This window comes from Streptomyces sp. NPDC019531, from assembly GCF_044903305.1.
Lineage (GTDB): Bacteria > Actinomycetota > Actinomycetes > Streptomycetales > Streptomycetaceae > Streptomyces.
On the sequence record NZ_JBJDQL010000048.1, the window covers coordinates 1 to 57671 of the forward strand.

The 57671-nt window shown below is 69.6% G+C and carries 44 protein-coding genes and 4 pseudogenes (1 of these 48 running past the window's edge); 21 read left to right on the forward strand and 27 right to left on the reverse strand.

Features of this window, described 5'->3' with window-relative positions; all coding sequences use genetic code 11:
- Positions 1-199: 199 nt before the first annotated feature.
- Both ACI2L1_RS37200 and ACI2L1_RS37205 read left to right on the forward strand, forming a co-directional pair.
- Positions 200-577, forward strand: a complete 378-nt coding sequence (locus tag ACI2L1_RS37200; RefSeq protein ID WP_404743857.1) for a DUF4440 domain-containing protein — start codon at positions 200-202, stop codon at positions 575-577.
- Between the two features lie 2 nt (positions 578-579).
- A complete protein-coding gene (locus ACI2L1_RS37205) occupies positions 580-1353 on the forward strand; it encodes an alpha/beta fold hydrolase (protein WP_404743858.1) in 774 nt (257 codons plus the stop codon).
- 10 nt (positions 1354-1363) lie between these two features.
- Here the strand turns inward: ACI2L1_RS37205 and ACI2L1_RS37210 are convergent, their stop codons facing one another.
- The 3 genes from ACI2L1_RS37210 to ACI2L1_RS37220 are packed head-to-tail and all read right to left on the reverse strand — an operon-like array spanning position 1364 to position 3690.
- Positions 1364-2227 carry an IS5 family transposase gene (locus ACI2L1_RS37210; protein ID WP_404743859.1) on the reverse strand — a complete coding sequence of 288 codons (864 nt, stop codon included), beginning with the start codon at positions 2225-2227 and terminating at the stop codon, positions 1364-1366.
- Positions 2228-2265: 38 nt separating this feature from the next.
- Complete coding sequence (locus ACI2L1_RS37215; RefSeq protein WP_404743860.1) at positions 2266-2685, reverse strand: hypothetical protein; 420 nt, start codon at positions 2683-2685, stop codon at positions 2266-2268.
- A gap of 3 nt (positions 2686-2688) precedes the next feature.
- Positions 2689-3690, reverse strand: a complete 1002-nt coding sequence (locus tag ACI2L1_RS37220) for a DUF6192 family protein (protein WP_404743861.1) — start codon at positions 3688-3690, stop codon at positions 2689-2691.
- Positions 3691-4597: 907 nt separating this feature from the next.
- On the opposite strand from ACI2L1_RS37220, the gene ACI2L1_RS37225 reads away from it, so the two are divergent.
- Entirely contained in the window at positions 4598-5917 is a 1320-nt protein-coding gene (locus ACI2L1_RS37225; protein WP_404743906.1) for an IS630 family transposase, read from the forward strand.
- A 172-nt stretch (positions 5918-6089) separates the two neighbouring features.
- On the opposite strand, the gene ACI2L1_RS37230 is transcribed toward ACI2L1_RS37225, so the two are convergent.
- Both ACI2L1_RS37230 and ACI2L1_RS37235 read right to left on the reverse strand, forming a co-directional pair.
- Positions 6090-6473 carry a peptidase inhibitor family I36 protein gene (locus tag ACI2L1_RS37230; protein WP_404743862.1) on the reverse strand — a complete coding sequence of 128 codons (384 nt, stop codon included), beginning with the start codon at positions 6471-6473 and terminating at the stop codon, positions 6090-6092.
- Positions 6474-6523: 50 nt separating this feature from the next.
- Positions 6524-6835 (reverse strand): hypothetical protein, encoded by a 312-nt coding sequence (locus tag ACI2L1_RS37235; RefSeq protein WP_404743863.1) that lies wholly within the window; start codon positions 6833-6835, stop codon positions 6524-6526.
- 345 nt (positions 6836-7180) lie between these two features.
- Between ACI2L1_RS37235 and ACI2L1_RS37240 the strand changes: the two genes are divergently transcribed.
- On the forward strand, positions 7181-8107 hold the full coding sequence (locus tag ACI2L1_RS37240; RefSeq protein ID WP_404743864.1) for a helix-turn-helix domain-containing protein: 927 nt from the start codon (positions 7181-7183) through the stop codon (positions 8105-8107).
- 25 nt (positions 8108-8132) lie between these two features.
- Here ACI2L1_RS37240 and ACI2L1_RS37245 read toward each other — a convergent pair.
- The 13 genes and pseudogenes from ACI2L1_RS37245 to ACI2L1_RS37305 form a co-directional block, all read right to left on the reverse strand.
- Positions 8133-8606, reverse strand: a pseudogene (locus tag ACI2L1_RS37245) (transcriptional regulator); the annotation flags it as partial.
- A gap of 119 nt (positions 8607-8725) precedes the next feature.
- Positions 8726-8986 carry a hypothetical protein gene (locus ACI2L1_RS37250; protein WP_404743865.1) on the reverse strand — a complete coding sequence of 87 codons (261 nt, stop codon included), beginning with the start codon at positions 8984-8986 and terminating at the stop codon, positions 8726-8728.
- Between the two features lie 110 nt (positions 8987-9096).
- The gene (locus ACI2L1_RS37255) at positions 9097-9573 is read right to left on the reverse strand and encodes a shikimate kinase (protein ID WP_404743907.1); all 477 of its coding nucleotides are present in this window, start codon (positions 9571-9573) and stop codon (positions 9097-9099) included.
- Positions 9574-9605: 32 nt separating this feature from the next.
- A complete protein-coding gene (gene aroC / locus ACI2L1_RS37260; protein WP_404743908.1) occupies positions 9606-10790 on the reverse strand; it encodes a chorismate synthase in 1185 nt (394 codons plus the stop codon).
- 8 nt (positions 10791-10798) lie between these two features.
- The gene (aroA, locus tag ACI2L1_RS37265; protein ID WP_404743909.1) at positions 10799-12082 is read right to left on the reverse strand and encodes a 3-phosphoshikimate 1-carboxyvinyltransferase; all 1284 of its coding nucleotides are present in this window, start codon (positions 12080-12082) and stop codon (positions 10799-10801) included.
- A gap of 65 nt (positions 12083-12147) precedes the next feature.
- The gene (locus tag ACI2L1_RS37270; protein WP_404743910.1) at positions 12148-13308 is read right to left on the reverse strand and encodes a prephenate dehydrogenase; all 1161 of its coding nucleotides are present in this window, start codon (positions 13306-13308) and stop codon (positions 12148-12150) included.
- Positions 13308-13688 carry a chorismate mutase gene (gene aroH / locus ACI2L1_RS37275; RefSeq protein ID WP_404743866.1) on the reverse strand — a complete coding sequence of 127 codons (381 nt, stop codon included), beginning with the start codon at positions 13686-13688 and terminating at the stop codon, positions 13308-13310. Before aroH ends, ACI2L1_RS37270 begins: the two co-directional genes overlap by 1 nt.
- 38 nt (positions 13689-13726) lie before the next feature.
- Entirely contained in the window at positions 13727-15121 is a 1395-nt protein-coding gene (locus ACI2L1_RS37280; protein ID WP_404743867.1) for a class II 3-deoxy-7-phosphoheptulonate synthase, read from the reverse strand.
- 47 nt (positions 15122-15168) lie between these two features.
- Positions 15169-15990, reverse strand: coding sequence for a class II aldolase/adducin family protein (locus ACI2L1_RS37285; RefSeq protein ID WP_404743868.1), 822 nt, complete (start codon positions 15988-15990; stop codon positions 15169-15171).
- Between the two features lie 52 nt (positions 15991-16042).
- Positions 16043-17578, reverse strand: a complete 1536-nt coding sequence (locus ACI2L1_RS37290) for an FAD/NAD(P)-binding protein (protein WP_404743869.1) — start codon at positions 17576-17578, stop codon at positions 16043-16045.
- A gap of 3 nt (positions 17579-17581) precedes the next feature.
- A complete protein-coding gene (locus ACI2L1_RS37295; protein ID WP_404743870.1) occupies positions 17582-18118 on the reverse strand; it encodes a flavin reductase family protein in 537 nt (178 codons plus the stop codon).
- Positions 18119-18420: 302 nt separating this feature from the next.
- Positions 18421-19375 (reverse strand): annotated as a pseudogene (locus tag ACI2L1_RS37300) (IS701 family transposase).
- A gap of 151 nt (positions 19376-19526) precedes the next feature.
- Positions 19527-20204, reverse strand: coding sequence for a ScbR family autoregulator-binding transcription factor (locus ACI2L1_RS37305; protein WP_404743871.1), 678 nt, complete (start codon positions 20202-20204; stop codon positions 19527-19529).
- 104 nt (positions 20205-20308) lie between these two features.
- Here ACI2L1_RS37305 and ACI2L1_RS37310 point away from each other — a divergent pair, with 104 nt between their 5' ends.
- Positions 20309-21268, forward strand: coding sequence for a ScbA/BarX family gamma-butyrolactone biosynthesis protein (locus ACI2L1_RS37310; protein WP_404743872.1), 960 nt, complete (start codon positions 20309-20311; stop codon positions 21266-21268).
- 96 nt (positions 21269-21364) lie between these two features.
- Positions 21365-22354, forward strand: coding sequence for an NAD-dependent epimerase/dehydratase family protein (locus ACI2L1_RS37315; protein ID WP_404743873.1), 990 nt, complete (start codon positions 21365-21367; stop codon positions 22352-22354).
- A 4-nt stretch (positions 22355-22358) separates the two neighbouring features.
- On the opposite strand, the gene ACI2L1_RS37320 is transcribed toward ACI2L1_RS37315, so the two are convergent.
- The 3 genes from ACI2L1_RS37320 to ACI2L1_RS37330 all read right to left on the reverse strand — a co-directional run bounded on the left by ACI2L1_RS37320 (position 22359) and on the right by ACI2L1_RS37330 (position 26585).
- Positions 22359-23606, reverse strand: a complete 1248-nt coding sequence (locus ACI2L1_RS37320) for a cytochrome P450 (protein ID WP_404743874.1) — start codon at positions 23604-23606, stop codon at positions 22359-22361.
- Between the two features lie 176 nt (positions 23607-23782).
- Positions 23783-25261, reverse strand: coding sequence for an MFS transporter (locus tag ACI2L1_RS37325; RefSeq protein WP_404743875.1), 1479 nt, complete (start codon positions 25259-25261; stop codon positions 23783-23785).
- A 112-nt stretch (positions 25262-25373) separates the two neighbouring features.
- On the reverse strand, positions 25374-26585 hold the full coding sequence (locus tag ACI2L1_RS37330) for an acyl-CoA dehydrogenase family protein (RefSeq protein ID WP_404743876.1): 1212 nt from the start codon (positions 26583-26585) through the stop codon (positions 25374-25376).
- A gap of 305 nt (positions 26586-26890) precedes the next feature.
- On the opposite strand from ACI2L1_RS37330, the gene ACI2L1_RS37335 reads away from it, so the two are divergent.
- From ACI2L1_RS37335 to ACI2L1_RS37345, 3 genes are all read left to right on the forward strand, one after another.
- On the forward strand, positions 26891-27439 hold the full coding sequence (locus ACI2L1_RS37335; protein WP_404743877.1) for a CGNR zinc finger domain-containing protein: 549 nt from the start codon (positions 26891-26893) through the stop codon (positions 27437-27439).
- Between the two features lie 69 nt (positions 27440-27508).
- On the forward strand, positions 27509-28423 hold the full coding sequence (locus ACI2L1_RS37340; protein ID WP_404743878.1) for an alpha/beta fold hydrolase: 915 nt from the start codon (positions 27509-27511) through the stop codon (positions 28421-28423).
- Between the two features lie 94 nt (positions 28424-28517).
- Positions 28518-29024 (forward strand): hypothetical protein, encoded by a 507-nt coding sequence (locus tag ACI2L1_RS37345; RefSeq protein ID WP_404743911.1) that lies wholly within the window; start codon positions 28518-28520, stop codon positions 29022-29024.
- 23 nt (positions 29025-29047) lie between these two features.
- Here ACI2L1_RS37345 and ACI2L1_RS37350 read toward each other — a convergent pair whose 3' ends face one another.
- The 5 genes from ACI2L1_RS37350 to ACI2L1_RS37370 form a co-directional block, all read right to left on the reverse strand.
- A complete protein-coding gene (locus tag ACI2L1_RS37350; protein WP_404743879.1) occupies positions 29048-30496 on the reverse strand; it encodes an NF041680 family putative transposase in 1449 nt (482 codons plus the stop codon).
- 126 nt (positions 30497-30622) lie between these two features.
- Complete coding sequence (locus ACI2L1_RS37355) at positions 30623-31327, reverse strand: metal-dependent transcriptional regulator (protein WP_404743912.1); 705 nt, start codon at positions 31325-31327, stop codon at positions 30623-30625.
- A 91-nt stretch (positions 31328-31418) separates the two neighbouring features.
- Entirely contained in the window at positions 31419-33098 is a 1680-nt protein-coding gene (locus ACI2L1_RS37360) for an AMP-binding protein (protein ID WP_404743880.1), read from the reverse strand.
- Complete coding sequence (locus ACI2L1_RS37365; protein WP_404743881.1) at positions 33095-33847, reverse strand: class I SAM-dependent methyltransferase; 753 nt, start codon at positions 33845-33847, stop codon at positions 33095-33097. Before ACI2L1_RS37365 ends, ACI2L1_RS37360 begins: the two co-directional genes overlap by 4 nt.
- A gap of 56 nt (positions 33848-33903) precedes the next feature.
- Positions 33904-34851, reverse strand: coding sequence for an AraC family transcriptional regulator (locus ACI2L1_RS37370; protein WP_404743882.1), 948 nt, complete (start codon positions 34849-34851; stop codon positions 33904-33906).
- 384 nt (positions 34852-35235) lie between these two features.
- Between ACI2L1_RS37370 and gap the strand changes: the two are divergent.
- Together gap and ACI2L1_RS37380 are read left to right on the forward strand one after the other, a co-directional pair.
- A pseudogene (gap, locus tag ACI2L1_RS37375) lies at positions 35236-36243 on the forward strand (type I glyceraldehyde-3-phosphate dehydrogenase).
- A 43-nt stretch (positions 36244-36286) separates the two neighbouring features.
- Complete coding sequence (locus ACI2L1_RS37380; RefSeq protein ID WP_404743883.1) at positions 36287-37213, forward strand: pyridoxamine 5'-phosphate oxidase family protein; 927 nt, start codon at positions 36287-36289, stop codon at positions 37211-37213.
- A gap of 47 nt (positions 37214-37260) precedes the next feature.
- Here the strand turns inward: ACI2L1_RS37380 and ACI2L1_RS37385 are convergent, their stop codons facing one another.
- Positions 37261-37413 carry a hypothetical protein gene (locus ACI2L1_RS37385; RefSeq protein ID WP_404743884.1) on the reverse strand — a complete coding sequence of 51 codons (153 nt, stop codon included), beginning with the start codon at positions 37411-37413 and terminating at the stop codon, positions 37261-37263.
- A gap of 168 nt (positions 37414-37581) precedes the next feature.
- On the opposite strand from ACI2L1_RS37385, the gene ACI2L1_RS37390 reads away from it, so the two are divergent.
- The 10 genes and pseudogenes from ACI2L1_RS37390 to ACI2L1_RS37435 form a co-directional block, all read left to right on the forward strand.
- A protein-coding gene (locus tag ACI2L1_RS37390) for an IS3 family transposase (protein WP_404743885.1) occupies positions 37582-38843 on the forward strand; the annotation gives its coding sequence in 2 pieces (ribosomal slippage) (positions 37582-37861 and positions 37861-38843; 1263 coding nt in all).
- A gap of 25 nt (positions 38844-38868) precedes the next feature.
- Positions 38869-39045: pseudogene (locus ACI2L1_RS37395) on the forward strand (IS3 family transposase); the annotation flags it as partial.
- Positions 39046-39513: 468 nt separating this feature from the next.
- Positions 39514-40248: a class I SAM-dependent methyltransferase gene (locus ACI2L1_RS37400; RefSeq protein WP_404743886.1), complete on the forward strand. Its 735-nt coding sequence runs from the start codon at positions 39514-39516 to the stop codon at positions 40246-40248.
- Between the two features lie 103 nt (positions 40249-40351).
- A complete protein-coding gene (locus ACI2L1_RS37405; protein ID WP_404743887.1) occupies positions 40352-44431 on the forward strand; it encodes an amino acid adenylation domain-containing protein in 4080 nt (1359 codons plus the stop codon).
- Positions 44428-51198, forward strand: coding sequence for an SDR family NAD(P)-dependent oxidoreductase (locus ACI2L1_RS37410; protein ID WP_404743888.1), 6771 nt, complete (start codon positions 44428-44430; stop codon positions 51196-51198). The genes ACI2L1_RS37405 and ACI2L1_RS37410 overlap by 4 nt, the downstream gene beginning before the upstream one ends.
- A gap of 101 nt (positions 51199-51299) precedes the next feature.
- Positions 51300-52916: an ABC transporter substrate-binding protein gene (locus tag ACI2L1_RS37415; protein WP_404743889.1), complete on the forward strand. Its 1617-nt coding sequence runs from the start codon at positions 51300-51302 to the stop codon at positions 52914-52916.
- 71 nt (positions 52917-52987) lie between these two features.
- Positions 52988-53914: an ABC transporter permease gene (locus tag ACI2L1_RS37420; protein WP_404743890.1), complete on the forward strand. Its 927-nt coding sequence runs from the start codon at positions 52988-52990 to the stop codon at positions 53912-53914.
- Positions 53914-54717 (forward strand): ABC transporter permease, encoded by an 804-nt coding sequence (locus ACI2L1_RS37425; protein WP_404743891.1) that lies wholly within the window; start codon positions 53914-53916, stop codon positions 54715-54717. The genes ACI2L1_RS37420 and ACI2L1_RS37425 overlap by 1 nt, the downstream gene beginning before the upstream one ends.
- Complete coding sequence (locus tag ACI2L1_RS37430) at positions 54714-56414, forward strand: ABC transporter ATP-binding protein (protein ID WP_404743892.1); 1701 nt, start codon at positions 54714-54716, stop codon at positions 56412-56414. The genes ACI2L1_RS37425 and ACI2L1_RS37430 overlap by 4 nt, the downstream gene beginning before the upstream one ends.
- Positions 56404-57671, forward strand: partial view of a class I SAM-dependent methyltransferase gene (locus ACI2L1_RS37435; RefSeq protein WP_404743893.1) — the 5' portion only. The gene runs 127 nt beyond the window's last position; 1268 of the gene's 1395 nt are visible here — the first part of the coding sequence; the start codon lies at positions 56404-56406; its stop codon lies off the right edge, out of view. The genes ACI2L1_RS37430 and ACI2L1_RS37435 overlap by 11 nt, the downstream gene beginning before the upstream one ends.

A 57671-nucleotide genomic window follows, 5' to 3' on the forward strand; every position in this document is an offset into this window, starting at 1 on the left:
ACCAGAAAGAACAACCTCCACCGACTCATCAGCCCCAAACCGAGAGGCGCGACAATACGACTCAAAGTGCCATACCTCAGATGAAAACGACCTCTCAGTGATTGTTTTTGAACTGCGGCCGGCTTTTGGCGGCGGCGAGTGATCACTTGGGATGATCTATTCGCTGTGCACGGGCGAGAACCGTGCGTAGGGTTCCGCCATGACCGACGAGAGTGAGCGTGCCGTGCAAGCAGCCATGGATGCCGAATTTCGGTTGCTTGATCCTGAGGTGCGTGCCTCTCCAGCCCATGTGTTGGAGCTTTTGGATCCGGAGTTCTCTGAGTTCGGCGCATCGGGACGCCGGTGGGATGTGAAGTCCATCCTCGCGGTCACGAGCGGTGGAACGGTGTCATCGGAGTCTCCGGTGCAGGTCAGTGAGATGTCCGGGGTCGTTCTGGCTCCCGGCGTCGTTCATCTGACGTACTTCGCCGACAACCAAGGGCGCCGGGCCTGGCGAAGCTCCTTGTGGCGGCTGACGGAGACGGGCTGGCGCATGTACTTCCACCAGGCAACTCCTGTTGCGTCCGAGGTCGAGTAGCCATGCAGGTCACCAGTAGCGACGGAGTACGGATCGCCTTCGAGACCATGGGCAGCGGACCGCCGCTGGTGCTGCTGCACGGATTTTTCGGAGACCGCACGACGTGGCGGTCTGCCGGCTATGTCGACGCCCTCGCCGACAGCCATCGCCTCGTCCTCATCGATGCCCGTGGTCACGGCGGCAGCGAGGCACCTCACGACGTGGACAGCTACCGGATTCACCGTCAAGTCAAGGACGTCACCGCCGTACTCGACGAGCTTAATATCTCTCGGGCGGCGTTCTGGGGAGCATCGATGGGCGGCATCATCGGCCTCAACCTGCTGGCTCGCCATCCCGAACGGCTGACCGGCCTGATCGTTGGCGGAGCCCATGCCGACCGCGTCGCCGCCGCTCCCGGCGAGGTTCAGCGGGAAGCCGAGCTGTTCCGCGTTCAAGGGACCGCGCCATTCATCGACGTGCTGGAGCGTCAGAGCTCCCTCCCAGAATGGATGCGTGCGGCGATGCTGACGGCCGATCCGCATGCGCTGGCAGCGCTGACCGTCGCCCTCGCTGGCCGCGACGGCGTCCTGAGCGAGCTCGCTCAGACAACAGCGCCAGTACTTCTGCTCGCGGGGGACCGTGACCCCCAGCTCAAGGTGATCCAGGACACCGCTGATCAGATTTCGGGCGCCACCTGCGTTGAACTGCCTGACTGCGGGCACTTCGAGACGTTCCTGCGAATCGATCTCACCTTGCCGGTCATCCGTCCATTTCTCGCGAGGTGCGCGGCTGGGTAAGAGTGGTCGGTCAGGGCTTCCTCATCGGGCCGGTCTTCTTCTTCCAGCCGTCGGGGTGGCCCTTCCGGGTCAGCCGCCTGGTCATGAGGGTGATGAGTGACCAGTTCAGGTGGGCCTCGGAATGCTGCGGGAGGCGCTCGTAGTCCCGGGCGTTGCGGCGGGCGTTCATGATCCATCCCAGTGTGCGCTCAACACGCCAGCGACGCGGGAGGACGACGAAGCCCTTGGCCCCTTTGGGGCGGGAGACGGTCTTGAGGGTGATGTGGAGGAAGTCCTCCGCCCAGTCGACGAGCTTGCCGGCGTAGGCGGAGTCGGCCCAGATCTGGGTGATCTGCGGGTGGGTGAGACGCAGTCGCCAGAGCAGTTCGCGGGCTGCGTCCCGGTCCTGCATGTCGGCGGGCGTCACCATGATCATCACGGGGAAGCCTTTCGTGTCCACCGCGATGTGTCTCTTCCTCCCGTTGATCATTTTCGCGGGATCGAATCCGCGAGTCGCCCGGCTCACCGTGGTTGCGCCCTTGACCGACTGCGAGTCGACGATCAGCGTGACCGGGTAAGGGCATCGTCCCAGGCCAGTGCGGAGACGGCGGCGGAGCTGGTCGCGGATGTAGGTGACGACGCCGCGGCGGTTCCATCGGGCGAAGAACCCGTAAACCGTCTCCCACGGAGGGAAATCGGACGGAAGTGCTCTCCACTTCGCGCCGTTGTCGGTGATGTAGCGGATGGCGTCGACGATCTGCCGGCGGGGCCACTTCTCGGGATGCCCGCCGGTCTTGGTCTGGCAGGCCGGGACCGGCAACAGGGGTTCGAGAAGGGCCCACTCGGCGATCGTGGTGTCGGACGGGTAGCGACGACGGCGGGCAGGGTTCGGCATGGCGGGCTCGTCGATGGCGCGGAAGGGCCGGCGGGCAATTACTTCGAGAGCTGGGCGAGGGTCGCGGTAACCCCGGTGAGCTGGGCGGATACCAGTTGGGCCCATTCGTCGTCGGGGCAGCGGGCCAGGTGTGGGGCGAGTGTGCCCGTGATCATCCGGGTGAGGCGGCCGAGGGCCTGGACGAGTTGCTTCTTCTCGTACTCGATCCAGTCCGCGGGGTCGTCGGAGAACATGTAGCCGTCCTTGCGCCGCCAGGTGATCGGGGTGAGGTTCTCCGCGGCGCCGACGTCGCGAAGGTGGCGGATACCGCGCTGGACCTGGGACTGCTTCAGCCGCGTGGCGGCGACGAGCTGGACGGTGTGCAGGCCGGCTGGTCTTGCTTCCATCAGCGCGACGCGGACCAGGTCGCCGTAGTGCTCCGACAGCGGCTGGGCCGGGCGGCGAGGGCTGCGGGCCATGGCCTACTCGCCCTTGAGGAGCTGGGTCAACTGCTCGTCGAGGGTGAACTCGCCGTTGTCGACGGCTCCTTCGAGCCAGTCGGCTGCGGCGCGGACGCGGCCGATCTGCCGTCGCACGGTCTCACGCTCGTCGTCGGTGAATTCCTGGCCCCGCATCCGGGGCACCAGCCGGCCCAGCGTGGCCACGAAGCCGTGGCAGGTGCCCACCAGGTCGAGGTACTCGATGGTGTGCTCGATCTTGCGGACGGCCGGGGTGGTCTCGCGGATCCGTTCCCTGGTCTCCTCGGAGTTGTCGAACTGGGCGCGGTTGACCAGCATGCGCGCTGTGTCGTCGCGCATCACCGTCCGGGCCACCGTTGGCCGGCGCAGCATGTTCGTGGTCACCTCCTGGGCGACGGTGTCGTCCCTGGTCAGCTCGGTGACGACGCGCATCCGGTCGGCAGGCGTGACGTGCTCGGTGACCTCCGGCCGCTTGAACAGGTCGGTGGCCACCTGGGCGGCGACCTCCTCGTCCCGGGTCAGGTCGGCGACGGCCTGGACCTTCTCGTCGACCGTCACGGGGCGTTCGACGCGCTGGCCGACGAGCCGTTTCGCGCCGTCCGGCGTCCACTGCCTCGCTCCGGTGCGCGGGTTGAACGGGGCCTCCTCGATCGCCGCCCACCGCTCGGCCTCGTCCACGACCGACGCGAGGATGCGGTGAACTGTGAACGACACACCCTCCTTGCGTTTGTCCGCCGGCCAGCGGTTGGCGGTCCACCGCCAGTCCTCCACCGTCGTCCTGGCGACGCCGATGTCGTCTGCGAACATCTGCAACGACTCCGTCACGGTGAACAGGTCGTCCGTGCCGTTCGGCATGGACCCGCCCACCGGCCTCATCGGCTCGATCTCCAACGCCATGTCACCAAGGGCGAACTGAGCCTTCGCGACCTGCGCGATCAGTTCCTTGGCCTGGGTGACGATCTGTTCGTAACGCTGCCGGGTGACGTTCCCGATCCGGTCGGTCATGACGACCACTGTCCTTGCCCCGGGCCCGGCCCGGTCACCCACAATGGAACCGGTCAACGAGGCGCCAGCCCCGGTCACGTCCACGGTGGCGCGGGCGCGACACGCGGAGGCAGAGCGCGGAATGGGGGCGCTCGAAGCACCCGCCGACCGTCGCCAACACGCTTGCAAAACAGGCGGCGTTGGTGGTGAGGCTGAGGCGTTCGGCTACGGCGTTTCCGTAACACCGTTCCGCGACGCCTGCCGCTGGCGGCAGGCACGCACCCGGCAGCGGTCCGAGCAGTACACCGCCGCCTTCGACCGCTCCACCCCCACCGTCCACGACCGGCCGCACACCGGGCACTCCACCCGCTTGCCCCGCAGCATCGCGATCACCCGCTGCCGGGTCTGCCGCAGCCTACGCCACTGCCGTGACCTGCACCGACCCGAGCAGAACACCGCCTCCGCCGCCATCGACACCGGCAGCGGATCACCGCACTCCCGGCAGTACCGCCGAGCCGTCCCATCAGCCGCCACGAGCCAGATCATCCAGCCGTACACACCTCACGGCCAGAGTTCAAAAACACTCACTCAGCGAAGGCCCGCAGCCAGAACTTCGGGACCAGATGGTGCTCTTTGGCGATTTGCGCGCCCATGATCCGGATTTTACGGGTCGGATGCGACGCGGGCTTCCCCATTTCGAAGAGCGCACGAGAGCGCCCGCTCCCGGACATGGTGCGGGCCTCTGCGTGAGGGCCTCGACCTTCTCTTGGGACATGCGGAGATCTTGCCAGGAACTCACCGGCATCGAGGTTCAGTTCGCGGGCCCCGACCCGGCGAACCAATGCGGTCAGAGCACTAGTGTGATGCGCCAGAAATCATGAGGATTAGTCACTACCCTGTTGGTATGTCGCATCCCGGGCCTTCTGCTGTGGAGATCACGCTGTCCGAGGCTGAGCGTGCCGAGTTGGTGCGTCGGACGGAATTGCCGCACCGGCGCTCGGCCGAGAAGGCCCGCATCATCCTGGCGTGTGCTGACGGCCTGTCAAACGCGGGTGTAGGGCGGTTTGTCGGTGTTCAGGCCAGGACGGTGGGCAAGTGGCGTCGGGCTTTCGCCGCGGAGCGGATGGCTGGGCTGGAGGACGCCGGGTGGATCGGCCGGCCGAAGGCCGACCTGGTCCTGGACGATGCTGAGCGCCGGCAGTTGACGCAGTGGGCGCGGCAGGCGAAGACCGCCCAGTTCCTCGCGTTGCGCGCGAAGATCGTGCTGCGCTGTGCGGAGGGCGGGACGAACCAGCAGGCCGCGGCCGACCTGGGCATCGACAGATCGACCGTGGATCGCTGGCGGGCCCGGTTCATCGCCAAGCGCCTGGACGGCCTGCACGACGAGCCCCGCTCGGGCCGGCCGCCCTCGATCCTCCTGGACCGGGTCGAGGAGGTCATTGTGGCCACTTTGGAGTCCACGCCGGGCCAGGACACGCACTGGTCACGGGCTTCTATGGCCCAGCGCACCGGCCTGTCGAAGTCGACCATCGGCCGGATCTGGAAGAGGTTCGACCTCAAGCCCCACCTGCAGGACTCCTTCAAGCTCTCCACTGATCCGCAGTTCGTCGCCAAGGTCGTCGATGTCGTCGGCCTGTACCACCACCCGCCCGAGAAGGCGGTCGTACTCTGCGTGGACGAGAAGTCCCAGATCCAGGCGCTGGACCGCTCGCAGCCGGTCCTGCCGATGATGCCGGGCATGCCCGAACGCCGCACCCACGACTATCTGCGGCACGGCATCACCAGTCTGTTCGCCGCCTTCAACATCAGTGACGGCACCGTCATATCCCAACTCCACCGCCGCCACCGTGCGATCGAGTTCAAGAAGTTCCTGGTCCGCATCGACAAGGCGGTCCCCGTCGGGCTCGACGTCCACCTCGTCTGTGACAACTACGCCACCCACACCACCGCCGAGATCAGGACCTGGCTGGGCAGACACCCGCGCTTCCACGTCCACTTCACCCCCACCGGCTCCTCCTGGATGAACCAGGTGGAGCGGTGGTTCGGTCTGCTGACCGACAAGCTCATCCGCCGCGGCGTCCACAGTTCCGTGAAGGCCCTGGAGGACGACATCACCTCGTGGATCGACACCTGGAACAAGAACCCACGGCCCTTCGCCTGGACCAAGACCGCCGACGAGATCCTCAACTCCCTCGCCGACTACCTCACCAAAGTCGGAACCGACAGCCAGAAAACAGAGCAGAACTAATCCTCAGCATTTCTGGCGCATCACACTAGCCGGAGTCGGAGGGTGCACAACGGACGGCGACAGGGTCCCGCCGTTTGAACTGCGGGACCCTCAGCGCATCTATGGAAGCCGTACGGGCGCCGGGTGGGGTGACCGGCCCCGTTCCGGCGCCGACGAGGGCGGGTGGGCGAGCTCAGCCGCAGGAGAACTTGGTGATCGAGCTGAACCGGTTGTCCCATTCAGGGAAGCGTGACGGCAGGTTGGTCTGTGTACCTGCGAAGACCGTCCAGCAGCCGCCGCTGTAGTTGTACCCGTCGTGCAGGGCGAATGCTTCGCTGTTGCGGTTCCAGTACGACGAGGTCCGGTTGTCCATCGACTGGCCCCGCAGGTCGGGGGAGCCGGACGCGAACCAGGCCATCGTGCCGGTCCCGTCGACCCCGTCGAAGATGCAGAAATATCCGTTCGGACAGCGGCTCCAGCCGGCCGCGGGAGCCGCCTGCGCGGTCTGGGCCGAGGTCGTGGCCAGCGTCAGAGCGAGGGCAGCGGCAGAGCCCAGCGCCGCGAGTGTCTTGCGCATGTGGTTCCTCCGATGAGCGGTTCCGTCTTTCCGGCCATGGACAGCCGTCTTTACGGCGTGCAACCCACCCCGCCGGCGTACGTCGAGCTGCTGATGAACCAGGTGGGCCCCAAGGTGTAGGTGGAGTGGGCGCGCACGCACTGGAAGCTCTGGCTGGCGCCCAGAGCCCACGTCTCGATCAGGTGGTTGTAGTTGCCGCAGTTGATCCACTGCGCCCAGCCGTCGATGTTGTCGTTGTAACCGCAGACTGCGGCGGGGGCTGTGGCTGTCTGCTCCGCGGCCTGTGCCTGGCCAGCGAGCGTCAGGGGGCCGGCGATCGCGAGCCCCAGTGCCGCTGCAGTGAGCGAAAGTTTCCTTAACATCGTTTTCCCTCCGTGTGTCAATCCGCCGTGATGGGTCAGCTCATGGAGCCGATCCGGTGAGCAACTTACTTTTCACGGCAAAGTGGCCGTCGTGAGTGCGTCGAACCGTGTTTCATCGCGGAAGTATTCGTGCCGGAAGTGCCGTTGTGGACCGTTCCTCTCAGGCCACCGAACCGCAGACGCACACCAGATTTCCGACCTGCAGACTCAGGTTGTGCATCGCTCATCGATGACCGTAGGCGCAAGCCGCGCCCCGAGAGCACCAATGTGTGCACCGTGACTACCCAGTTCGTGCAAACCCGGCAGTAAAATGCCTGTGCAAGCAGGGGGCTGGGGGACATCGGCATGACAGACCACAGGGGTGCCCGATTAAGAGGAACCGAGTCGTTCGAGGCAGTTGCCTCAGGCTTGTTTGCGCCGTTGCGGGTGACCGATCCCGGCCCGCAGGGGTTCGAAGCCGTAGTCGACCACACAGCCGTCGGACCCGTGGTTATCGCTCGTGTCCAGGCCACCGCCGCAACGGTGACGCGGGACAACCGCAGCATCACCTCCAGCGACGTGGAGTGGATGCATTTCAATCTGCACCACCACGGTCCGGTCACGGCGATCCAGGGTGACCGGACCACGATACTGAAACCCGGTGAACTGTTCGCCTGTGACAGCACCCGGCCTTACCGGCTCATCGGTGCCAAGCCCAGTGACATGACCGTGCTTTGCGTTCCCCGGGCAAGTCTCGGCAGACACGCGAACTCCATCAGCCGGCGCACGGCGCACCCCATACCCACTCAGGGCGGGATCGGCGGACTCCTCAGCCACGCACTGTCCGCAGTCAACGAGGACCTCCCGAGCCAAGGTGTGCCACGTACGTATCTGGCCGACGCGCTCACCGCACTCCTCCTGGCCGCTTTCGCCGACACCACTCCCGAGCGGGCTTCCGTCGCCAGCGACCTTGTCGACCGTATCCGCGCCTACGCACTTGCCCACCTCGACGACTCCCACCTCAGTGCGGAACGAGTCGCGCGCCGGCACCACATCTCCATCCGGCACCTGCACGCGCTCTTCAAAGACAGCGACCTGACCTTCGCCGCCTGGGTCCGACATGAACGCCTGCTACGGATCCGCCGAGACCTCCTCGACCCCGCCTCCGCGGACATCTCCACAGCCACGATCGCAGCACGATGGGGAGTACACGACCCCAAACACCTTGGCAGGGCCCTGAAGCGCGAGTTCGGCGAAACCGTCAGCGACCTACGCCACGGGCAAAAGGACTGAGCTGTTTCAGAGTGGCCACTGATCCGCCGATGCCGCCCTTCGCGGTCGCCTTGATCGCCTTCACCAGCAGCGCCAGTGTCGGGTCCACCTGATTGGAGCGGGCCATCGCGTCCAGGAACTCCTGGCCGCCCATCGCGGTGGTGACGCCCAGTGCCTCCATCACCGTCACGTACGCGTCGCGCAGCCGGTTGTACCAGGGGTCCAGGTAGCGCCGTTCTCCATGCGCACGGGCGCCTCGATCGGCGCGACCTCGAAGCCGAGCTCCACCGCGTACGCCACGGTCGGCGTCGCGTACCAGGCCGGGCCGGTCGGCCGCTCGCCCGTCGGCGTGAACGGGCTGGGCAGCCGGTCGCCGTCGACCGTTGATCTGCACGCGGGACAGGTCGACGTAGCTCAGGTCGACCAGCCACGAGCCGGGCAGCTTCGGGTCGAACGCCGGACGCTTCAGGTAAGTGGGGCCGCCCAGGCCGACGGTGAGGCCGTTGACGGCCGCCGCGAAGGTGCCGCCCGGCCGGGCGGCACTCGAACAGCCGTGCCATCCGGGCGGATATTCTGCGGGTGAGGTGACGGGAATGTCACCCGGAACAGGATCCACGATGACCGCTCCCGCGCCCCCGATCAGCGAGCCCGACCCGTCCGCGCTGACCTGCCCCGGTGAGACGGCTCAGGATTCCCGGACACCGGTGCGTCCGCCTTCTCCGCGTTCTCCGGGGCGGCAAGCACCTCCACCACGGTCTCCCGGGAAACGACGAACCGCTCCCAGTCCAACTCGGCATCCCGCAACGCAGCCAGAACCCGGTCCGCCTCCTCCCGCAAGTCCTCCACCCGCTGAGCAGCCGCCCGTTCCCGCTCCTCCAACAACCCGATCACCGACGGCATCCCGCACTCCACGACCGCACTGACACGACGAGCACTGCCTGCCACCGAAGTCACGAAACTATGCCTGACCAGCGAAAACGCGACGATCAAGTACGGAAAGACAACAGCCTCTAAAGCCCCCAAACCACACCAACTACAAAGCTCCCAATCACATCCGGCGTACGGCCGTCCGTGGCGACCACGGCCGTGGCGACCTCCTCGTACAGGTGCTGGCGGGCCTCCATCAGCTCCCGCCACTGTTTGCGCGGGTTGACCGCGAGCAGCGGGCGGGCAGCGTTCAGGCCCGTGCGCTTGACCGCCTCCTCGACGTCCATCGAGAGGTAGACGACCCGCTGCCCGGCCAGGAGCGCCCGCGTGTCGGCGTCGAGGATCGCGCCGCCGCCCAGCGCCAGGACACCGTCGTGCTCGGCGAGCGCCCGGTGCACGGCCTGCTTCTCCAGCGCCCGGAAGGCCGGTTCGCCCTCGTCGACGAAGATCTCCGCGATGGTGCGGCCCTGCTCGGCCACGATGTCGTCGTCGGTGTCCCGGTAACCGACACCGAGCCGCTCGGCCAGCAGCTGCCCGACCGTGGACTTGCCCACGCCCATCGGCCCGACCAGCACGACCACGGGCACGGGGCTCACCGGATCGCCAGGTTGTCGAGGTACGACCGCACGTTCCGACGGGTCTCGGCCACCGAGTCGCCGCCGAACTTCTCCGCCACCGCGTCCGCGAGAACGAGCGCCACCATGGCCTCGGCGACAATGCCGGCGGCCGGAACCGCGGAGACGTCGGAACGCTGATGGTGCGCCTGCGCCGCCTCACCGGTCGTCACATCCACCGTCTGCAGCGCCCGCGGCACCGTCGCGATCGGCTTCATCGCGGCCCGCACCCGCAGCAGCTCACCCGTGGTGAGGCCGCCCTCGGTACCGCCGGAGCGGCCGGAGACCCGCCGGATGCCCTCGGGCGTGTTCACGATCTCGTCGTGCGCCTTGGAGCCCGGCACCCGGGCCAGCTCGAAGCCGTCGCCGATCTCCACACCCTTGATCGCCTGGATGCCCATCAGCGCACCCCCCAGCCGGGCGTCCAGCTTGCGGTCCCAGTGCACATGCGAGCCGAGGCCGACAGGGACGCCGTACGCCAGCACCTCGACCACACCGCCGAGGGTGTCGCCGTCCTTGTGCGCCTGGTCGACCTCGGCGACCATCGCCTTCGACGTGTCCGCGTCCAGACAGCGCAGCGGGTCGGCGTCCAGCTTCTCGACATCCGTCGGCGTGGGGTACACACCCTGCGGGGCCTTCACGGTGCACAGCTCGACGACGTGCGAGACGATCTCGATACCGGCCGTCTCCTTCAGATACGACCGCGCCACCGCACCCAGCGCGACCCGGGCGGCCGTCTCCCGGGCCGATGCCCGCTCCAGGATCGGCCGCGCCTCGTCGAAGCCGTACTTCTGCATGCCCGCCAGGTCGGCGTGTCCGGGCCGCGGCCGGGTCAGCGGAGCATTCCGGGCGAGACCGGCCAGGATCTCCGGGTCGACCGGGTCGGCCGCCATGACCTGCTCCCACTTCGGCCACTCGGTGTTCCCCACCATGATCGCGACCGGCGAGCCGAGCGTGAGGCCGTGCCGAACGCCGCCGAGGAAGGTGACCTCGTCGCGCTCGAACTTCATCCGCGCACCGCGTCCATAACCGAGCCGGCGCCGGGCCAGGTGGTCCGCCACCATCTCCGTGGTGATCGGCACGCCGGCGGGAAGGCCCTCCAGCGTCGCCACGAGTGCGGGGCCGTGGGACTCCCCCGCGGTCAGCCAGCGCAACCTGCTCAACACGGGGCTCACTGCTCCTTGACGTGGTAGGCGGGGAAGAGTCGCCGCAGTTCGGTGTGGAACCCGGGGAACGTCTTGCTCACACAAGCCGGGTCGTCGAGTACGAGAGCGGTCGAGCTGCCGAGTCCCAGCACGGCGAAGGACATGGCGATCCGGTGATCACGGTGGCAGGCGATCCGCGCCGGGACCGGCGCTCCGGGGTGAACGGTGATCCAGTCCCGGCCCTCGTCGACCTGAATGCCGCAGGCACGCAGGTTCGCAGCCACCACGCTGATGCGGTCCGACTCCTTCAACCTCGCGTGGCCGATGCCGGTGACGGTGACGGGTGCGTCGGCGAGAGGGGCGACGGCCGCCAGCGTCATGAACGTGTCCGAGATCTCGCCCATGTCCACCTCGAATCCGCCGCGCATGCGCCCCGTGCCGGTGACCGTGGTCGCCTCCTCTCCTATGGCGACATCGGCGCCCGCCAGCTCCAGGACCCGCGTGAATCCCAGGTCGCCCTGAAGGCTTCCGCGCCCCAGGCCGGGGACCGTGACGGTGGTTCCCGTCACGGCGGCCGCGGCGAAGAAGTACGACGCGGTCGAGGCGTCCGGCTCGATGGCCACGTCCGTGGCGGTGTATCCGCCGGGGGCCACGTTGACGCGTCCGACGGCGGGCTCGTCGACCTGTGCGCCGAAGGACCGCATCAGGGCCAGCGTCATATCGACGTAGGGTCGGCTGACCAGGCGTGGAATGGTGACCGTCAGCGGGCGGCGCATGAGCGGACCGGCCATGAGGAGCCCGCTCAGATACTGGCTGCTGAGGCTGGAGTCCAGCTCCAGCAGCCCGCCGTGCAGCCCGTCGCTGCGCACGGTCAGCGGCAGGGACCCGTTCGGCCCGGTCCGCACCTGGGCGCCCAGACGGGTGAGCGCGTCTGCCAGCGGGCGCAGCGGGCGGGCCCTCAGTTGGCTGGTCCCGTCGAAGGTGTAGTCACCTCTCCCCGCTGCCGCGGCGAACGGGGGCAGGAACCGGGCCACGGTGCCGGCGTCAGCGCACCAGAGGTCGGCTCGTTCGGCGATGTCTCCGGGGTTGCCCGTGACTTTCCAGTACGCGTCGGCCGGGGCGGCCGACACCTCGACACCCAGCGTCCGCAAGGCCTCCTTCAACGCGAGTGTGTCGTCACTGGCCAGGGGCGCCCGCAGCACGCTCGTCCCGCGTGCGGCGGCAGCGAGCAGCAGCGCCCGGTTGGTGAGGCTCTTCGACCCGGGAACACGCGCCAACAGGCCTGCGTCCTGCGATCCGCCCGCGGTCATGTGGCGCGATGCGCCCACGGCTTCTCCTTCGTCATCGGTGGTCAACTCGGCATGCCCGCCTTGGGCTAGGTCCCGGCCGCCAGCGGTACCTTTCGCGTGCCGTGTTCGGCGGCGGGTCCGGTCCGGGTGTCGGCTCGGGCAGGGGTCCGCTGCACCGTCCAGCCGTACTCCGTGAGTCGCTGGGCCATACGGACGGCCGCGGCCGGTTCCACCACGAGTTCCACCAGCCCACTGCGCTCGCCGGGCGAATGGTCGATCGACATCTCTTCGATGTTGACGCCCAGCTCCGCCACGGTCGCCAGCAGACGGGCCAGCTCACCCGCCTCGTCACCGATGAGTACGTGCACGGGCGTGCAGTTGGACGGCTTCTCCCCGTGCTTGCCCGGCACCCGCTCGCGGCCTTTCTTGCCGCGGCCCAGCAGATCGGCGACGAGCATCATCCCTTCCGCGCGTTCGTCGGCGTTGTGGGTGGCCAGACCCCGCAGCGCCGCCACCGCCACGGTGAGGTCCACAGCGAGCTCCTGAAGGACATCGGCGACGGCCGTGGCGTTCGCGTCCAGGATGTCGCCCCACAGGCGCGGGTCGCCCCCGGCGATGCGGGTGACGTCCCGCAGCCCCTGGCCGGCGAGTCGCGACGCGTCGTCTGGCATGTGCTCCAGACGCGCTGCCATCAGGGAGGCGACGAGGTGCGGGGTGTGAGAGACCAGGGCGACCGCCTGGTCGTGCGCGCCGCTCTCCATGACCACCGGGACCGCCGCGCACAGCGCCACCACTTCCAGTGCCCGGTTCAGGGTGTCCGTCGCGGTGTCCGGGGTGGGGGTGAGTACCCAGGAGCGCCCCTCGAAGAGCGTGGCGGAAGCGGCGAGCGGACCGGACAGCTCTCGCCCTGCCATGGGGTGTCCGCCGATGTAGCAGGAGGGGTCGGCCATCGCCAGGACATCCCGCTCCGGCCCGGTCTTGACGCTGGCCACGTCGGTGTAGCTACGGGCCAGCCCGTTCGACTGCTGCGTGGCCAGCACCTCACCGACGCTGCCGGGCGGCACGGCCAGCACGGCGATGTCCGCCGGGGCGGCGGGCGGGCCGACGGTGCCCGCGCCGAGTGCGGCGGCGGTGCGGGCCGCCGACTCGTTCGTGTCGAGCAGGTGCACGCTCACACCTCTGCGGGTGAGGGCGAGGGCCACCGAGGTGCCGATCAGGCCGGTTCCCACGACCGCTGCCGTACGGATCATCGGGTTCCCCCGGGCGAGCCGGCGAGATCGGTGCGCAGCGCCGCAGCGCCACCCAGATAGACGTGGCGCACATCGCGCTTTCGCCGATCGGTCTCGGCGTGCACCAGGATCCGTACGACGCGCGGCAGTGCCCCGGCGATGCCAAGCTCCTGGGCGCACATGAGCGGGGTGTCGGTGAGGCCCAACTCGCGTGCGGCCACCGCCGGGAATTCGCTGCGCAGGTCGGGAGTGGCCGTGAGGATCACGCTGATGAGATCCTGCTGCTCCAGTTCATTGGCGTCGAGCATCTCTTTCAACAGACTCTTGGTGCTGTCCACCAGATGGCCTCTGTCATCTCGTTCGAGCTGGACCGCGCCACGTACTGCGCGCACTGTCATCTCACTCTCCAGATCGTCACTCTCCGGATCGGCGATTCTCAGTCCGCCGCCAGAACCTCGGTGGCGGGTCGCGGAAGGTCTCGTGTCACGATTCGGTCCTGGTACAGCTCGGCGACCTGGAAGGCTAGGTCCAGCGACTGATAGCGGTTGAGGCGCGGATCGCAGGCCGACTCGTAGCGGTGCGCGAGGTCGTCCAGGCGGATCTCGGCGCCGCCGCCCACGCATTCGGTGACGTCTTCTCCGGCCAGTTCGACATGGATGCCACCCGGGTGGGTGCCCAGCTCGCGGTGGGCTTCGAAGAAGCCCCTCACCTCGTCGAGCACGTCGTCGAACCGGCGTGTCTTGTGACCGCTGGGTGCGGTGAACGTGTTGCCGTGCATGGGATCGCAGATCCAGGCGATCTGAGCGCCGGACGCGGTGACCTTCTCCACGAGTACGGGCAGGACATCACGGACCCTGTCCGCTCCCATCCGGGTGATGAAGGACAGCCGGCCCGGCTCCCGTTCGGGGTCCAGGCGGTCGATGAGCGCCAGCGCCTCGTCCGCGGTGACGGTCGGCCCGAGCTTCACCGCGATGGGGTTGCGGACCTTCGAGGCGAACTCGATGTGTGCGCCGTCGAGTTGCCGGGTGCGTTCCCCGATCCAGATCATGTGACCTGAGACGTCGTACCACTGTCCGGTACGGGAATCCCTTCGGGTGAGGGCCGCTTCGTAGTCGAGAATCAGCGCCTCGTGGCTGGAGAAGAACTCGGTGGAGCGGAATTCACGCGGCTGTGCCCCGCACGCCTGGAGAAACGCGAGTGCCCTGTCGATCTCCCGGGCGAGGCGCTCGTACCGCTCGCCGACCGGCGAGCTGGCCACGAAGTCCTGGTTCCAGTCGTGCACCTGCCGCAGGTCGGCGTAGCCGCCCGTGGTGAAGGCCCGGACGATGTTCAGCGTGGCGGCGGAGGCGTGGTACATGCGCTTGAGGCGCTCGGGGTCGGGGGTACGGCTCTTCGCGGTGAATTCCAGGCCGTTGACGGCGTCGCCGCGGTAGACCGGGAGCTCCACCCCGTCGCGCCGCTCCGTGGGTTGCGAGCGTGGCTTGGAGTACTGGCCGGCGATGCGCCCGATCTTGACCACCGGTACGGAGGTGGCGTAGGTGAGCACCGCCGCCATCTGGAGCAGCGTCTTGACCTTGTCCTTGACCTGGTCGGCCGAGACGGCGTCGAAGGTTTCGGCACAGTCTCCGCCCTGGAGGAGAAAGGCGTCGCCGCGTGCCACCGACGCCAGCCGGGAGCGCAGTTGGTCGCATTCGCCTGCGAAGACGAGAGGGGGTGCGGTGGCGAGGTCGGACAGCACCGCGCCGAGGGCCTGCTCATCGGGCCAGGTCGGCTGCTGTGCGGCGGGCAGACCTCGCCAGGAGTACACCGGGGCATCTTGCTGAGCGTTCATGAGGTTCCTTCGTCTGTTTCACCTGGGCACGGGACCGCGGAGGGCTCTTACTCCTCGAGCAGGTCGGGCTGCTCGGCGACGATCTCGTCCCAGAGCAACTGGAAGCTGAACCAGCCGAGTTGGGCGTCGCCGAAGCCCTCGCCCGCCGCCATGGCCTGCTCGTGGGTGAACGTCTTCGGGGTACCGGCCGCATGGGCGAGCAGCTGGACCTGGGCGCAGCTGTCGTAGGTGAAGAACCAGTGCACGGCCTCGTCCAGCGATCCGCCCACCGTGATCAGGCCGTGGTGCCGCAGCAGGATGGCGCGGTTGTCGCCGAGCTTCTCCGCGATGTCGCGGCCCTGCTCGAGGGAGACGGAGGGCCCCTCGTACGCTTCGTACAGCGTCTGCCGTCCGTAGAAGGCGGCCGACTCCTGGTCGATGGGCTCCAGCAGCCGACCGAGGGCGCCGAGAGCACGGGAGTGTGCCGTGTGGCCGTGGGCCGCGGCGGTCGCCTCGGGCTGGAGTTCGTGGATCTGGGAGTGGATGACGAAGGCACTCGGGTTAACGCGGTGCTTCCCGTGCACCACGCGGCCCTCGGCGTCCACGCAGATCAGATCGGCCACACGGACGTGCTTGAAGGAGACGCCGAAGGGATTGACCCAGAACTGATCGGGATACTCCGGATCGCGCACGGATATGTGCCCGGAAATCCCTTCGCCGAAGCCGTACTTGCCGAACAGGCGGAGGGCCGCGGCCAGACGCTCCTTGCGGTGCCGTCTTGTCTCCTCCGGGCTGTTGAAGGCCGGCTCCCCGGGAATGGGCAGACCGGTCGCGGTGTCCGCGAGGAATTCCGCGCGGGGCTCGGTGGGCTTGTCGGTCATCGTGGTCATGGTGGCTACCTCTCTGTGGACGGGCCGTGAGCGGGCGATGGCGGACGTTCGGCTAGGCGGGCAGCAGCACGTCCGCGGAGTGTGCCGACTGCGCGGCGCCCGCGTGCTGGAGGATGGAGGCGAGGATGTCCTCGCTGCGGTCCACCAGGGATGGGATGCCGAAGGTGAAGAAGAGCGCCCCGGCGCCGATGTTGCCGAGTCCGTACAGGCGTGGATCCGCGGTGCCATTGGCGATGAGCCGGCTGGTCGCCCGGGCGAGGCGCAGCCCGCCGTGCGGGTGGCGGCCCGCGGCGCGACTGCGCGTAAGCGTGGTGACCAGCGGCAGCGCACCGGTGGGAATCCGGCCCTCCGAGGCGTTGACGGCGTTGACCACCTTGTCCGCGCCCAGCGCCGTCCCGTCCGCGGTGACCAGCTCGAAGCCGCCGCCGGAACGTGCCGCGACCTTGTGCAGGCCGGAGCGGATGTCCAGCTGGCCCGCGTCGACCAGTTCGAGCATCACGGACGCGCTGCTCGGCGGCATGGGGCAGCACAGGCTCATGATGGTCCGGTAGTGGGAACGAAGGAGCTCGGCCTGGTCCTCCTCCCTCAGCAACGGCCACACGTCGGGGCCGATGTCGGGCACCGCGCGCTGAAGGATGCGCAGTCCCGGGTCCGATGAGCCCACCGCGGCGAACTGACGTCGCAGGCGGTCCACCGGCTTCTCCTTGTCGAGGTGCGTGATCTCGGCGTACACCGCCTCGAGATCCGCGTCGGCGTCGCGCAGTTCGGCTTCCACGATCCCCGCGAAGTCCGCGAGGGAGATCTCACGCCGGCGACGCCCGAGGGACCGCATCCGTTCCTTGGTGAGATGGCGGGGCTCGAAGGTGATCGGGCGCTGCCGGACGCCGGGAAGCACACCCCGCCTGGACAGCAGGCTGATCCGTCCCTGATGGCCCTGAGCGGCGAGAGCAAGAATGATGTCGACCGCCGTGAGCCCGCTCCCGATGACGGCCACGTCCTCCCGCGCGCCGATCTGGCGGAGGTTGTGGGACATCGGGTACGGATCCGCTATGAACCCCGGTACGCCGGTGAGTCCATAGGCGTCCTTGGGACTGTCACCCCCCACGCACAGAACGACGTAGTCGAAAGCGCCAGCACTGCCGTTGCTGGTGCTCAGGAGCACCTGGTCGGAGGTCCGCCGGGCCGCAGTGACCGCTGTGCCGACGAGATCGACCCGCCAGCCCTTCCTGCGCAGTTCTCCCAGCGCCGCATAGGCCGACTGCTCCAGGTATTCGCCATAGACGGTCCGCGGTGCGAAACGCATCCCGGAATACGGGTCGATATTGTCGAAATCCTCGACGATACGCTCTCGGATCTCCAGCCAGCGTTCGAAGTGACCGAGGTCGCCCACGCGTACGGACATGTCGTCCGGCGGCGCGTTGACCTTGATGGTGTCGACGTCGACCTGATAGGCGCGGCCTCGCCATAAATTCGGTGACGGCTCGAACACCGTGATACTGCCCGACGGGCTCTGTACCTGGGCCAGTGCGTCGATGAGACAGACCGCGGACGCACCACCGCCGACCACACCGATCGATATTCCAGACATCTGTCAGCCACCTATCGATTCGATACGGTGAAATTTCCCGTGCAGGAATATGAGGGACGACCCGGCGTCGTTCACACCGGCTCCGACGACCTCACCGACGATCAGCAGGTGGTCGCCGGCCACCAGGTGGCTCCGGTACCGGCATTCCATCCAGGCCGCGGAGTCGAGAAGCAGTGCACCGGTCTGCGGGCCCGGCTCCGCGGGCAGGCTGTGCAGCGCCTTCCTGCGGTCCTCCGCAGGACGAGCGAAGATCCGGGCGAGGTCCTCCGCGGCGCCGTCCAAGATGGAAATCGCCCAGACCTGGGACTCCATCAAGTCGTCCAGAAACGTGGAATCACGGCGAATGCTCAGCGACACGAGCGGCGGGGACAATGAGAGAGAGGTCAGCGAGTTGATCGTCAGAGCATTGTGCCGGCGTATCGATTCCGCGTCGGAGAAAGTACTCACCACACACACGCCGGTGGCAAAATTGCGCATCACGGAACGCAGGTCGTCCTTCACGGCAACCGCCGGATGATTCGCCGCTGACAGCTCACCCATGACTGGTCCTCTCTGTCGAACGCCTCAGTGAAAATACGAAACCCGGTTCGATGTCAGAGACGGTACAGAGAAGCCGGGTGGCTGTTTTGCTGGGGCGCGCACAGAAATTAGCAGTCCTGCGAAGCCGCGCCGGGCGCCATCTGAGCGGATGCGCGACTGCTGAAACATACCGGCTTGCGTGTTCTAGTAGTACTTGGTCAGGTCGGTCGGTATCGGTTGTGGCATGTCGCGGTGACAGGTGGGGCAGGCGCCGGTCCAGACCGCGAGGAGTAGCTGTAGTTCGCGGGCGACCCGGTAGAGGCTCAGGCCGGCGCCGTCTCTTTTGGGGACCGAGTGATGCGCTGGAGGGTGCAGAAGGCGTGCGCGACGGAGACGAGGGTGACGTGGTGGTGCCAGCCTCTGAAGGTGCGGCCTTCGAAGTGCGCCAGGCCCAGGACCTGCTTCATCTCGCGGTAGTCGTGCTCGATGCGCCAGCGCAGTTTCGCGGTGCGCACCAGGGTGGCCAGCGGGGTGTCGGGTCTGGGCCAGCTCGGGGTAGGCGGGCTGGGCCCTCGGGCCGCGGCCTGCGTAGGGCGGGGTGTGCGGCTGGGCTTCTTCCGGCTGGGCGGTGGTCGTGGTGGAGATGCCGACCGCGTAGCTGAGTCCGCGTTCTTCCAGGCCGAGGCGGAAGGCTGCGGCATCGCCGTAGCCGCCGTCGGCGACGACGAGCGGGACATCGATACCCCACGACATCGTCTCGTCGATCATGTCCAGGGCCAGCTGCCATTTCTCGACATGGCCGATGTCTTCGGGGATGCCGCACGTGGTGCGGCGGGCCACTTTGGCCGGATCGGCCTTCGGTGAGGCGGGATCCCAGCTCTCGGGCACGAACAGCCGCCAGTCGACGGCGACCGACGCTGCGTCGGAGGCCAGGTGCAGCGAGACGCCGGCCTGGCAGTTGGTGACCTTGCCGGCGGTGCCGGTGTACTGCCGGGCCACGCAGGCCGAGGCATCCCCGTCCTTGAGGAAGCCGGTGTCGTCGACGATCAGAGCGGTCGGTTTGATCACCTGCTGCATCCGCCAGGCCAGGCGGGCCCGCACATGGGCCGCGTCCCACGGGCTGGTGGTGATGAAGTGGGCCAGGGCCTGCCGGTTGCCGTCCTCGCCCAGCCGGGCGGCCATCGGTTCCACCGACTTGCGCCGCCCGTCCAGCAGCAGACCCCGCAGATACACCTCGCCCCACCGGCGCTGATCCGCCCGCGCGAACGGCTCGAACATCTCCGCCGCGAAGTCCTCCAGATCACACCGGACCGCGACCAACTCCCCACCCAGCGCAACCGGTCAACGACACACCCAATCAAGGGGACACGCCACCGGCGCAGGAACCTGACCAGGCCCTACTAGGAGCTGGCCGCGCCGAGCAGGTCCTCTACTCGCAGTCGGCGGCAGTGCCCTGCGCGGCGGCCAGGGCCTCCGCCTCGGCCAGCACCCGCTCACCCCGCTCGGCGGTAAGGTCGAGTCGCGCCAGAACGCCGGGAACCGCGATGGTCGGCAGCAGCTGCGTGAGGAGCACCGACAGCCGCTCTGTCAGATCCCTGCGGTCGGTCAGCACATGGGACAACATCTGGATCCCGGAAAAGGCCCCGACCAGGAGTTCGGCCGTGGCCTCCAGATCGACGCACTGGTACAGCTCTCCGTGCTCACTCGCCTCGGTCAGACCGCGCAGGTTGTGCTCGATCCAGGCCAGGAACGGCCTGCGACGGTCCAGATGATGCGCTCCCCGCTCCAGCGACAGGCTGACACTGCCCTGGAGCATCCGGTCATGCATGAGGCGGTGCCCGAAGACGAACCCGGCGTCCGCCAGCTCCTGAAGCTTGAGCGGCCGCGGCACGATGGGGTAGGTTCCCGCGTCCACCTGTACTTCAAGGATCGCCTCGGCCAGGTCCTCCTTGGAGGAGAAGTGGAAGTAGAACGCCCCTTTGGTCAGCCCGGCCCGTGTGTAGACGTCAGAGATGGTCGCGCCGTCATATCCCCGCTCGGCGAAGACCGCCCCCGCCGCCTTGAGAATCAACTCGCGAGTCCTGACCGCACGTTCCTGCTGGGCCACCTGCACCATCTCCTCAGCGCACTGAAATCTTGAGACCATACCGCTAAGCACGTATCTTTCCCCAAGGGGGGATTGATGGCCCTTCCATGCCATGAGGAGGAGCCATGAACCGGACACCCGTGACCGACTGCCGACAGCCCACCGATCTCCTGCGGGGGTCCGGAGCCGAGGAGCCTGCCGACTCCGGGCCGACCGCAACGGTACCCAGAGAGCTGGTGCACCGGGCCCGCGCCGACGACGTTCTACTGACCGGCTGGAAGAGCCTGGGCGACGAACGCTTCTCCGTGACGGCGAACTGGCCGTACACCCATGAGTTCTACAACCCCGTGCACGGCAGACACGACCCCGTGCTGATCGTCGAGACGCTGCGCCAGGCCGCGATCCTGCTGTGCCACGCGGAATTCGCCGTCCCGCTCGAACACCACTTCCTCATGGGAGATCTCCACTACACCTCCCACCCCAAGCACCTCGAGGTGGCCGGCCCCCCGGCCGAGTTAACCCTGGACGTGGTCTGCTCCGACATACGACGTCGTGGTGACCGACTGTCAGCCACGAACTTCCGAATGACGGTCCGTAACGGCGCCCATACGGTGGCCACGGGCGGCGGCCACCTCACCATCTCCACCCCGCAGGCCTACCGACGGCTGCGGGGAGCGTCGTTCCCCCGCGAGTCGGCGGCGCCGACGATACCCGTCCTGCCTCAGCTCGTCGGGCGGACGGATCTGGCCCACGTCGTGCTGGCACCCACCCCCGCGCCGGGGCGCTGGCAGCTGCGCGCCGACGACAGGAACGCCACCCTGTTCGGCCGGGCGGTCGACCACTATCCGGGCATGATCCTGGTGGAGGCCGCGCACCAGGCCGCCACGGCCCTGCTCTCACCGGCACCCTTCTACCCCGCGTCGTTCACCATCGACTTCCACCGTTACGTGGAATTCGCCCCACCGTGCTGGATCGAAGCGCACACCGTCCCCACCATGGTCAGCGGCGCCACCTCGGTCCGGGTCACCGGCCACCAGGACGGCCAGCCCGTCTTCACCGCCTCGCTCACCGACGCGGGACAGTGATCCGGGTCACGGGTCCACGCGCCTCCGAGTCCGATCCATCTCACCTCTCTTGACGCCGGTTCGCACCGAGGTGCGGACCCAGGGAAGGAAGCCGGCATGACGCAGCCGACCGTACTGATCACCGGAGGTGCGGGATTCATCGGCCGACATGTGGTCCGGCGACTCCTCAGCACCGATCGCACCGCGCCCGACGTCTCCGTGCGGTTGCTGGTCCATGACCACGCGATCACGGTGCCGACCGGCGCACCGGCGGGGACCTTCCACGGCGACCTGCGCGATGCGGCCTCCCTTCGAGGCCTATGCGACGGGGTGGACACCCTCGTCCATCTCGCCGCACAGGTCGGCGGAGACATGGAGCGGTGCCGTGCCGTCAACGTCTGGGGCACGGAAGCGTTGCTGTCCGAGGCGGCCCGGGCCGGCGTCCAGCAAATCATCCACCTCAGCACGGCCGCGGTCTACGGCGACGGACCCCACCGGGGAGAGACGGAGACGATGCTCCGGGCCGCCCCGGTGTCGCCGACCAGCATCACGCGGCTCGCCGCGGAGGAGAGCGTGCTCTCGGCGGGCGGCCTCGTCCTGCGCCCGCACATGGTCTACGGGGAGGGGGACACCTGGGTGATCCCCTCCCTCGTGGCCATGCTGGGCCGCGTCCCGCATTGGGTGAACGGTGGCGACGCCCGGGTCTCCATGATCGCCGTCGACGATCTGGCCGACGCCATCGTGGCTCTGGCACTCCACGAGGCCCGCCTGCCATCGGGCCGGGTCCTGCACGCGAACCACCCCGCCCCGGTCCGGGTGCGGGACGTGATCACCACAGTGGCCCGAGCGTTGGACCTGCCGCTCCCACAGGGGAGCGTCTCGGACAGCCAGGCGCTCGACCTGCTCGGCGCCCCGAACGACCCCACCAGGGCGCGCAGGTTGTCGCTGCTCGCGGTCGACCACTGGTACGAGAGCTCGGCCCTGTGGAAGCTCACGGGTGCCGAGCCGGGACCGGGTTTCCCGGAGCGCTTCGCGTCGTACGCCACCTGGTACCGGGCCGCCGTGGCGGCCGCCGCAGCGGGCACGGCCGCTCGGTCGGCCAGCTGAGGCGTCAGACCGGGGCGGTCCGACGGTCCAGCAGGACCAGCAGGTCTCGATGTCCGTTGGAGATGAACGACTGCTGCGGCTCGGCATGCCGACCGGGCTGGGCGAGAGCCAGATCCGGGAAACGCGCGAACAGCGAGCGAAGGGCGATCGACGCCTCCACCCGGGCCAGCGGCGCGCCCAGGCAGTAGTGGACGCCGTAGCCGAAGGACAGGTGGTCCCGGCGGCCAGGCCTGGTGATGTCGAAGCGATCCGCAGTGTCACCGTGTCGCACCGGGTCCCGTCCCGCCGCGGCGTAGGAGATCATGATCGCGTCGCCTTTCGGGATCACGACATCGCCGAGATCGATGTCCTCGACGGCGTAGCGCAGGATCGAGTGAGCGCCCGGGGCTTCGTAGCGCAGCGTCTCCTCGATCACGTCGTCCCAGTCGGCCTCCCCGCGCTCTACGAGGCGGAGCTGCTCGGGGTGGCGCAGCAACGCGTGGACGGCGTGGTCGAGCAGGTTGACGGTGGTCTCGTATCCGGCCGTGAACAACAGGATGAGATTGTCCACCAGTTCCTTCTCGCTGAGGCGCGCACCGTCCTCGTCCCGCACCGCGATCAGGTCGCAGGTGAGGTCGTCACCTGGGCTCTCGCGCTTGTGTGCGAGGACCTCCGACATGGTGGCGTACAGGGCGTAGCCGTTGGCCTGTGCCTCCTCCGCGGACGCAGACGTACGGAAGAAGCCCTTGATGATCCCGTGGAGATCGGCGCGGTGCTCCTGGGGAATGCCGAAGAGCTCGCACATCACCTGGTTTGGCAGCGGATGCGCGAATCTCTCGCGCAGATCCAGCGGTTGCCCCGGTGGCTCGGCGGCCAGGGCGTCGAGGAGTTCGTCGGCGATCTGCTGGATACGCGGGCGGAGAGCGGCGACACGGCGCTGGGTGAAGGCTGTGGCAACCGGCTTTCGCAGACGGGTGTGGTCGGGGCCGTAGGCCGTCACCATGTTCTGGACGGACACCCATATGGCCAGGGGCCAGTCCTGGGATATGTCGCCGTTGATCCAGGCAGGCCAGTGCTGGTAGGCGTCCTTGGACACCCGCGGATCCAGGAGGAGACTGCGGATCAGGTCGCCGTCAGTGACCGACCAGGCCGTCACTCCGCCCGGGAGTTCCACCTGCGTTGCCGGTCCTCGGCTGCGTATCCGGGCGATCTCGCCATGGATGTCGCGCCCGCTGGCGTCGATGACAAAGGGGCACGCCCCGCTACGGTCCATCGGTCATCTCCAGGTCTCGCCGGGTCGGTCCCATCCGCCCGGGCAAGCAAACTCTGCCGGAGCGGATGGACTCCGGCACCATAGATTCGGGTTTGTGGGGAGGGCCGGAGTTCCATCCCCGTGCTGCACGACGGGTGGGGGGTGGAACGCCGGCCGGTCCATCGGAGGGCGGGGGTCTACCGGCTGACTGCCGCACCCGCCGCCCGGCGCCGGGACGAGGCGCGCAGCGCGGCGGCGAGCGTGAGCAGCATGGTGAGGACGGAGATGCCGGTGACGACATAGAGGCCGGAGTGGTAGCCGGACAGCGTCGCCGATGCTCCCTCCGCCTCTCCATCAGCCGACATGGTGGCGGTGACGATCGCGAGGACGATCGCCGCGCCCACCTGGTATCCCGTCTGGAGCACACCAGCCGCAAGGCCCTGCTCGGAGTCGTCCACGCCGGTGGTCGCCTGAACGTTGGCGGCGGGGAAGGAGAAGGGGAACGCCACGCCGATGAGCAGGATGCTCGGCAGGATCACCCAGAGGTACGAGGACGTCTCGTCGATGCGCAGGAAGAGCACGTACGAGGCGGTGTAGGCGACGAAGCCAGCGAAGATCATCCACTGGATACCGAACCGCGCGATCAGCTTTCCGGCCCGGGGAGCGATCGTCATGATGAGCAGACCGATGGGCAGGAAGGCCAGGGCCATCTTCATCGGCGACCAGTCACGCAGCGACTGGAGGTAGAGGCCGCCGATGAACTGGAAGCTCATGTAGGTGCCGAGGATCGCCGCGGCAACCAGGCTCGCTCCCACCAGGGCACGGTTGCGCAGCAGGCCCAGACGCAGCAGGGGCTGAGCCGCCCGGCGCTCGACGGCCACGAAGACGGCGAGCAGAACCACCGCGGCGGCGAACGTTCCCAGGGGCCGAGGGGAGGTCCAGCCCGAGTTGGGCGCCTCGACGATGCTGTAGACGAGAAGCAGCATCGCGGCGGTGACGGTGACGGCACCGGCGACATCGAACTTGCTTCCGCTCTTGTCCGCCCGAGGGTCACGCGGTACCAGCGCCAGCGCACCGCCGAACGCGATGAGCGCCACGACCACCGGGAGCAGGAAGGTCCAGCGCCAGCTGATCTCGGTGAGCGCGCCGCCGACGATGACGCCGGTGGAGTAGCCGACCGCACCGCAGGCGGTGTAGATGCCGACCGCGCGGTTGCGCTGCGGGCCCTCGGCGAAGTTGGTGATGATGATGGACAGACTGGCCGGGGCGGTGAACGCGGCACCGATGCCCATGATGAACCGGGCGACGATCACGACTAGCCCGTCATTGGTCACGCCGCCGACGAGAGACCCCACGGCGAAGACGGCCACACCTAGCAGGAACATGCGGCGCCGGCCCAGCAGGTCCGCCATACGTCCGCCGAGCAGCAGGAAACCGCCGAATCCAAGGACGTAGGAACTGACGACCCATTGCACGGACTCGGTGCTCATTCCCAGGTCCGACTGGATCGGCGGAACCGCGATACCGACCATGATGTTGTCGAGGGCGTCCAGGAAGAATGCCGCACAGACGCTGACGAGCAGGCCCCACTCGCGGAATCCCCAGGACTTGGTTCCGTCCGGTTTTCCTCCGCCTGTGGCTACTGCGTCGACTTCTACTTCGCTGGAAGTTGCCATTAACTGTCCTCATCTAGTCAATTGCCGGTCATTTACTGCTTCCGATGCCGGCGGCGCGGTCGATGAGCGGAGCTGCGCCCCGTGTCATCGACCGCTGTTCACCGTGCCCGGGTTATCCCTTGAGCCCGAGGGGGAAGGGCGCCTGAGGCGTTCCGCCGAGGAGATGTGCTCCCGCCGACTGCACGATCTGCTCCTGGGCGAGGATGTGCTGGCACATGGTGTGCAGGTCGCGAAGCCAGCGGTCCAGCGGCGACGTCTGGTAGATCGAGGCCGTTCCGACGAGGTCGGAGAGCCTGGAGACGACCGACCGGGCCGTCCGGAAGGCGTTGACGCGGGCGAGTGCCGAGGAGACCTGCTGGTCCGGCGTCGGCTGCTTGCCTTCCTCCAGCCGGCTCCACAGCTCGTGCAACGTTCCGTAGACCGCGTAGCGGGCCGCGGAGAGTTCCATCTCGGCCTGGCCGATGGTCGTCTGCACCCGGTAACTGTCCGACCAGGGGGTGCCCGTGGCCCGCTCGACGCGATCGGCCGCCAGCTCACGTACGTGGTCCAGTGCGGCACGGGCGACGCCCAGCGGCACACCGGGCACATTGCCCAGGAAGGCGTCGGGGGCGGACAGCGGCCCGGATCCCCGCGGATTTGTGAAGTCGAACGAACGCTCTTCGGGAACGAACAGGTCGGTGGCCTGGTAGTCCATGCTGCCGCTGCCAGCCAGGCCGGTGGTGTGCCAGGTGTCCACCGTCTCGAAGTCCTCGCGGCGGGCCAGCATCAACCGCCAGTTCACCGGCGCGCCGCCCGGACCGGGCTCGGGCTCGCCGTCGGAGTGGACGACACAGCCGCCGACGACCCAGTCGGCGTGCGTGACACCGCTGCCGAACGGCCAGCGGCCGTTGACGCGGTAGCCCCCAGGGACGCGGTCGGCACGACCGACCGGGAAGATCAGACCGGCGGTGATCGCGTCCGGGTTGGCGAGCATCTCCTTGACCACCAGCTCGTCCAGGTAGCCCGCGTAGATCCAGGTGTCCATGCCGATCATGGCGCACCAGCCGGCGGCGGAGTCACCGTAGGAGAGCGCCTCGATCACTTCGGTCTGCTGCGCGAAGGTGAGTTCCGGGCCTCCCCATTCCTTCGGCATTCCGATGCGGAAAACGCCCGTGTCACGCACCAGTTGGACGACGTCATCCGGAAGGCGCCTGGTTCGCGCGATCTCCTCGGAGCGCTCGCGCAGCAACGGGGCAGCAGCCCGCGCCCGCGCCAGAATCTCCTCCGCGGAGACAGGGGCCTGTTCGGCGCCCACAGCGGGACTCAGAGTCTCCGTAACCGTCATTGAAACCCCTCCTGTACCTGCGTGCTCGTCATTCGTTTCAGGCGCGATGAAAGACCGCCGTCCGCACCTGCCGCCGTACGGGCGAAGCCCACGCGGCGGAACGGGGGACGGGCCGGCCGATCCTGCGCCGCCCCCACGCTAGGGACGGCGACCTCTCGCCTCTCGTGTGAACGCGCACGCGATTTGGTACGTCCGCACACGCCGATCATCTAACCAGCGAAACTTACTTTAGGGGTTAAGCACCCCTCTTGCAACCGGTCACGTAAGCTTGAGGGGTTAGAACCTGATCGGATGGAGGATGGTGGATGACCGAGGCCGACCCGCGTCCGTTCGTCGGCGAACCTCTCGCCCTCGACCTGCTGAACACCCTCTGGCTGGAACACGGCCGGCAGGAGGACCTGCTGGACTCGCCGACCGGTCTGCGCGTATGGCTGGCCGGCCATGGGCTGGCGGACCGCTTCCCCGCTGACGGCGCGTCACTGAAGGCGGTCCTCGCCGCACGCGAGGCACTGGCCGCCGCTGTCACCGCGCCGGGCTCCCCCAGCGCGGCCCGGAAGGTCGACGAGATCCTGGGGCACGGCCGTATCAGGCCCACCCTGACCGCCGAAGGGCCCGGTGAGACCACCGAGTTCGAGGATCCCGCCTGGAGCGCGGCGTGGACGGCCGCCCACGACTACCTGCACCTGCTCGCCACGGCTCCCGACCGGATCCGCCTCTGCGACCAGCCGGACTGCATCAGGTACTTCCTCGACACATCCCGCAACGGCACCCGTCGCTGGTGTTCGATGGCGCTGTGCGGCAACCGCGCCAAGGCGGCACGGCATTACGCGAGGACCCGCCCCGCCCGTGACTGAACGGCCGACGGCACCTGCACCCACGGGCGACGGCGCAGGCCGGAACACACTCATGGCAAAGGAGCATCCATGAATCCGCGCATCCGCCACCGCACCGTCAGCGTGCGGGGGCTCGACGTCTTCTACCGCGAGGCCGGCTCCGCCGACGCCCCGGTCCTGCTCCTGCTGCACGGCTTTCCGGCGAGTTCCCGCTCGTTCCGCGACCTCATGAGCCGCCTGGCCGGGAGCTACCGGGTCATCGCGCCGGACCACATCGGTTTCGGTCACTCCGCACGACCGTCCACCGACGACTTCGACTACAGCTTCGCCAACCTGGCCGCGGTCACGCGTGACTTCACGGAACAGCTCGGGCTGTCGCGCTTCGCCCTCTACGTCCACGACTACGGTGCGCCGATCGGCTGGCGGGTGGCCACGGCCCACCCCGAACGCGTCACCGCGATCGTCACGCAGAACGGCAACGCCTACTGGGAAGGCCTGGTCGCGGATTTCTGGGCACCCGTCCACGCGTACATCGCCGACCCGAACCCCACGACCGAGGCGCCCATACGCCAGGCCCTGACTCCGGATGCGATCCGGTGGCAGTACACCCACGGAGTGTCCGACGAGAGCCTGCTGGACCCGGACGCCTGGCATCTCGACTCGGCCTTGTTGCAGCGCCCCGGCACCACCGCGATCCAGCTCCGGCTCATCCGTGACTACGGCGACAACCTGGGGGCGTATCCGGTCTTCCAGGAGTACTTCCACAGCAGCCAGGTTCCGCTGCTCGCCATCTGGGGAGCCTACGACGAGATCTTCGGCCCCGAGGGCGCCCGGGCGTTCCGGCGCGACCTGCCCGGGGCTGAGGTCCATCTGTTGCCCACCGGGCACTTCGCCCTGGAGACGCACTGCGCCGAGATAGCCGATCTGGTCACGGAGTTCCTCGGCCGCAAGCTCCCGGCAGCCGCTCCTGTCCCGGCCGAACATGGTCCGTCGGCCGGCCGCTGAAGCGGCCCGCAGCCCCACGACCTGAAGGCAACAGGCTCTCAGCTTGTGATTTAACTCGTAGGAGCCTTCGGTGCTTGGCTCGCATACTGGTCCGATGAGTCCGATTTCCTCGCACCATCGGTTCCGGGACCCACGCAGCACGAAGTATGACTTCCTCACGTCTGTCCTCGTGCGCTGCCCCGGATGCGAGAAGGTCGCACAGGTCGGGACAGCACCAGACCCAACCGGAGGGCACGACCAGGGCCTCTTCGCACCAAGGCGTCTCATCTGCCGAAGCTGCGGGACGGCGAAGGAATGGAGCCGCGGATGTGTGGCCTTGCACCGGGACCCGTGCGAGCCAGCCACGGACCCGTACTTCGACGTCCGTCTGTGGCTGCAGACCGAGACCCGGCACGGGTGGGTATGGGCCTACAACCTGGAACACCTGGACTTGATCAGACGATTCGTGCAGGCGTCGCTGCGTGAAGGGATTCCCTGGCACGACCACGGCCGCAAGATGACCGTCGTGGCCCGCCTGCCCGCCTGGATGCAGCAAGCCAAGAACCGCGACGAGGTGCTGCGGGCCATCGCTCGCATCCATGCCTCACTGCTCCGCACCTGATCCAGGAACACTGAGCTTGACGCTTAACCTCGCTGCTGTTCGTGTTCCCTGATCGTTTCGGCGCGCTTCACGGTCTTGCCGACGTCCTGGATACGGGCTTTGTGCTGGTTGCGGCTGCCGGGCGGACGTCCAGGGCCTGGCCTGCCCGGTTTGGGCGCGGCTGTGGGACGGGCCGCCTTCCGGCGGAGGTTGCGAAACCCTCGCCGGACGCGGGCCGGGGACAGCCGTTCGGTCTTGACGGGGCGTTCCCAGGGGTGGCGTAGGTCCTCGGCGAGGGGGCGGGCGAGGCGGAGCTGGGTGTGCGCGGCGATGACCAGCCAGGTCCACAGGTCGGCCGCGGCGGGGTGGCGGATGCGTGGTGCGGTCCAGCCGAGCGCCTGCTTGATCATTCTGAAGGTGTGCTCGATGTCGAACCTGCGCAGGAACGTCCGCCACCACAGGTTGACGGTGGCCGGGGTGGAGCCGGTGGCCGAGCACCACAGCCACACCGGCTTGGGGGTGGCCTCGCCGGGCAGGCGTTCCACGGTGAGACGGATCAACGTGCCGTGCAGCAGCGGGAGTTCTTCTGCGGCGTGCTCCAGCCAGGGGCCGCGGTGGGTGAGGCGGGGGTGCATGCGGTCCCAGGCCATCGCCTCCGCTTTTCCGTAGCGGGTGGTGTCCGTCATCGTGGTGACCTCGGGTGCGTGCCAGGATTCCGGTTTGGCGAAGGTCAGCACGCCGCCGTGTTTGCGCGGCCGCCCGCCCCGGGGGCCGGAGCGGGCGGGGCCCGCGTCGCGGAGCATGACGCGATCCGAGCGCAGGCGCCCGGCCAGGATCACGGGCAGGTCGGCCAGGGCGTGGGAGAGGTAGGCGCTGTCGTAGCCGGCGTCCATCACGATCAGCATGTCGGGGTCGCCGCTGTTCCAGTGGCCTGCGGCCATGATGCGGGTGACGACTTCGCGCAGCTGGGCGGCGGTGACCGTGGTGGCGTCGTCGGCCGGGCCCAGACGGACGGCGTCCAGCAGGGCGCACCAGGAGGTGCGGCCCGATTCGAGGGCCGCGACGAACGAGTAGGGCCAGCCGGGGATCAGCTGGTCGCAGCTGCGGTCGGCGCGGCGGCCGTGGACGTGGCAGAAAAGCCGGTCAGGGCTGGTGTTCGCGTCGGGACGCAGCCAGTTGGAGACGTCCACCGCCAACGCGATACGGCCGTCGGCGATGCGGGGCAGCGGGAGGTCGGCCAGCGCCCGGCGCATGCGGACCGGTTCGCACCAGCCCTTGTCCAGAGCCGCGTACAGTGCGCCGTGCCCGCGCCGCATCTCATGCGCGAGGGAAAGCTCGACTAGTGTCCTGACCGGGCCGTCGGTGCACAGCACCGCGTCGGTCAGCTCGAAGAGCACGTCCGCGCGGGCGTACAGGCTCTCGTAGAACTCAACCCGAAAGCGGGACAAGACGTCCAACGCCTCGCTTGCGGGCGGGGCGGCAGGGAAACTCATGAGCAGCGGCCGTTCTCTCGTGCTTCGTGACTCGACATCTCGAAGCGTGGAGAACGGCCGCCCCCGCTGTCCCGGGAAGAACCGCAGATCAGCAGGTCGGGTGACCTGCCAGGTTAAACGTCAAGCTCAGCGCCGGAGTTGTTCCCCGGTTTCTTCGGCGAACACGCAAGAGGCGACGTCCCCGGGCAGATGTACCGGCTCACCGCCGTTGCCGACCAGCACTCCCGGCGGTGCCGCCGTCACGTTCACCACCGTGCCCGGTTCCACTCCGGCCCGCCGCAGCGAGTGCATCAGCCACGGGTCGCTCTGCAGGGTTTCGCCGATGCGGCGTACGACAACGGTCCTGCCGTCCGCGCCCGGGTCGGTCAGGCACAGCAGCCCTCCGCCCAGGGACGCATCGGCCCCGGACAGCCCGCCCAGTTCGTCCAGGCCCGGGATCGGATTGCCGTACGGCGACTCGGTCGGGTGGCGCAGCAGTTCGAGAATACGGCGCTCGACCCCCTCGGTGATCACATGCTCCCAGCGGCAGGCCTCTACGTGCACACGCTCCCACTCCAGGCCGATGACATCGACGAGCAGGCACTCCGCCAGACGGTGCCTGCGCATCACGCGCGTCGCCAGTCGGCGCCCCTCCGCGGTCAGCTCCAGACGACGGTCACCGGCGACCCGGACCAGGCCGTCGCGCGCCATCCGCGCCACGGTCTGGCTGACCGTCGGCCCGCTCCGGCCCAGCCGCTCGGCGATCCGGGCGCGCAGGGGCGGTACGCCCTCCTCCTCGAACTCGAAGATGGTGCGGAGATACATCTCCGTGGGGTCGATCAGCTCGGACATCGCGGGCATGCGCCATCTCTCCCCTGTGTCGGCCGGTGGTGCCGGGAGCCTCCCCGACACCACCACCTACGGCTCTCCCGCGCCATACGGGTCAGGAGCGCGGTCCTGATGCCTCGGCGCGGTCGGCACCACGTGACGATTCGAACCGCTCCCGCATCTGCACCCTGCGGAGCTTGCCGATGCCGGTCTTGGGAACGTCCTCCTTCGTGACCGGCACGACGTGCGCGAGGTCGACCCCGAATGCGTCCGCCACCTGGCCGCGGACCAGGGCTTCCGCCTCGGAGACGTCCACTCCGTCGCGCGGGTGGAAGAAGACCGCGAGCTCTTCGCCCTCTCCGCCCTCCGCGCTCACCGGGCAGGCCACGGTGTAGGACGGCACGACGAAGTCGAGCTCCTCCACCCTGGCTTCGATCTCGTGGCCGTGGTACGTCACGCCGTCGAGCTGAATGACGTCATCCGCCCGCCCGGTCACCGTGAGGATTCCGTTCTGGACGTAGGCGAGATCACCGGCCTTGAACCAGCCGTCGGCGGTGAACGACTGCCGGTTCTGGTCGGCGTTCTGGTAGTAACCGGAGGTCACTGTGGCACCGGTGACCTGCAGCCGACCGGTGACACCGACGGGCACGAGCTCGTTGCGCTCATCGACCACGCGCAGGGAGGTACCCGGTTGCGGCCGCCCCACGGGGACGTAACGTTCGTCCCCGGCATTGACGGCGGAGAACTCGCAGTCGGCCACGCCGGCGGAGGTCTCCGACATGCCCCAGCCCGGGTACATGGCGTCCGGCGGAAGCCCGAAGGGGGCGAGCACCTCCAGAAAACGACGGACCACTCCGCTCCGGACGGCTTCGCCGCCATTCATGATGTAGCGCAGGCAGCTGAGGTCCCAGGACTGCTCTTTGAGCCGATCCGCCTGGTCGTTGATGAGTCCGAAGGCGAAGTTGGGTGCCCAGGTGGTGTCCGAACGGTGCCGGTCCATCGCGGCGATCCAGCGCAGCGGATCGCCGAGCACCCACTCGAACCGGGCGTGCACCTGGCGACAGCCGAGGTAGACGTCACGGGCATGAAACATGACCAGGCCGCCTACGTGATCCAGGGGCATCCAGTTGAAGGTACGCGTCCGGCTGCTCAGCCGGTTCACAAGGACAGTGGCCGCAGTACGGCTCAGCACGTTGCGATGGCTGAGCACCACGGCCTTCGGCACACCGGTACTGCCCGAGGTGAGCAGCCGCACGGCCGGATCGTCGGGGTCGGCCTGGTGCCATGCCCGGTCAGGTGCGTGCGAGAGCAGGTCCCGTGTGGTCCCCAGCCATGCGCCGTCCCAGCGCGGATCGGCGGTGACCGCCGACGCCACCTCCTGACCGGCTCCGGTGACGACCCTCGGCCTGCTGTAGCCGTTCCAGACCCGCCGCAGCAGTTCGGGGGCGGCCGCGCGCTGGTCGACGGTGGCGCCGGCGTTGAGGGGCATCGGGACGAAGCCGCCCAGGACGCACGCCCAGAAGGCGGCCAGCAGTTCCCTGTCCTCACCCACCTGGAGAATGATCGTTTCTCCGGGGCGGGCGCCCGCCGCGCGGATGCCGGCGAGCATGCGCGCGGCCTCGTCCAGCAGCTGCTGATATGTCATTGCGGTCTCGCTGCTGTCCGGCTGGATGAACCGGATTCTTTCCTCTGCGCCTGCGCTCCGCGCCGCCCGGACGAGCGCCTCGCCGAGATGGGCCACGTCCGGCGCGACAGCCGGCCCGCCGTCGAGAAGCGAGATGTCAGCGGTCGTCATACCGAGCTCGCCTCCTCGGCGGTCGCCACTATCACCAGCGGGCCACGCCCGTGGCCGGGTGCGTGCTCCTTCCGGAAACCGCCGTACTCGGCGGTTTCCTTCAGGCCGACGTCGGCCAGCAGTCCGCGCACCTCCGGCCCGGTGAGGACCGCCTGGTCGAAGAAGTTGTCGTACATGGCCACTTGGCCGTCTGCCTCGCGGACGAGAAGGGTTTCCTCGTTCCTCCAATTCGCCGCGTGCGGGTTGATCGACTGGCGGGCGAGCCGGGTGATGAGCACTCCGTCGCCGCGATGATGAGCCACCGTGTGCTGCTGGTAGCCCTCCACGAAGTTCAGCAAGTGGCCGAATTCCAGGACCACATGGCCGCCGGGCCGCAGCAGGCCCCGCATCTTCCGCAGAACGGGCCGCAGCTCTGCTCGCGCAAGGTAGTTCAGCGTCATGAAGATGCTGTAGACCAGATCGAACCGGTCATCGCAGGTGAACGTCTCGACCCGGTCATGCACATACTCGACGCCCTCGCCGCCGACCGTGCGCGCATACTCGATGAACGACGCACTCTGGTCCGCCCCCAGGCACGAGAAGCCTCGCGCACCGAGCTCCCGAAGGTTCGTACCAGTCCCGCAGCCGAGATCGAGCACGCGTCCGCCCGCCGGTGCGAGAGAGGCGAGGAATTCCGTTTCGGCGGCGATATCCCGAAAATCCCCGCGCATGATCTCGTAGTACTGTCCGGGAAATTCGAAGCTAGTCAATGCATTTCCTTCCCACGTGTCATGAACTATCCAAATCATGCACAGTGCACCGCGCGTCAGCCACTGAGAGCCCCTCGCTGCTTTCTGAATTCCCGAGGCGTGACGCCGTACCGATCCCTGAAAAGGCGACTGAAGTGTGAAGCTCCGTAAAAACCCGATCGTTCACCGATCGCCGCGATGGAGAGGTGATCGAACCTGGGCTCGGCCAGCTCGGACCGGCAGCGAGCCAGCCTTTCGTCCCGGATCCATCGCGCCGGGCTGGTGTTGTACTCGCGGAATATCTTCTGCAGGTAGCGCAGCGAGACGTTGTACTGGTGGGCCACAGTCATCGGGCAAAGATCGGGGTCGGCCAGCCGCTCGCGTATAAAGGCCTGGATGCTCAGCATCAAGGTAGGCCTGCCCACGCTCGCCTCTTCGGTCAACGAGCGCAGCCGCTCCATGAAAAGCGCGGCAGCCAAGCCTGCCACGCTGCCGCCCAGGAGGTCGATCCCCGTGTCGACATACTCGCCATGCTGTTCGAGACCGACGAGCAGGTCGCACATCAGCGCCCCAAGGCCGTGTGATCCGTCCCACAGGTTCGCCGTGAGCATCTCGGTGTCCTTTGCCGTGAGCCCCAACAGGCGGCGCGGCAGCATGAGGATTACCGCACGGAACGGTTCCGGCATGATGACTTTGTAAGGCCGTGAACTGTCGTAGCAGACAAGCTGCGCCCCACGGGCCGCCGCATGTTTTCCGTCCTGGAAGACCAATATCTCGCCGACCAGCGGGCGGCACACGCTCAGATATCCGTCGGCATTGAAATCGAGCAGCCTGCCGGGCCGGATCATCTCGCGCGGACCGCCCTCCACAAGAAGGGCCCGCACTTCTCCGAACCGATTGCTTACCGTAGTTCCCTGGGGCTCTTCGTCGCAGTCTCGGACAATTTGCACACAGTCATGGGACTGCGCGAGTGCGTTGAAGCGGATAATGGCATCTCTATCAGCCCGAACACCGACACGCATCATCGACCAAACCCCCGCCTGTCGAGAACTCAGGGGCTTTCCGCGGCCGCGTCATTGCAGCCGCCACACCCACTATGGGTGGCGATGTCCCCCTGCATCCGTGAACTGCACCATTGGAACATACCCGGGTGCTGGTTTCCTAGGGGGCAAGAGAAGCGCAGTGGCGCCCACGGCACCCGAAGCGCCGCTCGCACCTGGCACTGTCTGCGCCGACCTGCGGCACAGCCACCGCATCGATCCGATCGATCGCGCCATCAAGAGGACGCAACTCAGCCATGGCTCGTGCGCGATTCGTCAATCAGGGTTGCTCCGCACTCATTAGCGTCTCGACCGCCGTCCGGCGTCTCGGGCGGAAGTGTCACTCACCTGCGAGAGAGGACCAGGCACGTGGCGACAAGAGTCGGTATCAACGGGTTTGACCGTATCGGGCGAAGCTTCCTCCGCGCCGCGCTCGCACGGGACGCCGATCTCGGGGTGGTCGGCGTCAACGACCTCACCGACGCCCGCACCTTGGGCACCTGCTTGCGTACGACAGCACGGCCGGCCGGTTGAACCGCGCGGTGCTTGCGATGGACAACGCGATCAGTGTCGACGGACGCCTCATCCGCGTCACCGCCGAGCGGGATCCGGCCGTCATCGGCTGGAGCGAGTTGGAGGTGGACGTCGTCATCGAGGCGACGGGCGTGTTCACCGACGGGGAGAGGGCGAAAGCACACCTGCGTGGCAGTGCGCGGAAGGTCATCATCAGTGCCCCGGCTCGGAACAAGGACCTGACCATCGCCTTCGGCATCAACGACCACCTGTACGACTCCGACCGCCATGACATCGTTTCGAACGCCTCGTGCACCACCAACTGCCTCGCGCCCACGGCTGACGTACTGGACCGGACCATTGGCATCGAACACGCCCTCATGACGACGGTGCACGCCTACACCCAGGACCAGAACCTGCAGGACGCCCCCCATCGTGATCTGCGTCGCGCCCGGGCCGCCGCCACGAACACCATCCCCACACGACCGGAGCGGCGAAGGCCATCGGTCGCGTCCTGCCTCAACAGACCGGCAAACCGGACGGATTCGCCCTACGCGTTCCCGTGGCGGCCGGCTCGGTGACCGATTGACGGTCACGACCAGCCGACCCACTTCGGTCAAGGAGGTCAACCAGCTCTTCGCCGAAGCCGCGCAGAGCCGACTGGCGAACATCTTCAGATACACGGAGGACCCCATCGTGTCCGGCGGCATCGTCTCTGATCCGGCCTCGTGCGTCTTCGACGCGGCACTCACCAAGGTGATCGGCAAGGGACGGCAGGTGAAAGTCGTCGGCTGGTACGACAACGAATGGGGCTTCGCCAACCGCCTCGTCGACACGGCTCTCTTGCTCGGCGCCCGCCGATAGCGAGCTGGGCGCCGGGGAAGTTACCGAACATGAGGAGATCAGTGTGATCAAGACGCCCTATCACGAGGGTGAACAGGCCGTGCAGAGGAGGGCGGGCGAAGGACACGCGGGCTGGGGTTCTCCCATGTTCGGCGATGTGATCGAGCCGGCATTCGCCCATTTCCTGAGGCAGCAACGCATACTCATCCTCGGCTCCACCGACGCCGAGGGCGCCGTGTGGGCCTCCGCCCTCACCGGAGACATCGGCTTTGCCGACCCGGTCGGCCGGCACGATCTCGTGGTCGCTGCCGTACCGGCCCCGGACGACCCACTTGAGCACGCCTTCGAGGCCGAACGCGCTGTTGGCATGCTCGCGATCGAACCGCCTACCATGCGCCGCATCAGACTGAACGGAGTGGCGCAGGAGCGAGAGGGTGCTCTCCATATCCACGTCGAGCAGGCCCTGGGGAACTGCCCCAAATACATTCAGCAGCGCGTTCTTCTAGACGACGCCGACTCCTCGGATCCCGGCCGGGCTACCGCCGAGACCCGTACGGACCTCAGCCGGGAACAGCAGCGATGGATCTCAGAGGCAGACACGTTCTTCATCGCCAGCCACTCCCCGGGCCATGGGGCCGATGCCTCACACCGCGGCGGCGAACCAGGCTTCGTGACCGTCGGTCCGCGCCGACTCTCGTGGCCGGACTACGTCGGGAACTCCTTCTACATGACGTTGGGGAACATTCACCTCAACCCGTCCTGCGGGCTGCTCTTCCTGGATTGGGAACACGGCCATACGTTGCAGCTGACCGGCCAGGCCCGGATCGACTGGGACCCACAGCGCAGCGCGAAGCTGCCGGGTGCTCTGAGGCTCGTCGAGTTCGACGTCGAGCATGTGGTCGAGATCCACCATGCGACGGCCCTTCGCTGGACCTTGGCTGCGCCGTCCCCGTTCAACCCTCCACTCGGCCAGGACTTCCCCGCTCCCTGACCCTGACACGTCGACGCACAGGAGCCCTGCCAGGCAACCCGGCCACCTCACATCAGCCCCACCGCCCGGGTCGGCCGGACCGGTACGGCAACCAGGTCGACTACGCCCTGCCTGTACCCGGTGGCGCCGTTCGGAGCCACCACGCCTTCGAAGGAAGCCAGCCCGAAGTCGTTCTTGAAGTGCACCTTGATCTCTGCCATGTCCAGCCCTCCCCTTTGAGTTCCGACTCCGGGGCGGGCACATCTGACAGCACCAAACGGGACATTTCATTTTCGCGGGACATGCACGGGACAGCATGCCTAACGACCCGCCAGATTGAATCGCCCCGGGTTTGATGGAGACATCGAAGACCCGGAAGGATGCCGATCATGGCTGCTCCCCGTAAGTACCCCGACGAACTGCGCGAGCGTGCAACGCGGTTGGCGATCGAGGCCCGCAAGGATCCGGCCGGCCGGGCTGGTGCGATCAAGCGGATCGCCGACCAGTTGGCCGTGCATCCCGAGGCTCTGCGCGGCTGGGTCAAGCGGGCCGAGACCGACGAGGGCATCGTGCCTGGCACCACCAGCACCGATGCCGCCAGGATCGTGGAGCTGGAGCGGGAGGTGAAGGAACTGCGGCGGGCGAACGCGATATTGAAGTCCGCCTCGGCTTTCTTCGCAGCGGAGCTGGACCGTCCACTGCGATGAAGGTCGCCTACATCGACCAGTACAAGGAGACGTTCGGCGTCCAGCCGATCTGCGACGTCCTCGCCGAGACGGACGCGCCTATCGCGCCGAGCACCTACTACGCCGCCCGCACCCGCCCGCCCTCGGCCCGCAGCCTGCGAGACGAGCACCTCACCAAGGAGATCCGCCGGATCCACCAGGCCAACTACAGCGTCTACGGGGCCCGCAAGGTCCACGCCGCCCTCCTGCGCGAGGGGTTCCAGGTGGCCCGCTGCACGGTCGAGCGCCTCATGCGCGCGGCCGGTCTGCGCGGGGTGATCCGGGCCAAGAGCCCACGCACCACCCGCCCCGCACCCGAGACCGACCGGCCCACCGACCTGGTCGAGCGGCAGTTCACCGCGAGTGCGCCGAACCAGCTGTGGGTCGCGGACATCACCTACATCAGGACCTTCTCCGGCTGGGTCTACGCCGCCATCTCCGGCTGGGTCTACGCCGCCTTCGTCATCGACGTCTTCTCCCGCATGGTCGTCGGCTGGCAGGTCGCCACCTCTCTCTACACCGACCTCGCCCTCGACGCGCTGGAGATGGCGATCTGGCGCCGCCGGCACACCGGCGCCGACCTCACCGGCCTCACACACCACTCGGACCGCGGAGTCCAATACCGGGCCCTGCGCTACACCGAACGTCTCGAACACGAGGCAGCCGTGGCCTCCGTCGGCTCCAAGGGCGACTCGTACGACAACGCCCTGGCCGAGGCGTTCAACAGCCTGTTCAAGGCCGAGCTGATCCGCAATAAGGGACCGTGGACCGGCATCAACGACATCGAAGTCGCGGTCGCCGAGTACATCGACTGGTTCAACCAGCGCCGCCTCCACGGCGAGCTCGGCCACGTCACCCCTGCCGAGCGCGAGGCCGCCTACCACCTCGCGGCCGAACCTCCTGCGTCACTCCAGAAAACCAGCTAACGCAGTCTCCACGAAACCCGGGGCGGTTCAGAAGAACGTCCTCGACCGCCGTGTCTGGGCCACCCGCGAAGAACTGCGGATCGCGATCGTGACCTGGATCGAGCGGACCTACCACCGGCGACGCAGACAAGCCTCGCTCGGTCGGCTGACCGCCATCGAATTCGAGACCGTCATGACCACAACGGCCCTCCATGCCGCGTGACCGCACCTGTCACCCGAACCTGCATCAGACCCAAGTCACCAGGCCTCCATCGGTGCTTGCCTGCGCGGACAGGGTGCGGGCGCGGTGTTCCTCCGTCGCCTCCGGCCTCCACCGGCCGTGCAGGTAGTCGGCGGTCAAGTCGTCGGCAAGGCGCTGTAGTTCATCCGTCAGGCACTGAGGCCGGCGAGCCGATCCCGGGCACTATCGCCGGCCTCGAGCTGCGCCAGTACACCGACGAAGTCGAGCATGTGCGCGTCCTGTAGAAGCTGTCCCAAATCCACTCTGAGTGACGGGAGTTGGGGGCACGGTCTGCTTCGAACACCAGGGAGTCGGGTGTGGGGGCGCCGCGCGGCGCCCATGAGTGCCCCCAGGAAAGCGCCTCGCCATCAGCACGCGTTCGCTGTTGAACTCCGCCAAGCCCTATGTGAAAATGATAATCATTTTTGCAACGCCGGGAAGGTTGACGTAGTGGATCCGTACGAACGCTCCGCCGAGTACCTGGACCTGATGATGGCCGGGGCCTGGCAGTCCCTTGCCCCGGCGCTGGCCGGGCTGCTCCGCGAAGTTGAGGCGGAGGCCGGGACGGTGGTGGATCTCGGGGCCGGTACGGGTCGCGGCGTCGCGGCCATCTGCGCCGCGCTGCCGGGCGATGGGCCCGTACTCGCGGTCGAGCCCTCCGCCGCCATGCGCGCGGTGCTCCTCGCCCGTGTCCATGACGCCCCCGAACTCCGAGGCCGGGTCACGGTGTTGGCGGAGGATGCCGCACGCGCACCTCTCCCGGACGGTCTGCGAGCGATCGTCGCACTGAACATGCTGGGCCACCTGTCTCCGGCCGAGCGACGGGCCCTGTGGGTGAGCGCCGCGCAGCGACTCGCCCCCGGCGGCGCCCTCATCGTCAATGTCAGCCCGCCCGTCCGGCCGGAGCGCGTTCCCCGCACCCGAATGGCTTCGGCGACCGTGGGCGCACAGCACTACGAGGGATGGGCGAGCGCGGAGCCCTCGGGCGAGGACGAGGTCACCTGGCGGATGGACTACCGCGTCCTGCGGGACGGTCTCCCGCTGTCGGAGGTCACGGTCGAATACCGCTGGTGGGTGGCGAGCGAGAGCGAACTGGCCGATGAGACCAGCGAAGCCGGGCTCGTCATGCGACCCGCCGGTGACCCCGAGCTCGGGCTCCAACTCCTCACGCGCCAGGGCGAGTAGCGCACGACGCCCCGGCACTCCACCATCGCCACCTGGTGCCTGGTGCCTGAGCTCGCCACGCCCCACCCCATGTCATCCACGGAACCAACGGAGCGGAGTCCGGATGAGCCAGTTCGTCCCTGCCGAAGACGTCCTCACGAGCACCATCGAGTGCATCGCCGAAGTACTCGGCACGCAGAGCGACTCGATCACGCTGAACACACCCCTGTCGGCCCTGGGCCTCGAGTCGTTCACCGCGGTGCGGCTGCGCCGACGGATCCGTGAGCGCACCGCCGCCGACCTTCCCCTCACGGCCTTCCTCGACGGCGCCACCGCCGAGGACATCGCGAAGCGGCTGGCCGCAGAGGTGCAGGCAGACGCGCCGGATGACACGAAAACCCCTGACGTGGCGGCGGTTTCGCAGCACGACGGTGCCCCGTTCCCTCTGACCCCCGTCCAGGCGTCCTACTTCGTCGGCAGGGAGGAAGGGCTGCCGCTCGGCGGCGTCGCCACCTTCTACTACTACGAATACGACCGCGTCGCCGAGGACCCCGTCACGGATCTCCAGCACCTGGAAGCAGCCTGGAACCGGCTGATCGAGCACCACCCGATGCTCCGCATGACCGTGGACGAACGAGGACAGCAGCGCGTCCTCGCCGATGTCGGGCCCTACCGGATCGGTGTCAGCGACCTCCGGGACGCCTCGCCGCACGACATGGACCGCGCGTTGTCACTCCTGCGCGACGAATGCTCCCACCAGGTGCGGCCGACCGGCACCTGGCCGTTGTTCGACCTCCACGCGGCTCTGCTGCCGGACGGCAGGACACGGCTCCACGTCGGCGTGGACGTACTCATCACGGATCTCGCGGGCTGGATGCTCCTGATGCGGCAGTGGGGACTGCTCGTCGCCGACCAGGCGGCGCAACTGTCCGCTCCCACCACAGACTTCGCACGCGTTCAGCGGGACCGTGCCACCGATCCGGAATGGGCCGCGCGGCGCGCACGTGACCGTGCCTACTGGTCCGATCGCGCGGCCGGTCTTCCTCCGGCCCCGCGGCTGCCCGTGCGGCGCGCCGCGGAGGACACCACGCCGCCCCGGTTCGTACGCAACGCCGCCACCCTCGACGCGTCCGCCTGGGCCGCGATCCGTGCCCGCGGCGCGGAGGCCGGGGTGACCCCGACCGCCACGCTGCTCGCCGCATTCGCCGTGGTGCTCGGCCGCTGGGGAGCCGGCGAGCGAATATGCCTCAACACCACGCTGTTCGACCGGCCCGAGACAACCACCGAGGCCGCTGACGTGGTGGGCGACTTCACCACCACGGCGCTCGTCGCGACACCACCCTTCACGCCTGACCGCTGGGAGGGTTTCGGCGGCTACGCCATGGAGGTCAACCGCCGCTTCTGGGAGGACCTGGACCACCGTTCCGTCTCCGGGGTCGAGGTGCTCAGGGACCTCACTTCCGGCCAGGGCTCCGACGCATCCCCCGCTCCCCGCTTTCCGGTGGTGTTCACCAGCGGGGTGGGCATCAGCGGTGACGCCGAGCCGCCCGCCGCGTGGATCGGCGAGGAGGTCTTCGGCATCTCCCAGACCCCGCAGGTCCTGCTGGACCACATCGTGTGGGACGAGGGCGGAAGGCTCCGCCTCGCCTGGGACTCCGTCGACGGGGCCTTCCCCGACGGATACGTACAGGCCCTGCTGGACGCCCATGTCCGGCTGCTGCGACAGCTGACGCAGAGCGCGGCGTGGCAGGACCCCGCGCTGGGCTGGGACCCGACCTTCCGTCCCGAGGAGCCGCTCGACGTCGTACCGTTCCCGGACGCCGGGCCGCTGTTGCACTCCCCCGTGCAGGACGCCGCGCACCGGTACGGCGAGCGGCCCGCCCTGTACGGGGCGTCCGGTGCCGTCACACACGGCCGACTCGCGGAGAACGCCGCCGCCACGGCCGCGCTCCTCACCGCCCATCAGGCGGGGCCCGGCGACCTCGTCGCCGTGGCCTGCGAGAAGGGCGTCGCGCAGATCACCGCCGTCCTCGGGGTCAGCGCTTCCGGGGCGGGCTATCTGCCGGTCGAGCCGAACTGGCCCGACGCCCGGATCGCCGCCGTCTGCGAACGGGCCGGTGTCCGGCACGCGTTGGCCGGCCGCGGGGTGAAGATCAGCTGGCCGCCCGGCGTCACGGTGCACCGGCTGACCGCCGCGGGCAGGCCCGCACGCGGGGCCGTCCCCGACCACGTGACGGAGCCGAAGACACCGAACCCGGACGACCTCGCCTACACGATCTTCACCTCCGGCTCCACGGGCGTCCCCAAGGGCGTGGAGATCCAGCACAGTGCGGCCCGGACCACCATCGACGACATCGTGGACCGGTTCGGCATCGACGCCGACGACCGCGTACTCGCCCTGTCGGCGCTCAGCTTCGACCTCTCCGTCTTCGACATCTACGGAGTCCTGGGCGCGGGCGGCTCCATGGTGCTCCCCGACCCGGCCCGGCAACGCGACCCGCAGCACTGGCTCGAACAGGCGGGACGTCATGGCGTCACCGTCTGGAACACCGCGCCCGCCGTCCTGGAGATGCTCGTCGAGTACGCGGAGCTGGAACCGGAAGCCGCCGCCGAGGCCCTGAGCTCCCTGCGCCTGGTGATGCTCTCCGGCGACTGGATCCCGCTGACCCTGCCCGAACGGCTGCGCGCGCTGGCGCCGCAGGCCGAGTTCATGAGCCTGGGCGGCGCCACCGAGGCGTCGATCTGGTCCATCACCTACCCCGTCCGGCACACCGACCCGAGCTGGCGCAGCATCCCGTACGGCCGGGCACTGCGCGGCCAGTCCTTCCACGTACTCGACGAACAGGGTGCTCCGAGCCCGGTCGGCGTGGCGGGTGAACTGTTCATCGGAGGCGACGGGCTGGCCCGCGGCTACACCGGCGACCCCGTCCAGACCGCCGAGCGGTTCGCCCCGCACCCGGTTCTCAGCCGCCGTCTCTACCGCACGGGCGACCTGGGCAGATGGCGGGTGGACGGGACCATCGAGTTCCTCGGCCGCGCCGACCGGCAGGTGAAGATCCGGGGACACCGGATCGAGCTGGGTGAGATCGAGGCGGTGCTCGGGCGGCATCCCGGAATCCGTCAGTGCGTGGTCTCCTCCGTACCGGGGCCCGACGGTCGGCCCCGCCTGGTCGCCCATCTGTCGCCGAAGGGGACCGGACAGGCCCCGTCGGCGGAAGAGCTGGCGGGTGCGCTGCGCGAGCGGTTGCCCGAGTACATGATTCCCAGCCGGTTCGTCGTCCTGGAGCAGTTGCCGGTCACCGCGAACGGCAAGATCGACCATGCCGCGCTGGTGAATCCCTACCAGGAGCAGGATCTGCCGGGCGACGTCCCGCCCCCGGCCGCGGAGTCGCCGGTCGCCGTCGAACCGCGGTCCCTTGGCGACGTACGAGATGAGGAAACGGGTACGGAGTGGGCGGCCAGGGCGTTCGACGAGGCGGCCGCACTCGGTCTTGAGGCCGCGATCGTCCTCAGGCCCGGCGCGCTCGCCCCCGACCGGGCGCTGGAAGCAACCGCCCACTGGCTGCGCCGGGTCACGGAGCTGGCCGGGCCGGGCCGCCTCGAACCGCGGCTCTGTACGGGGGGACTGGCCGAGGTCGTCCACCGTCCCGCCTCCCCGGGCGACGCGGCGACCACCGGGCCGGTCCCGTCCTCAGGCACCACCGCTCCGGTCAGCAGGCCATTCCCGTCCTCGGACATCACCGCTCCGGTGCTCCCGTCCTCGCGCACCACCGCTGCGGTCACACCGACCGCACCCCACGCCGATCCCGAGCAGCACCGCGCCGTGCTCGATGAAGTCATATCCGTACTCGCCGATCTGACGGGAAGTCCGGTGCAGGCCGACAGCACGTTCGCGGCCCTCGGCGCGACCTCGCTCACTCTGGTCCTGGCTCATCGCAGGCTCCGTCAGAGCATCGCGCCCCGCCTGGAACTGGCCGACATGCTGGCGCACGCCGGCGTGGGCCAGCTGGCGGCCCGGATCAGTGAACTGCACCTGGCGGCGGGCGCTGTCGCGCCTCCGGGCGCCGGTGCCACTTCCCCCATCCCCCCGAACGCCGCTGCCACATCCCTCACTCCCCCGGACACCGGAGCCACCCCCGTACCCCAGCCACGCCGGGCCTCGCGGGTCGCCGCGCGTGCCCTTGCCCGGGAGACCGCCCGATGAACGCGCTGCCCACAGAACAGAGTTACGCGCCGGGAGCGTCGGACACGCGGAACGACGACCTGATCGCCGTCACCGCTCTCGACTGCCGCTTCCCCGGCGCCCCGGACACCGAAGCCTTCTGGGACCTGCTCGTGGCGGGGCGCAGCGGGCTGGCCCGGCACACCGAGGCGGAACTCGCCGAGGGCGGCGTACCGAACCGGCTGCGGCGCAATCCGGCGTATGTCCCGGTGAGCGGGGTCATCGACGGGCAGGACCTGTTCGACCCCGAGCCGTTCGGCCTCACCGACTCCGAGGCCGCCGTGATGGATCCCCAGCAGAGACTGTTCCTCGAAGGATGTTGGCGGGCCCTGGAGCGGGCCGGGCACGGTGGGGGCGCCGGGGCGGGTGCCGTCGGCGTCTTCGCCGGTTCCGCCCACAGCGACTATCTGACCCGCAACCTCGCCCGCCGGTACGCCGACTCCGCCGCCGACCCGGTCGGCAGCCTCCAGGCCGCCGTATCCGGCGTGGCCGACTATCTGCCGCTGCACGTCGCCCACCGGCTCGCCCTGACCGGACCGGCGCTCGCGGTGGGCACCGCGTGCTCCACCTCGCTCGTGGCGGTCCATCTGGCGGCGCAGTCCCTCCTCGCCGGCGAGTGCGACACCGCTCTCGCGGGCGGCTCCTCGCTGATCGTTCCGCAGGGCCGGGGCTATCTCCATGTGCCCGACGGGATCTTCTCGGTGGACGGGCGGGTGCGTACATTCTCGGCGGAGGGCACCGGGATCGTGCACAGCCAGGGGGTGGGCGTCGCCGTCCTGCGCCGCCTCGCGGACGCCCTGGCCGACGGCGATCCCGTCCTCGCCGTGCTGCACGGCTCCGCGGTGAACAACGACGGAGGTGACCGCACCGGCTTCACGGCGCCGTCGCCGCGCGGACAGGCCCGGGCGATCTCCGAAGCGCTCAGCGTCGCGGGCGTCACCCCGGACATGGTCGGCTACGTCGAGGCCCATGGCACGGCCACCCGTCTCGGTGACGTGGTCGAACTCGCCGCCCTGAAGAAGGTGTTCGGGACGAGCGGTCCCGCCTGGTGTGCCCTCGGCTCCGTCAAGAGCAACATCGGGCACGCCAACGCGGCGGCCGGTATCGCCGGTTTCGCCAAGACCGTGCTGGCGCTGCACCACGGCGTCCTTCCCGCCACGCTCGGTGCGCTGCCGCTGAACCCCGATCTGGGGCTGGAGAACTCCCCGTTCACCGTGGGCGACGAGGCCCGTGAATGGGCGGGCCCACGCCACGCGGGCGTCAGTTCGTTCGGCATCGGAGGCACCAACTGCCATGTGATCCTGGGCAGTTCACCCCAGCAAGCCCCTGCCCCTGTCGACAGCCGCCCCCAGCTGGTCCTGCTCTCCGCGCACCGGCCGGAGGCCCTGGAACGCCTGGCCGACGCCACGGCCACCGCCCTGGACCAGCCGGACACCGACGCGGCCGACGCGGCGTACACACTGCACACCGGCCGGAGCGACCTGCCCCACCGGACCGCGGCGGTACTCGACGGCACCACCCTCGCACTCGCCTCCGCACCCCGGCGCCCTGTCCCGCCGACCCGGCCCAGGATCGTTCTCGCGTTCCCCGGCGGTGGCGCCCAGTACCCGGGGATGGGACGCGAACTGCTGGAGGAAGAGCGGGAGTTCGCCCGTACGGTCGAGGAGTGCGCCGCGCTGTTCGACGCGCGGGACGACGGCAGGGGCCCCGGCCTTCGTACGCTCCTGGCCGCCGCCCCTTCGGACGAGCGGGCCGCGAGACTGCTGCGGGATCCTGTGTACGGGCTCCCGGCCCTGTTCACCGCCTCGCTCGCCACGGCGCGCACCCTGCGCTGCTGGGGCGTCGAGGCGGACGCGCTCGTCGGACACAGCCTCGGTGAGTACGCCGCCGCCGTCATGGCCGGGGCACTCCGGCTGAGCGATGCCGTGACCCTCGTCGACGTGCGCTCCCGCGGTATGTCCCGTACGGCGGGCGGCGGCGTGATGCTGAGCGTGGCGTTGCCCGAGGACGAGGTCACGAAGCTGACCGGCGATCATCCGGACCTGGATCTGGCGGCGGTGAACGCGCCGCGTTCCTGTGTGGTCTCCGGCCCCGTGGCGGCGGTGGCCGCCCTGGAGGACCGGCTGGCCGCCGACGGTGTCCACACCGCGCGGCTCCGCCTGGACGCGGCCGCGCACTCCCGCCTCGTCGACCCCGTGCTGCCGGAGCTCCGCGCGGCCGCCGAGTCGACCGTGCCCAGCGCCCCGGCGATATCGCTCGCCACGACACTCACCGGACAGCTGCTGCTCTCGCCGCCCGGGGCCGAGCACTGGGTGCCCCATCTGCGGTCCGTCGTCCGGTTCTCCGACGCCCTCACGACCGCGCTCGGCACGGGACCGGCCGTCGTCGTCCAGGTGGGTCCCGGCAGCGGCCTGTTGCAGCTCGTCCGTCAGCACGGCGCGGCGAACGTCGTCGCCACCCTGCCCACCTTTCCCGGTCGCGAGGACGACCGCGGCGCACGGGCGACCCTGCTCGCGGCCGCGGGTGAGCTGTGGACCCACGGCGTCCGGCTCGACGCCGACGCCCTGCACCGGCCGGGGCGGCGCCGTATCGCACTGCCGGGTCTGCCCTTCGAGCGGCGGAGGCTGTGGATCGACCCGCCCGCCGACGCGCGGCCCGGCCACGCGCCGATGCCGTACACGACGGCCGGGCCCGAAGAGCCCTACGAGGACGAGCCGTTCCAGGTACCGGTATGGCACCGGACGCCTCCCGCCGCCGCGCCGGGACCACTGGCGGGCCGCTGGCTCGTCGACGGCCACGCCGACTCGCCGCTGCTGAGCGCGGTCCGCGAGGAACTGGCGGCTGCCGGGGCCCTTCCGCTCACCCTGGAAGAGGTCGCCGCCGAACCGTCGCTGCCCTGCGCGGGGATCGTCATGGTCGACGCCTGCGAGGACGGCGCGCAGGGTGACCCGGCCGCGCTCGTCACCGACTCGGTGCTCCGCTACGCCCAGGTGGCTCAGGCCGCCGCTCCCTGGGCCCACGCCGCCTGTCTGCTGCACGTCAGCGCCGGTGCCCAGCACGTCGAGAGCGGTGACCGGCCGACGCCCGGTGCAGCGGCGGCACTTGCCGTGCCGCGTGTCCTCGCCCAGGAGTTCCCTGGACTGCGCTGGCGCACCCTCGACCTCCCGGCCGGCCCCGTACGCACCCGGGATGTCCGGAAGGTGTGCGCGGAGGCGGCGGCCCTTGCCGCCGACGAGCCGAGTGGCGTGGAGACCGCGTACCGCGGCGGTCACCGCTGGGTCCGTGGCGTCACCCCCTGGCAGCCCCCGGCGGCAGCCGAGCCGGAGCGGGCCGGCGGCACCGCCGTCGTGATCGGCGGTCTCGGTGACGTGGGCCTGGCTCTCGCGAGTCATCTCGCGCGGGGCGGCCGGCGGGTCGTGGTCACCGGCCGCGGCGGGCTGCCCTCCGACCCGGCACCGGGCAGCCCCCAGGCCGAACGCGCCGATGCGGTACGGCGGCTGCGCGAGGACGGCATCGAACTGGACGTACGAGCCGTCGACGCGGCGGACGCCGACGCCACGGCGGCCCTTCTCCAGGACGTGTCACAGCGGTACGGCCCGCTCGGCCTCGTGGTCCACGCGGCCGGTGTCGTGGCCTCGGCCGCCGTGGCCCCGCTGCGTGCCGTGGAGGAGGAGACCGTGCGGGCGCACGCCCGGGCGAAGGTGTCGGGTGCGTTGGCGCTGCGGTCCGCCCTGGAGCGGCTGCCGGCGGGCCTGCGCCCCAGGACCGTCCTGCTGATGTCCTCGGCCACCACCTTCGTCGGCGGCCTGGGGCTCGCCCCGTACGCCGCGACCAACCGCTTCCTCGACGCCCTGGCCGAACGGGAAGACCGGAATGCCCGAGAGGCCGCGGCCCAGGAAGACGCAGACCGGGAAGGAGTAGACCGGGAGGGCGGAACCAGCTGGATCAGCGTGGCCTGGGACGGCTGGCGGGTGGGCCCCGGCGGCACCGAACGGGTCGTCGCCTCACGGCACTCGATCGGTCTGCGGGACGGCATGCGCTCCGTGGACCGGCTCCTGGCGCTCGCCGAGGCGGGCCGCGCACCGGCGTCCCTGGCCGTCTCGCCGGCGGATCTGGCCGCGCGTACGGCAGGCGTTCCCACCGTCGCAGCGCCGAGTCACCAGCCCGGCGGCACCCCGCCGCATGGAACGTCCGCTCCGCACGGTGTCGCCGAGGAGCTGCTCGCCGGTCTCTGGTCCGAGCTGCTCGGCTTCCCCGTGGCCGACCGCGACGCGGACTTCTTCGCACTCGGCGGTCATTCCCTCCTGGCCACCCGCATGCTGGCGACGCTGCGCGACGAACGAGGTGTCGTCCTACGTCTGCAGGACCTGTTGGCGCGGCCGACGATCGCGGCACTCGCCCCGCTCTTCCCCGAGGACGCCCCCGCACCTGCCCGCCCCGGGCCACACGCCGAGGCGAAGCAACCACCCGCCGCGCGTGGGGAGTTCCCGCTGACCCGGGTCCAGCACGCCTACTGGGTCGGCGGCTCGGGAGGCTACCGGCTCGGCGACGTGCCGTGCTCGTTCCACCTGGAGTACGACTGTCCCGACCTGGACACCGCACGGTACGAGGAGGCGTGGAACCGGGTGATCGCCCGGCACCCGATGCTCCGCGCGGTCATCTCCCCCGAGGGGCGCAACCGGATCCTCGACCGGGTGCCCCGCTACCGCATCCGGGTGCAGGACCTGACCGCGCTGGCTGAGGAGCAGCGCGCACGGAAGCTGGAACAGATCCGCGCGCGCATGGTCCGCCGGGAGCCGCGTCCGGGCCGTTGGCCGCTGGTCGACATCCACGCGGCCCGCCTGCCCGGCGACGTCGTGCGGCTGTTCGTCAACGTGGACGTGCTGGTGTGCGACACCGCGAGTTATCTGATCTGGGACCGCGAGCTGCGGGCCCTGTACGAGGACCCGCGGGTTCGGCTGTCCCCGGTGCGCACCACGTTCGAGGAATGCGTGGCCGCCCTGGAGCAGCGAGCCGCCTCCCCGGAGCGTGCTCGCGCCGCGGCCTACTGGCGGGAGCGGATCGACAGCGTGCCCGGCGCTCCCGCGCTGCCACTGCGTACCCCGGAACCCGGTACGCGGCCCCGCTTCGGGCGGCACAGCGCGCGGCTGGAGCGGGACGACTGGGACGCGCTCAAGGCCGAGGCGGCCCGGCGCGGCCTGACGCCCACCGCCGTCCTGCTCGCGGCGTACGGAGACGCCCTGGCCGACTGGTCGGGGCAGGACAGGTTCGCCCTCACGCTGACCCTGTTCGACCGGCCGTCCGGCCTGCCCGGCGCGGACGAGGTCGTCGGCGACTTCACCTCCCTGATGCTCCACACGGTGGACCGGTCGGGCAGCGCCTCCTTCGCGGGTGCCGCGGCCCGTGCGCAGAGCTCGCTGTTCGAGGAACTCGACCATCGGGAGTTCTCCGCCCTGGAGTTGCTCGCGGAGAAGTCCACCCGTACCGGACGCACCGAGTCCGTACCCGTGGTGTTCACCAGCGCCCTGGGCCTGTCCGGGCCACTCGGCGGCGGCCACGACCTGGACTGGGCCGGGACCCAGGTCTACGGAGTGAGCAGCACCCCGCAGACCTGGCTGGACCATCAGGTCCTCGAACAGCACGGCGCGCTGCTGCTCCAATGGGACGTCCTGGAGAGCGAGTTGCCCGCCGACGAGGCGGACACGGCTTTCGCCGCGTACGTTGCCCATGTGCGCCGCCTGGCGCAGGACCCGGCCGCCTGGGAGGAACTCCGGGAGCCGACACGGCCGGCACAGCCGACACGGCTCGTGCAAGCGCCGCAGCGTCAGCCGGTCCACCGACACCGATCCGTCCCCGACGACCTCGACACCGCCCTGCTGCTGCGCGAAGGCAACGGCGACCGCCCGCTGTTCCTGGTCCACCCCTCCGGGGGTGACGTGCTGTGCTACAGCGAGCTGGCCGGGCTGCTCACGGACGGACGTCCCGTCGTGGCACTCACCGACCCGGCACTGACCGCAGGAGACGGCGCCGAGACGATCGCGGGCATGGCCGACCGGTATCTGGCGGCCGTCCGCCCGTACCAGCCCGACGGCCCCTATCTTCTGGGCGGTTGGTCCATGGGCGGAACCCTCGCCCACGCCATGGCCTGCGAGCTGGAACGGCGGGGAGAGCGCACCGAACTCCTGGTGATGATCGACTCCAACGTGCCGGACCGCATCAGGCCGCTGGGCGGAGCGGGGCCCGACGAGGACGAGGCGATCGCCGCCGTGCGCTATCTGCGCTCGCTGGAGGCGTTCCTCGACATGGACCTCGGCCTCGGTGGGGACGAGGCCGAGCGGCTGCTGAGCATGCCGTCCCCGGATGCCCGGTCCGCGGTGGCCGCACGGCTGCGCGAGGCGGGCCTGATCGGGCCACGCGAGAGCGCCGACGTACGACTGGGCGTCTTCGAACGCCACCTCCGCGCCCTGGGCGGTCATCGGGCGGGCCACCTCGCCTCCACCGACACCCGGTTGCTGCTGTTCCGCGCTGCCCGGCCCTCCCCGAGCAACGCCGGAGTCGGCATGGGGGTCGACGATGCCCCTGACCTCGACTGCCTGGGCTGGCGGCCCCATGTGCGGAGGCCGGTCGAGGAGGTGGCCGTCGACGGCCACCACTACTCACTCCTGACCGGGACGGCGGCAGCCCGCATCGCCGCCGTGACCGACCGGACGCTCGCCGCCCTGGCCGACGGGCAGCGCCGCCTCTCCTGATCCGGCGTGCGCCGGCCCTCCGTTTCCTGCCAGGACCTCCTGCCGAGACCTCCTGCCAAGCCCAAGACCTCTTGCCACGCCTCGCGACAGGGAAAAGACCGATGAGACCCAACACCCCTCCGCACGCCCTTCCGCAGAAGCCGGAACCGTTCCGCGCGTATGGCCCGGCCCGGCCCGGCCAGGCCATCCGCGCCACGCTCGCCACAGCCGCGGCCGGAACCCTGCTGCTCACCGGATGTTCGTCGACCGACGACGCCCAGAGCCCGGCCGCGTCCTCCGGTCAGCGCCCCGTCGACGGCGGAACCCTCCGCTACGCCGTGTCCGGCTCGCCCGCCACCGCGAGCAACGACCCGCACGGCGGCCTCGGCAACGAATCCGACCTGCTGCGCTTCGCCCTCACCTACGACGTCCTGACCATCCCCGGCAAGGACGGCGAACCCAAGCCGCGCCTCGCCGCGTCCTGGAAGCCGAACAAGGCCCTGAACCGCTGGACGTTCACGCTTCGCGACGACGCGAAGTTCACCGACGGCCGCCCGGTGCGCGCCGCCGACGTGCTGTACTCCCTGCGCCGTATCGCGGACAAGGCGGCCGAGAACTACGGCCGGCTCGCCGACTTCGACATGAAGGCGTCCAAGGCGGAGGGCGACCACACCCTGGTCCTGGCCACCCGGGCACCCATGGCGCAGGCGGCCAAGGCCCTGGAGTCCGTCAGCTTCGTCGTGCCCGAGGGCACGACGGACAAGGACTTCTCCAAGGCGGTCCCGGGCTCCGGCCCCTTCAAGGTGCGTTCCTCCGGGGCGCAGACCGCCGTACTGGTGCGCAACGACCGCTGGTGGGGGCCGCGTCCACACCTGGACCGGATGGAGATTCAGGCCGTCGCCGACCCGCAGGCCCGCGCCAACGCCGTCACGTCGGGTCAGGCCGACGTCGCGGGAAGCGTGAGCCCCGCCGCGGTCAAGAGCGCGGGCAGTTCCGGGACGGAGGTCGTGCGGCGCAAGGGCGTCACCGAGTACCCGTTCATCATGCGTATGGACACGGAGCCGTTCGACGATCCGGGGGTCAGGGAGGCGTTCCGGCTGGCCACGGACCGTAAGGCGCTCGTCGACACGGTCTTCCTGGGCTACGGCGCGATCGCCAACGACCTGCCCACCCCGTACGACCCCTCGTACCCCGACGGCCTTCCGCAGCGCCGCCGCGACATCACGAAGGCGAAGGAACTGCTCAAACAGGCGGGCCACACCGACGGACTGACCGTCACCCTGCACACCACCACCGCCTACCCCGGCATGGACACGGCGGCCACCCTCTACTCGCGACAACTGTCGGAGATCGGCGTCAAGGCCGAGGTCAAGGTGGAAACCGCCGACACGTACTGGACGGCCGTGTACGCCAAGAAGGCGTTCTACACCGGCTATTACGGCGGCATCTCCTTCCCCGACCTGGTCCGCGTCGGTCTGCTCTCGACGTCCCCCACCAACGAAACCGCCTGGAAGAACAAGGAGTTCGACGCCGGCTTCACGAAGGCCATGGGAACGCTCGACGCCGGCCGGCGCAACAACCTGCTCGCCGGAATCCAGCGCGACCTGTGGAAGGACGGCGGATACGTCGTATGGGGCACCGGCGACGGCCTCGACCTCGCCGCCCGCGGCGTACGAGGACTGCCCGACGGTCCCGGCTTCCAGCGCATGTTCATCGACCAGGTCTGGCTGGCCAAGTGACACTCCGCCCATTCCTCCGACCGTACCTGCGTCCATGCCTTCGCCCGGTCCTTCGCACCGTCCTGCTGACCGTGGCGGCGACGGCGGTCGTGTTCGCCGCCACCGCGCTGCTGCCCGGCGACGCGAGCGACGTCCGCAGCGCGGGACGGGCGTCGGAGCAGGAACGCGCGGACGAACGGCACCGGCTCGGCCTCGACCGGCCGGCCCTCGACCGCTATCTCGACTGGCTGTACGCCGCGGTCCGCGGCGATCTCGGCCGGTCCCTGGTGAGCGGACGCGCCGTGAGCGGCCTGCTCACCGAGCGGCTGCCCGCCACAGGTGTCCTCGTCGCCTGCACGCTGGCCGTCACGGCGGTGCTCACCGCTCTCGCCCTGGGCGTCGCGTTCCTGCGCGGCGGACGCGGCGGCGCGGCGGCGAGCGGGCTCGCCGCGACACCGCAAGCGGTGCACGCGGCCGTCCTCGGCACGATCTTCGCCGGGATCCTCGGCTGGCTGCCGTCCGTGTCCCTGCTGCCGCCCGGAGGCTCACCGTTCGACGCCCCGGAGGCGCTGGTGCTGCCCGCGCTCACGCTGGCGTTGCCCTCGGCCGCGTACGCCACCGCACTGCTGCGCGGAACGCTCCTGGACACCCTGCGCCGCCCGCATGTGAGCGACGCCCGGATGCGGGGCCTGCCGGCCGGCCTGATCCTGATCCGGCACGTCCTGCCGTTCCTGCTGGTTCCGGCGCTGCGGGTGACCGCGCTCGTGGCCGGCGGGCTGATGGCGGGCACGGCTCTGGTGGAGACGATGTTCGGCTATCCCGGTACCGGAAGCCTGCTGATGTCCGCGGTCGCCGTCCGCGACGTACCCGTCGTGCAGGCCGCCGCACTGGCGCCGGTCGTCGTCCTGCTGCTGTGCATGCTCGTCGCCGACCGCCTCGACGCACGCCCTGCGGAGCGGGCGGTGCGCGCGGGAGTCGGTGGCGGTCCGGCTCTCGCGACCGCCGGAGGGAGGGCCTGATGCGTTCCCTGAAGGCGCCTTCGCTCACCCCGCCGACGGTCGCGGTCGGGGCGACAGCCGTGCTGGTGCTGCTGGGGCGGTACGTCGCCCCGCACGACCCGCTTCAGCCGGTCGGCCCACCCTGGTCCCCGCCGGGCTCCGGCGCCCCCCTCGGCACGGACAGCCTCGGTCGCGACGTGCTGTCACGTGTGCTGTACGGGGGCACCGAACTCCTCGCCATGTCGCTGCTGGCCGCGGTCGTGGCAGTGAGCTCCGGTACCGCACTCGGTCTGGCCGCCGGATGGACCGGCGGGCGGGTCGCCCGTGCCGTGTTCTGGCTGTGCGACCTGCTGCTGTCCGTGCCCGCGCTGGTCCTCGCACTGGTCCTCGCCGTCACCCTGCCGGGAGGGACGGCCGTGGTGGTGGCGTCGGTGCTCAGCGGCACGCCGCTCACCGCCCGCCTGGTGGCCGGTGAGGCCGCCCTCCTGCGCTCCCGCGGCCATGTGCGGGCCGCCCTGGAGCGGGGCGAGACGGTGCCGTCCGTCCTCGCCCGCGAGGTGCTACCCGCACTACGTGGCCTGGTGACGGCAGACGCTGGGCTGCGTCTGGTGACGGCACTGCAGATCGCCTCGGCACTGGCCGTCCTCGGCCTCGGCCCCCAACCACCCGAACCGGACTGGGCGTTGATGCTCACGGAGAACCTCCCGGGCGCCGCGCTCAACCCCGCGGCGCTGCTCGCCCCAGCCATGCTGCTCGCGGCCTGCGCCTGGGCTCTGGCCGCCGCGGCACACCGGGTGGGGCAGGGAAAGGAGTACGTCGCATGACCCCGGCGAGCGGATCACCGCTGTTCATGGCGGACGGGTTGACGGTACGCCGGGCGTCGGACGGCGTCATCGTCCTGCCGCCCACCGACCTGCGGGCCGAATCCGGACAGGTGGTCGTCATCACCGGCCCGTCGGGGTCGGGAAAGACGACGCTGCTGCACGCTCTCCTGGACACCCTCCCGCCGGGGCTGCGCCGATCGGCCGGAACCGTGCGCTGGCAGGACACACCCGTGCGGCCCGGCCGCTCCGCCCGGAAGTGGCGCCGCACCCGGTGCGGCTGGCTGGGCCAGGACCCCGGCGCCGCGCTACACCCGCTGTGGCGCGTCGACCACCTGATCGGCGAGGACCTCACGATGGACCGCGGCGCCAGATCCTCCTGCGTCGCCGAACAGCTCGACCTCCTGGGCCTGCCGCCCGAAACCGCCGCACGCCGCGCGGGCGAACTCTCCGGGGGCCAGGCCCAACGGGTCGCCCTGGCCCGCGCGTTGGCCACAGATCCCGCGCTCCTCATCCTGGACGAGCCGACATCGGCCATGGACGCCGAAACGGCGTCCATGGTGACCCGGGCCGTCGCGGCCCGGCTGGGCGCACCGGGCCGCTGCGTAGTCGTGGTGACCCACGATGCGGCCCTTTTCGGCGAACTGGCGGATGTCATGGTCCGCGTCGCCCCACCGGACGAGGCCCCTGGGAAAGGGCCGCTCCCTCCCGCGCTCACCACCGCTCCCGGCGGGCCGCCCAGCGCCGGGGCCTCGGGCGGACGCTCGGCAGAGGGCGCTGAGGGCAGCACGCTTCCCGATGGGCAGCACCGGCCGGTGCGTCCCACCGAGCTCGTCGGGCAGCAACTGCCGAGAGTCACCGAAGTGCCACGCGCTGACCGGCAGCCGGTGCAGACAGCGACCGCGACGCCCCACACCAGCCCACAACTGACACCGCAAGCCATCGCGGTACCCCGCAAGGACGTCCCCCTCTCCGCCCGTGGCCTCGTGCTGACCAGCCCTGCCGGAACAGTGCTTCTTCAGGACGGTGAGCTGGATCTGTCGGCGGGAAGCCTCACCGTCGTGGTCGGCGCCTCCGGCATCGGCAAGACGACGCTCCTGCACACGCTCGTCGGCCGCCGCCCCGCAGCCGCCGGGACGCTGCTGCTGTACGGCACGCCGTTGCCCACGGCCACCGGAGACCGCAGCCGCGACCAGCTGCGCGCCGTCCAGCTCGCGGGACAGAGCGCCGTCGACGAGCTCAACCCCGCTCACCGCGTAGACCGGGCCGTGGCCAGACCCCTGCTGGTGCTGCACGGTCTGGACCGGGACGCCGCCCTCGCCGAGGCGCGGGCCGTCCTCGCGTCCGTCGGGCTGCCTCTCGGCAGCGCCACGCGTCGCCCGCAGCAGCTCTCCGGCGGCCAGCGACAGCGGGCCGTCCTCGCTCGGGCCCTGGCCGCGCGCCCCGACGTACTGCTGCTCGACGAACCCACCGCGTCACTCGATCCCGGCACCGGCCAATCCGTACTCGATCTGCTCGACCGGGTCCGGGAGACGGGCGCAGCGGTCCTGGCCGTCACCCACGACCCGGCCGTGACGGCTCGCGCGGACGCCGTACTGGCACTGCGCGAGGGCCGCCTGCTCCCGCCTCCGCCCGCCGACCTGCCCGCCCGGACCGCGCGCCCGCACACGCAACCAATGGAGCCTCCCCGTGCCCGATGACACCACTGACACGACAACCGCCGCCGAACAGCGGATCGCCGCCCTCGTCGCCGCCCACCCCTGGGTGGCCGGGGCACGCCCCGCCCCCGGGGGTGTCCTGCTGGTCACGCCCCATCCGAGCGCGACTGCCGCGCTGCCCACTCCCGGCCCGCTGGTGGGCGAACACCTCGCGCACTGGGCCGAGGTGTACGAGTGGACGTACGAGACGGCCGAGGGCCGGCATGCCGGTGATCTGGACTTGTCCGGCTGGCGCGCCTCCGACACCGGAGAACCCCTGCCGACCGCCCACATGCGTGACTGGGTCGACCGCACGGTCGACCTCGTCCTCGCCCAGCGCCCCCGCCGGCTCCTCGAACTCGGCTGCGGCACCGGCCTGTTGGCCCACCGCCTGGCCCCCCGCCTGGACGGCTATGTCGGCACGGACGTGGCGGACGTGGCGGTCGACCGCCTGAGCGGCGCCGGCCTGCCCCGCACGGCCTTCGTCCGCGCGGCCGCCCACGAAACCGAGGCGCCGCCGGTGCGGCAGGCGATGGAGACGATCTTCGGGTCCGGCGTCCGTCCCGACTGCGTCCTGCTCAACTCCGTCACCCAGTGCTTCCCCGACCTCGCGTACCTGGCCGCCTTCCTGCACGGCGCGCTCACCGTGGTGGCGGACGGCGGCACCGTGATCGTCGGCGACATCCGCCACGCGGGACTCCTGGAGGACCACTTCACCCGGGTGGAACGGGCCCGCACCCCCGAAGCGGCCGACACGGACATCGCCGCGCGGGTCGCGTCGGCCGTGGCCCAGGACCCGGAGCTCTCCTTCGCCCCCGCCGCCGTGCAGCGGATCCTCGCCGCGCACTCCCGGACCGTCCGAATGGGCGTGCATGCCCGCACCATGGCGTACGACTCCGAGCTCACCAGGTACCGCTACGACCTCGTGCTGCACGTCGGCCCCGCCACCGGAGCCGCGGACCCGTCCGAGGTACGCCAACTGCCGTGGCCCGGAAGGGGAAGCGACCCGCTGGAGGTCCTGCTGCGGACGGCGTTGTCCCCCGAGCCCGTCGTCCTGCACAGCATCCCCAGCGCCCTGCTCAGCGACGCTCCGGACGCCGTCACCCCGTACGACCTGCACCATGCGCTCGCCGGTACGGACGCCGCCGTGCTGCTCGACGCGGGCGACCCCCGGATGCTCGCGGTGGCCGCACAGGCCGACTGCGCCCCGGCGGCGGCCCACCGCCAGGTCCGCTCACCCGTGGGCCGGCTGGCGAACGA

Coding starts and splice junctions, on each gene's coding strand:
- ACI2L1_RS37315 (WP_404743873.1), top strand. CDS start 21,365: ATGACGCAGCCGACCGTACTGATCACCGGAGGTGCGGGATTCATCGGC.
- ACI2L1_RS37290 (WP_404743869.1), bottom strand. CDS start 17,578: ATGTCTGGAATATCGATCGGTGTGGTCGGCGGTGGTGCGTCCGCGGTC.
- ACI2L1_RS37240 (WP_404743864.1), top strand. CDS start 7,181: ATGACAGACCACAGGGGTGCCCGATTAAGAGGAACCGAGTCGTTCGAG.
- ACI2L1_RS37280 (WP_404743867.1), bottom strand. CDS start 15,121: ATGAACGCTCAGCAAGATGCCCCGGTGTACTCCTGGCGAGGTCTGCCC.
- ACI2L1_RS37255 (WP_404743907.1), bottom strand. CDS start 9,573: ATGGGCGTGGGCAAGTCCACGGTCGGGCAGCTGCTGGCCGAGCGGCTC.
- aroA (WP_404743909.1), bottom strand. CDS start 12,082: ATGACCGCGGGCGGATCGCAGGACGCAGGCCTGTTGGCGCGTGTTCCC.
- ACI2L1_RS37335 (WP_404743877.1), top strand. CDS start 26,891: ATGACCGAGGCCGACCCGCGTCCGTTCGTCGGCGAACCTCTCGCCCTC.
- ACI2L1_RS37250 (WP_404743865.1), bottom strand. CDS start 8,986: ATGCCGTCGGTGATCGGGTTGTTGGAGGAGCGGGAACGGGCGGCTGCT.
- ACI2L1_RS37320 (WP_404743874.1), bottom strand. CDS start 23,606: ATGGACCGTAGCGGGGCGTGCCCCTTTGTCATCGACGCCAGCGGGCGC.
- ACI2L1_RS37220 (WP_404743861.1), bottom strand. CDS start 3,690: ATGACCGACCGGATCGGGAACGTCACCCGGCAGCGTTACGAACAGATC.
- ACI2L1_RS37295 (WP_404743870.1), bottom strand. CDS start 18,118: ATGGGTGAGCTGTCAGCGGCGAATCATCCGGCGGTTGCCGTGAAGGAC.
- ACI2L1_RS37285 (WP_404743868.1), bottom strand. CDS start 15,990: ATGACCACGATGACCGACAAGCCCACCGAGCCCCGCGCGGAATTCCTC.
- ACI2L1_RS37200 (WP_404743857.1), top strand. CDS start 200: ATGACCGACGAGAGTGAGCGTGCCGTGCAAGCAGCCATGGATGCCGAA.
- ACI2L1_RS37340 (WP_404743878.1), top strand. CDS start 27,509: ATGAATCCGCGCATCCGCCACCGCACCGTCAGCGTGCGGGGGCTCGAC.
- ACI2L1_RS37230 (WP_404743862.1), bottom strand. CDS start 6,473: ATGCGCAAGACACTCGCGGCGCTGGGCTCTGCCGCTGCCCTCGCTCTG.
- ACI2L1_RS37385 (WP_404743884.1), bottom strand. CDS start 37,413: ATGGCAGAGATCAAGGTGCACTTCAAGAACGACTTCGGGCTGGCTTCC.
- ACI2L1_RS37350 (WP_404743879.1), bottom strand. CDS start 30,496: ATGAGTTTCCCTGCCGCCCCGCCCGCAAGCGAGGCGTTGGACGTCTTG.
- ACI2L1_RS37405 (WP_404743887.1), top strand. CDS start 40,352: ATGAGCCAGTTCGTCCCTGCCGAAGACGTCCTCACGAGCACCATCGAG.
- ACI2L1_RS37310 (WP_404743872.1), top strand. CDS start 20,309: ATGAACCGGACACCCGTGACCGACTGCCGACAGCCCACCGATCTCCTG.
- ACI2L1_RS37415 (WP_404743889.1), top strand. CDS start 51,300: ATGAGACCCAACACCCCTCCGCACGCCCTTCCGCAGAAGCCGGAACCG.
- ACI2L1_RS37355 (WP_404743912.1), bottom strand. CDS start 31,327: ATGTCCGAGCTGATCGACCCCACGGAGATGTATCTCCGCACCATCTTC.
- aroH (WP_404743866.1), bottom strand. CDS start 13,688: ATGACAGTGCGCGCAGTACGTGGCGCGGTCCAGCTCGAACGAGATGAC.
- ACI2L1_RS37360 (WP_404743880.1), bottom strand. CDS start 33,098: ATGACGACCGCTGACATCTCGCTTCTCGACGGCGGGCCGGCTGTCGCG.
- ACI2L1_RS37205 (WP_404743858.1), top strand. CDS start 580: ATGCAGGTCACCAGTAGCGACGGAGTACGGATCGCCTTCGAGACCATG.
- ACI2L1_RS37235 (WP_404743863.1), bottom strand. CDS start 6,835: ATGTTAAGGAAACTTTCGCTCACTGCAGCGGCACTGGGGCTCGCGATC.
- ACI2L1_RS37430 (WP_404743892.1), top strand. CDS start 54,714: ATGACCCCGGCGAGCGGATCACCGCTGTTCATGGCGGACGGGTTGACG.
- ACI2L1_RS37370 (WP_404743882.1), bottom strand. CDS start 34,851: ATGATGCGTGTCGGTGTTCGGGCTGATAGAGATGCCATTATCCGCTTC.
- ACI2L1_RS37425 (WP_404743891.1), top strand. CDS start 53,914: ATGCGTTCCCTGAAGGCGCCTTCGCTCACCCCGCCGACGGTCGCGGTC.
- ACI2L1_RS37345 (WP_404743911.1), top strand. CDS start 28,518: ATGAGTCCGATTTCCTCGCACCATCGGTTCCGGGACCCACGCAGCACG.
- ACI2L1_RS37210 (WP_404743859.1), bottom strand. CDS start 2,227: ATGCCGAACCCTGCCCGCCGTCGTCGCTACCCGTCCGACACCACGATC.
- ACI2L1_RS37325 (WP_404743875.1), bottom strand. CDS start 25,261: ATGGCAACTTCCAGCGAAGTAGAAGTCGACGCAGTAGCCACAGGCGGA.
- ACI2L1_RS37215 (WP_404743860.1), bottom strand. CDS start 2,685: ATGGCCCGCAGCCCTCGCCGCCCGGCCCAGCCGCTGTCGGAGCACTAC.
- ACI2L1_RS37330 (WP_404743876.1), bottom strand. CDS start 26,585: ATGACGGTTACGGAGACTCTGAGTCCCGCTGTGGGCGCCGAACAGGCC.
- ACI2L1_RS37410 (WP_404743888.1), top strand. CDS start 44,428: ATGAACGCGCTGCCCACAGAACAGAGTTACGCGCCGGGAGCGTCGGAC.